The organism is Streptomyces gilvus (assembly GCF_022513565.1).
In the GTDB taxonomy this organism is placed as follows: domain Bacteria; phylum Actinomycetota; class Actinomycetes; order Streptomycetales; family Streptomycetaceae; genus Streptomyces; species Streptomyces gilvus.
The window spans coordinates 1-57,671 of sequence record NZ_JAKWBE010000003.1; the positions used below are offsets into that span (position 1 = coordinate 1).

Sequence of the window (57,671 nt, forward strand, 5' to 3'; positions counted from 1 at the left end):
TCGCCCAGCGGCAGCGGATGCAGGCGCTGCTCGGCACGGACGCTCCCTTCGCCGGGGCCGGTTCGGGCAACGCCTCCGGCACAGGCGGCCTGCTGCGCGAGCGCACCCCCGTCATCGTCCCCGTCGTCCTCGCGCCGCTCGAGGATCTGCGGGATCAGGCGCGGGGTTCGGTGCTGCTGGGACAGCTGGCCACGCTGGTGCACGAGATCGGACCGAGCGGCCGCTCGCTGACGCAGACCGGCCGCCTGCGCATCGCCGACGCACGCGAGCTGGCCCGGCGCCTGGACACCACGACCGCAGTGCCGGCCGAGGGCGCCCCCGCGCGGACCACGACCGCCGCCGTCCACCGCGCGCCCGGGCTCCCCCACCTTCGAGGTGACAACCCGGACGCGGCACGCACGGTGGACGACCTGCCCGGCCTGTCCCTGCTCGTCGCCTGGGCGACCACTGCACGGCTGATCCGCGTCCACAAGGGCCGGCTTGTGGCTGTGGCCAAGGCCCGAAAAGACGTGGACGATCCGGCGGCCCTCGCCGCACGCGCCGTACGCTCCCTGCCCGAGCTGCGCGAATGGCTGCTGCCCCACCCGTCCCGCCAGGACGGCCAGGGCCGCTTCGGCGAGTGGTCCGCGCTCTTCCCCCGCTTCGCCGAGCTCGTCGCGGACCTGCTCGCCGCCCTGTACGGAATGCCGATCGCCTCCCCCTGGCCGGTGCTGTGGGCGACCGTGCGCGCGGCGTACCTCGACGACCCCTTCTTCGGAGCCGACGACGACAACTCGGTGACAGCGGCGGAGGCACACCTGCGCGGCATCGTCGACATCCTTGAGAACCTGGGCGTGGTGACCGTGACCCACGGCCGTCCGGATCCGGACTTCTCGGCCCTCGTGCGTTCCGGAGCGCTCGTCCCGCCCGGCGAGCGGCAACGACAGCACGCCCTGCAACGGGCCCTGCTCGGCACCGACGTCGAACTACTCCAGCTCACCGCGCTCGGCACCCACGCGGTACGCGAACTCCTGCTCTCCCTCGGCCGCCAGGCCCCCGCCGTCGGCGCACTGCGCGACGAACCGGCACCCCTGCTCCTCAGCGTCCTGCTCGACGAGTACGACACGGAAAGCGCACGCGCCGAACTCGCCGCATGGAACGGAACGAGCGAGCAGCTACTGCACGCGGTACGGGCCATCCAGCTGCACAGCAGGCGCGCGCTCGCGCTCCGCCTGCTCCTTGACATCCTGCCGGACGGCCCTCGCTTCATGGCACAAGCACGCCAGGACCCGGTACTTGCGCCCGCCGCGCTGCTGGCGGCGACGGACACCGGGCTCCTCGACGTCGCCGACCTGGACGAACGGGAGGTCGCCTTGCTCGCCGCCGAAAGCCTGCTGACGGTAAGGGAGTTCGGCGGGGACGAGGGGCTGCTGCGCGAGGCGCGGCGGCCTGGCGACAACTCGGCCAAGAGGCGACAGCGTGGCGGCGTACCCCTCACGAAGATGATCGACCTGGCCCTGGCGTCCGGCCATCCCGACACCGCGGGACTGGACAGGCTCCGCCGCGTCGACCTGACCTCTATGTCACGCCGACCGGGCCAGCCCGGCCGTCTCCGCACCCAAGAGTCAGGCGAACAACGCCGCGGCAGGGGCGGCAAGGGGCACGGCAAACGCAAGCGGCGCAGGCGCTGAGCCCGGCCAAGCGGATCGCCACCGCCACACCCGGCCCCGCCCCGGCCCCGGCCCCGGCCCCGGCCCCGCCAAGCAGACCTTCGGCCGGGTACAACGCCAGGCGCACGGTTCAGGACGCGACGCCGAGACCGAAGTTCCGGTCACCAGGCGCACTCCAGCGCTCCACCACCGCCCAGGCGCCCGAATCTGCGAGGTCGGCTCGCGCGAGCGTCCAACTGCCGCGTTCGGCCGACCCGCGTCTTCGGCAGAAACCCCCCTCATGGTCACCACGAGCGAATCTCCGCAGGTCACAGCGGGTTTCGCACGACCAGCCCTTGATTGCGGCTCCTGTCGGGGCACCCACTGACCGCTGGTCAGGCCGGCGACGTTTTCGCAGGTCACACTGCGGAAGGGCTTTCCGTCAAACGCGCTGCGGACTTTCGCCGAGCTGATCACCGCGCGCCCACAGGGACATGCCCCGGGGAGACAGGAAGAAGCCCCCGGCCGGGACAGGAGGGTGTCCCGGCCGGGGGCGGCCTGGGGGCTCGCCTTCGGTGCTACGACATCAGCGCCACGGCCAGCTGGGCGTCGAGGGCCGACATGGTGTCGAGGGTGCCGTCGCCGATCGACACGTGCGGGGTGGTGTGGTTGTTCGTCGAGTTCCGGGCGGCATTGGACAGCCTCTGCCAGTTGTTCTCGAACTGCACGCCGGTGACGTCGATCATGCTGCCGCCCGAGTTCGAGCCGTTGCGGGAGACCGTCGAGGAAGCGCCCGCGTACCAGCTCGTGCCGCCCCGGATCGCCTGGCCGACGCGGTAGGAGATGAAGTCGAAGCGGGCCGCCTCAGCGAAGGCCTGGGTCAGGACCAGCAGCCCCTCCGCCCGGGTGCTGTTGGAGATGTCGTTCTGCCCTCCCAGGTTCCGGATGGCGGCCTGGATGGAGCTCATGGAGATGCCGATGCTGCCCCGGTCATGGCCCGCGGCCCGTTCCATGTCGGTGTAGTTGACCCACGGCAGGTTCCGCGTGTCGCTCACGGCGGGCAGGCGCGGCCCCTCGTTGAGCCGGTAGTAGACGTTCGTGGTGTCGTTGCGCCAGCCCGTGATGTACAGGTTCCTGGCGTTGATCACCAGGGTGACCTGGGCCCTGGTGAAGCCGAGGGTGACCGAGAAGTAGTCGTCGGTGTTCCGGGTCAGGATGATGTTGCCGTAGAGGCGGGTGCCGCGCAGCCGCCCGCGGATGTCGTTGATGATGGCGTCGTAGCGGTCGGCGAAGTCGCGGTGGACGCCGGTCGCCAGGCTGTAGCTCACGCCGTCGGTCGGCTGGGCCGCGCCGGCGAGTTGGATCTGACCGGTCGTCGAGGTGTGGTGCGCGGCGGGGAGACCGCTCGTGCCGACGGCGGTGACGGCGGCGGCTGCGAGCGCGGCCGCCAGCACGGTCTTGGTGCCGAGGCTGCGCAGGACGTGGGATCGGGGCATGGCGCTGTTCTCCAGAGGTTCGGTGAGCCGGACACGTGCGGCCTGTCCGACACCAACACTCGCCGCCGGACCATTGATTGGCAGTCCGGCCGCCCACGGAAATCAATTCCGCCCGCCCCCGAGTGACACGAGCCATGTCCCGCGCCCGTCACTCGGTGGCCATCTCCCCGTTCCCTGCCGCCGCTTAGGACCATCGCGCCCGATGTCGCTTTCGTCAGGTGCACGGAGGTACGAGCACATGGGGCGCCGCGAAAGACCACCGGACCCCGGGTCCGGTCCCGTCCAGCGGCTCGCGCACGAGATGCGGGAGCGGGCGCGGGGCGTAGGCCTGACACCGGCGCGGTGGCGGACGTACGTGCCGGACGCGCCGTAACCGACGCGTGTGCGACGCGTCCGTTACGCATCAGTGAACAACGGCATCCTCCCAGGTCAAGTAATTGATTGGCCCTGGAATCCGGTGTCCGATCAACTCCTGGACGGCGATGCTCCTGTCTGACGCCGGAACCCGACACCGGCGCACGACCAGGAGAACGTCCATGAAGCTGTTCACGCCGAACCTGCGCCGCACCGCCCTGCTGGCGCCCGCCCTCGCCCTGCTGACGATCCCGTTCTCGACGGGGACGGCCGGCGCGACCACCCCGGGCTGGGGCAGCGACAAGCCCGACGTGATCGGCGACTGCAACGCCGGCAAGCCCGACCTGTGCCAGTACCACGAGGTCAACTCCTGGACCGCGCCGGGCAACTGGCACGCCGCGAGCAACGTGTTCAACAACTGCCAGGGCACCGACAACGCCACGTACGCGCGTGCCGCCTCCTACGAGACCAACAGCTCCTACTCCTACGGCACGAAGCAGACCTTCGAGGTCAGTGCCGGCTTCTCCGACAAGATCGAGCTGGGCATGAAGGCCAGCACGGAGGTCAACCAGACCTGGACCGTGGGCGACAAGCGCACCATCACCGAGACGATCACCAACACCGTCCGTCCCGGCTACAAGGGCCAGTACTGGTTCCAGCCGCTCGTCCACCACTCGGAGGGCTGGCTGGAGGTCCACTACGGCAAGCGCGTGGACGGCCACTACTTCTGGTACTACCCGGGCAAGGACTCCACCGGCTTCCAGATCGCCACGCCGGTCGCCTGGGGCGACGGCACGCTGAAGGGCGAGATGAAGTGGACGACGTGGGCGTGCTGAACGGCTGTCGACCGACGCGCTGAGCCATGACCGGAGCGGGGGATCCGCGCGAGTCGCCCCTCGCTCCGGTCGGGCCGACGAGTTGCGCCTTCAGCAATGTCACGCGGCTTCAGCGATCCGGGCAGTACGGCCTATCGGGTGCCTGCGGAAAGTCGTCGCGTCCGGCGAGCCATCCGCTGAGGCGTTCGGCCGACGCGTCCACCAGCCGTGGCAGTACGAGCTCCCGGAAGCGGGTCAGCACCCCCCGTTCCAGCCAGCGGGAATCGCTCTCGCCGCGGGCCTGGAGCCCGGCCGCAACGGCCACCACGACCGCCGAGACCTCCTTGGACGCGGCCTCGGAGACCAGGGCCTCCTCGACCTCCGCGCGGGCCGGCGTGGCCTCGACCCAGCGCTGCCGGCGCCCGCTCGCCACGCCTACGGCGCCGAATCCTTCCGGCCGCTCGCTGCCGCGTACGCCTGGGTCGGGGTCATCGGTACGCCGTTGATCTCCACCGTCTTGTAGGGGCTGACCTTGGCGCAGCCCTTCGCGCCGTCGGCCGTCTGGGCGTGGGCGTCGGCGACGGCCGCGTGGGTGTCGGCGGGGGCCGCCGACGAACCGCCCGAACCGCCCGAGCCGGAGGAGCCGTACGTCGTGCCGCTCGGCCAGTCGCTGCCGATGACCAGGACGACCCCGCTCGTGCTGCCCTGGGTGAGGTGCGAGGCGGGCAGGCCGATCGCGGAGGCGACGGTCTGGGCCTCCGCCTTCTGCCCGGGGCCGTAGGTGATGGTCGTCTTCGCGGACTGCTGCGGCGCGTTGCCCGAGGTGGTACCCGAGCCGAAGCCCTTGGCGAGGAGGCCGTTGGCGACCACGGACGCGCGTCCGCCGGTCGTGGTGCCGTTCTCCACCTGCACCGCGACCTGGGAGGCGGGCACGGTGGCCGCGGCCGACGCGGACGGGGACGCGGAGGACTTCTTCTTGCCGCCGCCGGCGGAGGACAGCGACTGGTCGTTGGCGATGGTGGCGAACAGCTGCTTCGCCGCCGCGGCCGGCACCACACGGTTGGCGTTGGTCGGGTCGGCCGCGGTCTGCATCGTCGTGAACGTCATCCGCTTCGACGGCACCTTGTTGAGATCCGTCGCCAGATCGATCAGCTTGGTCACGCTGCCCAGGCCGTCGTCGACGGTCAGCGCCTTGGTCGCCGCGTCCGCCAGGGAGTACACCTTCGCCGGGTTCGCCAGCGTGCCCGCGCTCTTGAACTTGCGGATCATCGCGGACAGGAAGAGATGCTGGGAGACCGTACGCCCCAGGTCGCTGCCGTCGCCGAAGCCGTGCCGGGAGCGGACGAACTCCAGGGCCGCGTCGCCCTTGAGGGTGTGGGTGCCCTTGGCGAGCTTGAGGTGGGAGTAGGTGTCGTACACGTTGTCGCTGACGCACACCGAGACGCCGCCGACCGCGTCGGACATCTTCACCACGCCCGCGAAGTCGAGCATCACGAAGTGGTCGATGGTGATGCCGGTGAGCTGGTGGACGGTGGCGACCTGGCAGGCCGGGCCGTACTGCAGGGCGCTGTTGATCTGGCCGTAGTAGCCGGGCGTCGACTGGTTGCTGTCCGGGTCCTTGCAGGCGGGGACCTGGGTCATGGTGTCGCGCGGCACGCTCATCACGGTGGCGTTGGAGCGGTCGGCGGAGACATGCACGACCATCTCCACGTCCGCGTTGTGGCCGACGGTGGAGCTGGCCGAGCCGCAGCCGCCGCCGAGTTTGCAGTCGGCCGCGTTGTTCCGGCCGTCGGAGCCGATGACCAGGATGTTGATCGGGGTGCGGCCGAAGGCGTCCGCCTTCTCCGAGCCGCCCTTGCCGTCGAGGGCGACGCTGTTGATGTTGCCGTTGAGGTGCTCGTACAGCCAGGCGCCGGCGCCCGCGGTGACCAAAATCAACGCTGAGACCGTGAGCAGTGCTATGCGTACGAGGCGTTTGCGCCGGGCCACCGGCTTGGCGCGCCGCCCCGCTCCGCGCCCGCGGGACCGGGCCGCCTGGCGGGCGGCCGCCCGGCCGCCGTACGGCGCCGGAGGTGGTCCGCTGTCCGTCCCGCCCCGCCGCCCGGATGTCTCTCCACGTTGGCGGGGAACGCCGGCCGAGCGGTCACGGGTGGCCGATCGGCCGCGGGTTTCGCCCCAGGGGTCGCTCAACTCCCACTCCCTACGCTGCGGCGTACGTCAGGGCGGAGCCCTGGGCTCGGATGATTGCGCAATATAGCAACTGTTGCTGAGATGGCAGGTGGTCTACGCCACACCCGTTTCTTACCTGGTCGGCGGGGGACCCGCGCCGCCCGTGGGTCCCCCCACCGAATCCGCTACGACCCCCGCTCCCCCGTCAGACGTTGACGCCGAAGTCGGAGGCGATGCCGCGCAGTCCGGAGGCGTAGCCCTGTCCGACCGCGCGGAACTTCCACTCGCCGCCGTGCCGGTACAGCTCCCCGAAGAGCATCGCCGTCTCCGACGAGGCGTCCTCGGAGAGGTCGTAGCGCGCGATCTCCTGGCCGTTGGCCTGGTTGACCACCCGGATGAAGGCGTTGCGGACCTGGCCGAAGCTCTGGCCGCGCGCGTCCGCCTCGTGGATGGAGACCGGGAAGACGATCCGGTCGATCTCCGGGGGTACGGCGGCGAGGTTGACCTTGATGCTCTCGTCGTCGCCCTCGCCCTCACCGGTGAGGTTGTCTCCGGTGTGCTCGACCGAACCGTCCGGGCTGGTCAGGTTGTTGTAGAAGACGAAGTGCAGGTCCGAGGCGACCTTCCCGGAGGCGTTCAGCAGCAGCGCCGACGCGTCCAGGTCGTAGTCCGCGCCGGTCGTGGTGCGCACGTCCCACCCCAGACCGACCAGGACCGCGCTCAGCCCCGGCGCCTCCTTGCTCAGCGAGACGTTCCCGCCCTTGCCCAGGGAAACTCCCACGGCTCTTCCTCCCCGCTCCAGGCCTCAAGTCGTCACTGGTCACCAACGCCGGGACCGGGCACGGCGGTTCCCGACGTCACCACCGGCTCGGCGGCGGTCGGCACGGCGGAGGAGTAGGCGGCGGAGGCGGAGGTCGCCGTGACGGAGGCGGAGTCCTGCGGGGCGCTCTCCTCCTTCATCGCCTTGGCCTCGCTCTTGAGGATGCGCATCGACTTGCCCAGTCCGCGAGCGGCCTCGGGCAGCTTCTTCGACCCGAACAGCAGAATGATCGCGATCGCCACGAGCAGCAGGTGCCAGGGTTCGAGCCCGTTCCGGAGCATCCCACCCACCCCATTCTCTTCATTCTCATCGCCATGGTTGCTACGTTGCGCAACTGTACAACCAAGGCAGCTTTGTGACAGCCCCCAGCCCGGCGGTGTAGAGCGCGAGGACAGCGGCCAGGAGCAGGTAGTACAGGGGTGGCAACGGGGTCAGTCCGAGCAGCGAGCCGAGCGGGGTCACGGGCAGCAGCAGTCCTACGGCGGCCAGCGCGCCGGCCGCCCATCCGACCGGCCCCGGCAGCCGCCCCGCCGTGTCGCGCCCGGCGCGCAGCAGCACCATCACCAGGGCCTGGGTGATGAGGTTCTCGGTGAACCAGCCCGAGTGGAACACCGCCGAGTCGTCCAGGCCGCCCGGCCCGTGCAGGGTGAGCGTGAGCACGCCGAAGGTGGCGAGGTCGGCGACCGCGTTGAGCACGCCGAAGCCGGTGATGAACCGCAGCAGGTCGCGCGGGCGCAGCAGGATCGGGCGGCGCAGCACCGAGGGGTGCGGCCGGTCGTGCGCGAAGGCCAGCTGGGCCGCGTCGAAGAACAGGTTCTGCGCCAGCACCTGGGCCGGCAGCATCGGCAGGAAGGGCAGCAGCAGACCGGCCGCGAGCATGGCGATGACGTTGCCGAGGTTGGAGGAGAGCGTGATGCGCAGGTACGTGGCGATGTTGCCGCCCGAGTAGCGGCCGGCGGCGATGCTGTGCGCGATCGCGGTGAGGTCCTTCTCGGCGAGGACCACGTCCGCGCTCTCCCGGGCCACGGCCACCGCGTCGCGCGGGGCGATGCCGACGTCGGCGGCGCGCAGGGCGGGCAGGTCGTTGACGCCGTCGCCGAGGTAGCCGACGGTGTGTCCGCCCGCGCGCAGGGCGGTGGCGACACGGGCCTTGTGCTCGGGGGCGCAACGGGCGAAGACGACGGTGCGCTCGGCGGCCTCGGTGAGTTCGGGGTCGGTGAGGCGGTCGACCTGGTCGGCGGTGAGGACGGCGTCGGCCGGCACCCGGACACCGAGGTCGCGGCAGGCGCGTACGGCGGTGCCGGGGTGGTCGCCGGTGAGGATCCTGACGGTGACGCCCTGCTCGGCGAGGCCCCGCAGGGCAGCGGCCGCGGTGGGGGCGAGGGCGTCCTTGAGGGTGACGAAGCCGCGGAACTCCAGGCCGCGTTCGTCGGCGGGGGTGTACTCGCGGGCCCGGGAGGGGCGTTCGGCGGTGGCGACCGCGAGCACCCGCAGCCCGTCGTCCGCCTGCCGTGCGGCACGCGCGAGCAGCCGCGCCCGCTCCTCGTCCGCCAGCGCACAGCGCGCGAGGACGGTCTCGACGGCGCCCTTGACGACGAGGGTGTGCGTGCCGAGCCGCCCCGGTGTGCGCACGACGGCGGTCGCGAGGCGCCGTACCGGATCGAAGGGCAGGGCCGCCACCCCGTCGTACGCCATGATCTCGTCCTCGTCGGCGGTGTCCAGGACGGCGTCGTCGAGGGCGTCCGGGGCGGGCAGGTCGGCGAGTTGCAGGGTCCACCAGGCGTTCACGGCCGCCCAGCGCAGCACCTCGGGGTCGTCGTGGCCGTCCGGGCCGAGGGCGCCCTCCAGGACTGGGCGGTCCTGGGTGAGGGTGCCGGTCTTGTCGAGGCACAGGACGTCGACGGCGCCGAGGTCGTGCAGCGCGGGCAGCCGTTTGACGATCACCCCGTGGGCGCGGGCCAGCAGCGCGGCGCCGCGCGCCAGGCACATGGTGACGATGACCGGCAGCATCTCCGGTGTCAGCCCCACCGCCACGGCGACGGCGAAGGGCAGCGTCTCCAGGCCGCGGTCGCGCAGGGCCGCGTTGGCCATGAGGACCAGCGGCGGGGTCAGCAGCATGAACCGGATGAGGATCCAGGAGATGCCGTGCACCGACCGGTCGAAGGCGCTGGCCTCCCGGCCGTTTTCCGTACGGCTGTGGGCGGCGGCGAACCGGGTCCGCGCGCCGGTCGCCACGACCACCGCCGTGGCGCTGCCGCCGGCGACGCTGCTGCCCTGCAAGCAGAGCTCGGGCCGGTCGAAGGCGCCTCCCCCGCCCGCGCTCCCGTCACCGGCGTCCTTGGCGACGGGCGCCGACTCCCCGGTGAGCGCGGCCTGGTGGACGGTCAGCCCCTGCGCCCGCAGCAGCCGTACGTCGGCCGGTACGAGGTCGCCGGGGCCGAGCCGGATCACGTCCCCCGGCACGAGTTCCTCCACCGGGATCTCCCGGTCGTCCGGCGGCAGGTCCTCCTCGGCGCGGCGCAGGACGGTGGCGGTGCTGGCGACCAGGCCGCGCAGCCCGGCCATCGAGCGGTCGGCCCGGTGCTCCCCGGAGGCACGCAGCACACAGCTCACCGCGACCAGCAGCAGGATCACACAGGCGGTGCCCCAGGAGGCGACCACCGCGGACACCAGCCCGAGGCAGAGCAGGACGACGGTGAAGGGGTCCCGCGTGCTGCGCAGCACCGTCGCCGCCCAGGATGCCTCCCGGTACGCGGGCAAGGTGTTCGCCCCGAACCGCGCCTGCCGCTCCTCCGCCTGCGCCTCGGTCAGCCCGCGCGGGCCGCTCTCGAGACGCCGGAGGGTCTGCAGAACGGTGACGGCCCCGCCGCCGTCGGCCGGGGCACGCCGGTTTCCCGAGACGAGTGGCGGAGTTCCGGTGCCGTCGCCCTGGACGCCCTCCGCCCAGGACCCGACCTGTGCGCGCCCCGCGTCCGGTCCGGCCGGCATGCCCTCCGCACCCGGCCCGGCTCCGGGAGATCCCGCCCCCGGATCCGGTTCCGGGGCCGCCGTGCTGTCAGCCACCGGCCCCGCGCAGCCTGCGTACGGGGGCGAAGTCGCCCTCGGCACGCGCGGCCAGCTGACCCACCATCACCCGGACCACGGTCACCACGTCGGGATCGTCGACGAAGTAGATCTGCCGCCGCCCCTCCCGCCGGGAACGCACGAGCCCGGCGAGCTTCAGCTTGGCCAGGTGCTGGCTGACGGCGGGCAGCGCGCCGCCGACCCGGTCCGCGAGGTGGGTGACGTCGCTCTCGCCCTGCGCCAGCGCCCACACGATGTGCAGCCGGGCCGAGGACGCGAGCAGCCCGAAGGCGGCGGCCGCCTCCGCCAGTACCTCGGCGGACGGATCCTCGAAGCCACCGATGTCCGCTGCCACAGCCCTCTCCCGTCCCACCCAAGCCGACAAGCCGTCCCAGTCTAGGGCCGACGCGGTGCGGCTCCCCGAACACCGCCGCGCGTAAGACCGCCGCCCCGGACACCACCGCCCCGGGAAGCACGTCGCTCACCTCTACAGCCCGGTAGAAGTCACCGGTCCCGCGCCCCCTCCCCTCTATACGATGCGACCATGGCGAACCCGGAACGGCGCCGCCCGCGCCGGGCGCAGGGCGAGTTGGAGGCGCAGGTGCTCGCCGTGTTGCGGACGGCCGACGCCCCGGTGACCGCGGCCTGGGTGCGGGAGCGCCTGGGCGACGACCTCGCCTACACGACGGTGATGACCGTGCTGAGCCGGCTGCTGGGGAAGCAGGCCGTGCGCCGCCGCCGGGAAGGCCGTTCCTTCGTCTGGGAGGCGGCCGGGGACGAGGCAGGGCTCGCCGCGCTGAGGATGCGCAGGGTGCTGGACCGCGAGCGGGACCGCCGCGCGGTACTGGCCCGCTTCGTCACCGCGCTGCCCGCGGAGGACGAGCAGGTGCTGCGCGACCTGCTGGACCGGACGGCCGACGAAAGGACGAACTGATCTCCCGCATGAGCGTCCAGCACCCGCCCGTCGCCATGTCGCCATGTCCCCATGCCGCCCTGCCGTCAGCCGGAACCGCTTTCGACGGACTCCTCCTGCGGCCGGGACAGCTCCCGGTCCCCCACCAGCAGGCACCAGGCGACGTCGCCGACCGCCGCCCCGACCGCCGCGGCCCCGGCGATCAGCCCGGCCGTGATCAGTCCGCCGCCGACGTACGGACGTCCGTCGAAGCAGGACAGGACGACCCCGAGGGGCAGCGCTACGACCGCGAGGGCGGCCGGGACACCGGGCACGAGCAGCGCCCGTACGGACAGGAACCGACCCGCCATGTCTCTCCCCGGTTGGATGGTTCGATGGATGGGCTGTACGGGCTGGCGAGTGTAACGGTTCTCGGTTTGCGCAACCTTAAAACTGACCCGTACTCGACATTGTGCCCCGTATCCGGCATACCGACGAAAGGATTCCCCGTGCGCCTGCGCTGCGCCGTGCTCGACGACTTCCAGCAGGTGGCGACCGAGATCGCCGACTGGTCGTCCGTGGCCGATCAGGTGGAGACCGTCTCCTTCTCCGAGCACTTCGCCTCCGAGGACGAACTGGTGGCCGCGCTCGCCGAGTTCGACATCGTCGTCACCCTGCGCGAACGCGTTCCCTTCCCCGCCTCTCTGCTCACCCGCCTTCCGCGCCTGAAACTCCTCGTCGCCTCCGGCATGCGCAACAGCGTCATCGACTACGCCGCCGCCGAGGCGCGGGGGGTCACCGTGTGCGGTACGGCGAGCTCCTCGACCCCGCCCGTCGAGCTGACCTGGGCCCTGCTGCTGGGCCTGGCCCGCGGGATCGTCACGGAGAGCAACGCCCTGCGCTCCGGCGGCCCCTGGCAGCAGACGGTCGGCGCCGACCTGCACGGCCGCCGGCTCGGCCTGCTGGGCCTCGGGAAGATCGGCAGCCGGGTCGCGCGCGTGGGCCTCGCCTTCGGGATGCACGTCAGCGCCTGGAGCCAGAACCTCACCAAGGAGCACGCCGACGAGGTGGGCGTCGAACTCGCCCCGTCCAAGGAGGAGTTGCTCGCGAGCAGCGACTTCGTCTCCGTCCACCTGGCCCTGAGCGACCGCACCCGCGGACTGCTCGGCCCCGCCGAACTCGCCCTGCTCAAGCCCACCGCCTATCTGGTGAACACCTCCCGTGCCGCCATCGTCGACCAGGACGCCCTGCTGGCCGCCCTGCGCGAGGGCCGTATCGCCGGCGCGGGCGTGGACGTGTTCGACGTCGAGCCGCTGCCCGCCGACCACCCCCTGCGCACCGCGCCCCGGCTGCTGGCCACGCCCCACCTCGGCTATGTGTCGCGGGCGAACTACGAGACCTACTACGGGCAGGCGCTGGAGGACATTCGGGCGTTTCTGAAGGGGGCGCCGGTACGGCGACTCGGCTGAGGACGGACCGGGGTCAATCCGTCCGGATGTTCGACCGTGTCCGCGCTCCCGAACCGGGCTTCGGCGGGAGCCGGCCGAGCCGGAAGCAGCCACACACCGTCCGCCCACGGCGAGCCCGGCTGCGTTCACTGAGCGCGGGGACGAAGCAGCCACGGCAGAGCGAGGGAGAGCGTGGAGGCGGCGAGCAGGGCCGTCACGCAGGGCACCCAGTAGCCCGCCGAGACGCCTGCCGCGTCGACCACCCATCCCGACGTGGCGTAGCCCAGAGCCACCCCGACAGAGAGGCCCGAGACGATCCAGGTGATGCTCTCGGTGAGTTTGGCGGCCGGCGCCAGCTCCCCCACCAGGCCCATCATGGTGATCAGGGTCGGCGCGAGACCCATGCCCGCCAGGAAGAGCATCCCCGCCAGCACCGCGAGATTCGGCGCGAACAACAGCGGCACCGTCGTCACCGCCATCGCCCAGACGCTGACCAGCAGCCGCCGCGTGATCACCCCCCGCGGCGCGACCGCGCCGAAGACCGCGCCCACCATCCCCGAGCCCAGCGCGTACAGGCCCAGCAACAGGCCGGACAGCACCTTGTGATGGTGGTCGCCGGCGAATGCCACCGTGACGACCTCCACCGAACCGTAGGAAGCGCCCACCGACGTCACCGTCAGCACCAGCAGGCCGATTCCCGGGATGCGCAGCGCGCTGCCCCCGGCTCCTCGCGGGTCGGGGCGTACCGGCGGCTCCGTACGCCGCTGGGCGGCGAACAGCACGACGCCGACGGCGAGCAGGACCGCGGCCGCCAGCGGTCCGGCCCCGGCCCAGATCCTGGTGGACAGCGTGATCGCCAGGATCGGACCGACGACGTAGATCACCTCGTCGAGCACGGACTCCAGGGAGTAGGCGGTGTGCAGCAGTCGCGGTGACGTCCGGTGCACCTCGGCCCATCGGGACCTGACGAGCGCGCCCATGCTGGGCATGCAGCCCGCCACCGCGGCCGCGGCGTACAGCGTCCAGTCCGGGGCGCCGTACCGGGCGCACAGCAGCAGCACACAGACGGCGGCGACCGTCACGGCCGTCGCCGGAAGGATGACCCGGTGCTGGCCGTGACGGTCCACCAGCCGGGAGATCTGCGGCCCGATCGCCGCGGCCGCGAGCGCCTGCGTGGCGGAGACCGAGCCGGCCAGCCAGTACGCACCGCCGAACTGCGACAGCATGGTGACGATGCCGACGCCGGTCATCGACAGCGGAAGTCGCGCGATGAACCCCGCGGCGGAGAAGGACAGGGTGCCCGCGGGAGCGAAGATACGGCGGTAATCAGAGAGCATGACTCCACGCCCCGTCAGGAGCCGATGGTCGCGAGGCAGAACCGGTCCGTGTCCACGGCGCCTTCTCCAGGCTGTCTTATGGGGCGGCGTCCCGCGACCGGAGTAGGCATCTCTTCCTGCACATGCGGGAAATGACGAGCCGGGTAAACTGACCATAGGACGCGTCGAATATCTCGGCGAGAAGGAGCCGCATACCGCAGGCCGCATGTTCCAGCAAATCCGATTCGCAGGCGGCCAGGGCCGGGAGCCGGCCCCGGAGAATACTCCTTCACCAACCCGATCCCACAGGTTTCTCCCTTGTCCACTGGTGCCGTTCGCCCGACGAGTGGCCCTCGCAGGAGGTGAGTTGGGTTGATCGCCCGACTGCGAAGCCAGGCCGTCATGGCCGCCGTCAGCGTATGCGTCGTCGTACTGACTCTGTTCTATTATGAATTTCCGAAGCAGCGGCTGATATTCGTCGCCATTGGCGTGACCGGCGTCGTCGGCATTGTCCTCGGCGTCCTTATCAACCGTCCGGCGCATCGAGCCCCATGGCTGTTGCTGGCGGCGGGAAACCTGGCCTTCGCCGCCGGTGAGGCCGCGCAGATCATCCTCATCCAGTCTCTCGACCAGGTCCCGTTTCCGTCGGTCGCCGACGGTTTCTACCTCCTGGCCTATCCGCTCTACGCGGCCGGGCTGCTGGGATTCGTCCGCTGGCGCACCAGTTGGAACGACCGCGCGAGCCTCGTCGACGCGCTGACGCTGACCGTCGGCCTCGCCCTGCTGTCGTGGCTCTACCTCATCGAGCCGTACACCCACGTCGCGGGTCTCACCTGGGTGCAGAAGGCGTTCGCCATGGCCTACCCGCTCGGCGACATCCTCGTCCTGGCGATGCTGCTGCGCCTGCTCGCCGCCCGCGGCGGCAAGAGCCGCTCACTCATGCTGCTCACCGCGGGCACCGTCGGCCTGCTCACCGCCGATGTGCTGTACGGCCTGATCCAGCTGAACGGGACGTGGCGGACCGGTACGGCGGTCGAGTTGGGCTGGGTCGTGCTGTACGGCGCCTGGGCACTCGCCGCGCTCGATCCGTCCATGCGGACGGTGACCGACCCGGTGGCGTGGCGCGCGGAAACCGGTACGGGCCGGCTGAGCCTGCTCATCCTCGCGTCGCTGATCGCGCCGACCATCCTCCTGACGGAGGCGGTGCGGGGTGAGAGCTCCAACGTCGGCGTCATCGGGGTGTTCTCCGCGATTCTCTTCCTCCTCGTCCTCTACCGTCTGGCGGGCGTGGTGGCGACCCACCGTCAGGCGGTCGCCCGGGAGAAGGTGTTGCGCAACGCCGTGTCGTCGCTGGGCGGAGCGGGCGATCTGCGCGACGTGGCCAACGCCGTCCACTGCGCGGTGACCCAGCTGGTGCCGCACGGGTCGGCGTGTTCCGCGCTGCTCACCGTGCCCGACAACACGCTCTGGGTGGACGGCGCGGACGCCGGCGGCGGAGGGCTCGTCCCGGCGCAGGGGACGGCAGCGGTACGGGAACTGGCCGAGTCCGGCGCGAACCGCCTGGTGGCCCTCGATGACGTGGGGCCCGATCTCGCCGCCCTCCTCTCGGCCCCGGGCGCGGAGTCGAGGCGCTACGACCACGCGCTGGTCTGCCCTCTCACCGCGCAGGACCACCCCTCGGGCGATCCGCTGATCGGGGCACTGATCGTGGCCGGAGGCGAGCACGACCTGCTCGTGCTGCACGACGCGCTGGCGACTCTCGCCGCGCAGACGGCGCTTGCCGTGGCACGGGTCGCCCTCGCCGAGGAGGTCAACCAGCGCAACAGCGAGGCGTACTTCCGCACCCTCGTGCAGAACGCCTCGGACGTCATCCTGATCCTCGACGAGGACGACCGGGTCCGTTACGCGAGCCCCTCGGCCGACCAGGTGCTGGGCGTTCCGCGCCTGGAGGGCGCCCGGCTCATCGATCTGGTGCCGCCGCAGGACAGCCGCGCGGTGGTCGAGACGCTCGGCCGGATACGCAGCCGCGCGTACCAGACCCGCCGTGAGCACTGGCGCATGGTCCGCACCGACCGGGCGACGATCGAGGTCGAGGTGCGGTGGAGCGACCTGCGCGAGGAGGCGACCGTCGGCGGGGTGGTGCTCACCCTGCGGGACGTGACCGAACAGCGCAAGCTGGAACGCGAGCTCACCCACCAGGCGTTCCACGACTCCCTCACCGGCCTGGCCAACCGCGTGCTCTTCCAGGAGCGCATCAACCACGCCCTGTTGCAGGCCCAGCGTGACGGAACAGTGGTCGGCGTGCTCTTCCTCGACGTGGACGACTTCAAGGTCATCAACGACATCCACGGCCATGGCGTGGGCGACGAACTGCTGGTCGCGCTGTCCCTCCGGCTGCAGACCACCGTCCGTGTCTCCGACACCGCCGCACGCATCGGCGGCGACGAGTTCGCCCTCCTGGTGGAGGGCTCCACCGGGCCCGAGGGAGTGGAGCGGTTCACCGAACACGTGATGAGCGCGTTCGCCGAACCGTTCCGCCTCAGCGTGGGAACGGTGATGACGTACGCGAGCATCGGCGTCGCGACGACCGAGGACAGCGTCGACTCGGTCGAACTGCTGACCCACGCCGACCTCGCGCTGTACGCGGCGAAGACCGCGGGCAAGCGCCAGTGGCGCCGCTACCGCCCGGAGCTGCAGAGCGGCATGGCCGAGCGCGCCACCTTGCAGGAGGGCCTGGACAGTTCGCCCATCGAGACGTCGTTCCTGGTGCTCTATCAGCCCATCGTGGAGCTGACCACCGGTCGGATCAGGGGTTTCGAGGCGCTCGTTCGCTGGCCCCACTCGCCGCGCGGCATGGTGCTGCCGGAGCAGTTCATCACGCTGGCCGAGGAGAGCGGGCAGATCGTCCCGTTGGGCGCCTGGGTGCTCGACCAGGCCACGACGGAGGCCGTCCGGTGGCAGGAGTCCGTGCGACGGGACGGTTCGGCCGACCGCAAGGAGCCCTACATCAGCGTGAATGTGTCGCCGCGTCAGTTCCGTGACGAGGATTTCTCCAATGTGGTCATGCGGGCACTGGATCTCTCCGGCATCGAACCGTCGTCCCTCGTACTGGAACTGACGGAGAGTGTGCTGATGTACAACGACGAACGCGTTCTGGCCGAGATGAGTTCGCTCACCGACCTCGGTATCCGCTTCGCGATTGACGACTTCGGAACGGGATACTCGTCGCTGAGTTATCTGCGTGAGTTCCCCATCTCGATTCTCAAGATCGACAAGTCGTTCGTCGACGAACTCGGGCGTTCGCCCGAGCAGTACGCTCTGGTCGAGGGCATCACGCATCTGGCGGACACACTCGGTCTGACCGTGATCGCCGAAGGGGTGGAGAACGTGAGCCAGCAGGAGGCCCTCATCTCGATGGGCTGCCGGTTGGCACAGGGATACCTGTTCGCCGAGCCGGTCGGTGCCGAAGAAGCGGAACATCTGGTCCTCGCGCCGCCGCTCGGCCAGCTGGCCGGACTGCAGGCGGCGCCGGCAAAGGGGAAGCGGCGATGAGGGCATGCCCCACAGTGCTCGGCGCGAGGCAGGAGGCCCACAGTGGCGGAACGTGATCGAACTCCGACGCAACCCGCTGAGCTGTGCGTCGTACTGCGCAACGTCGAGGGGCAGTACGCGATCTGGCCCGCCGACTGCCGGATTCCGGCCGGGTGGGACGGGATCGGCGGGCCGGCGTCCGCCTCGCAGTGCGAGAGCCTGGTCGAGCGCCTGTGGACCGACATGCGGCCCGCGAGCGCCCGCGCCGGGGGGTGGACGCCGGGATCCGGATCCGGCACCGTACCCGAGCTGATCCGGGAGCGCGCGCGGCGTGAGCCGTCCGCTCTCGCGGTGCTCTCGGACGAGGGCAGGCTCAGCTACGCCGAGCTGACCGACCGTGCCGATCGTCTCGCCCGCGAGTTGCGCCGGTCGGGCGTGGAGGCGGAGTCCGTCGTCACGGTGTGTCTCGACCGCACCCCCGAGCTGGTCGTCGCCCTGCTGGCGGTGCTGGGTTCCGGTGGCGCGTTCCTGCCGCTCGACCCGGCGACTCCGCGGCAGCGGACGGCCGCACTGGTCGGGGAGACCGGTTCACGCCTCGTCGTCACCAGTCGCGAGCACGCGCCGATGTTCGCCGCGTGCGAGGCGCGGATCGTCGACGTGGAATCGGTCGCGACACAGGCGGCGCCGCAGGGCCCACGGCCGGCGCCCGGCCCCGGGCCGGACGACCTCGCCTACGTGATCTACACGTCCGGATCTACCGGGCCTCCCAAGGGCGTGATGATCAGTCACCGGTCGCTGGCCCACTCCCTCGTCGCCGTGGCCCGGGCCTACGGACTCACACCCGGCGACCGGGTGCTGCACGCCGCGGCACTCGGCTTCGACACCTCGCTGGAACAGATCTTCGCGCCGCTGATCAGCGGCGCGACGCTCATCCTGGCCGGAACCGGGACCTGGGCACCCACCGACATGCTGCGGCGCCTGCCGGAGTACGGGATCACGGTCGCCGACCTGACCCCGGCCTACTGGCAGCGGCTCGTCTCCGTCGCCGATCCCGGAGAGAGCCTCGCGTCGCTGAGACTGGCCATCGTCGGCGGCGAGATCGTCACCGCGAAGGACTGCCGCGCCGTGCTGCACCGGATCCCCGGTGCGCGGCTCGTCAACGCCTACGGGCTGACCGAGACCGCCATCACCTCCACACTGTGCGACCTGAACGAGGAGGTGCTCTCGGCGCCCGACACCGCCGTCGCCCCGGTCGGCAGGCCCCTGGAGGGTGTTCACGTCCAGTTGCTCGACTCCGAGATGAAACCGGTGCCGCCGGGCGGGCGCGGCGAGGTCTACATCAGCGGCCCGGGGCTGGCGCGCGGTGTCTGGCGGCAACCCGCCCTGACCGCACGGCAGTTCCTGCCCGACCCGCACGGCGCCGCGCCGGGGGACCGCATGTACCGCACCGGGGATCTGGGCCGGCTGCGCTCGGACGGCAACCTGGTGGTCCTGGGCCGGGTCGACGACCAGATGAAGATCCGCGGGTTCAGGGTCGACCCGGCCGAGATCGAGGCGGCACTCGTCTCGCGCCCGGAGGTCGGTCAGGCGATGGTGGTGGCCCGGGCGCGCGAGGGCGGCCACCGGGACCTCGTGGCGTACTACACGCCGGCCACACCGTCGGGCGGCGGCGAGGCGACGCTGTCGGCCCGGCTGCGCTCGGCACTCGCCGAGGTCCTGCCGGGGTACATGATCCCGGCGGCCTTCCACGCGATGGAGCGACTGCCCGTGACGGCCGGCGGGAAGCTCGACCGCAAGGCCGCGCCGCAACCGGCCGCCGCCGTACGGGCGGTCGAGGCCGACGACCGCCCGCTGCCGCTGGGAATGGCTCAGTTGTGGGGCCAGATCCTGGAGGTCGACCATGTCCGTCCGCACGACGACTTCTTCGAACTGGGCGGCAACTCTCTGCTGGCCATGGAGATGCTCGCCCACACCCGCGTCATGTTCGGCATCGGTGTTTCCCAGATCCGCGATCTGACCCGTTCGCTGCTGCAGTATCCGACGCTCGCCGCCTTCGCCGAGTCCGTGCGCCGGGCGCGTGCCGGCGCACTGGCCCAGCCGGGCGGCGCGAGCGTCGACTTCGTCGCCGAGACCGATCGGCGTCTTCCGGCGATGGGCCATGCCGCGCCGGCTCCGTCCCTGGAGAACCCCGGCGACGTCCTGCTCACCGGGGCCACGGGCTTCTGCGGCGCGCACATGATCGACGAGCTGCTGCGCAGGACCACGGGACGGGTTCTGTGCCTGGTCAGGGCCTCCGACGAAGAGCAGGGCATGGAGCGCATCCGGGCGAGCCACCGGCGGCACGTCCACAGCGATCTGTCCAGTGCGCGCGTCCAGCCGGTCGTCGGCGACCTGGGCAGGTCCCAACTCGGTCTGTCCACCGGCCGGTTCGAGGAACTGGCCGCGACCGTCGACGCCATCTACCACTTCGGCGGCCAGGTCAACTTCATCTACCCGTACCACGAGTTGCGCGCGGCCAACGTCGACGGCACGTACGAGATCATCCGCCTCGCCGCCGGCCGGGCCGTCCCCGTCCATTTCACGTCCAGCATGGCGGTGGTCGCCGGATTCGGGCCGTCCGGGGTCCACGAGGTGACGGAGGACACGCCACTGCGCTTTCCCGAGTATCTGTCGGTGGGATACGTGGAGACCAAGTGGGTGGCCGAAGCCCTGTTGAAGAAGGCGTCCGACGCGGGCCTGCCGGTCGCCGTCTACCGCCTGATGGACGTCACGGGCCTGACCGGAAGCGGCGCGATGAACACCGGCAGCGAGATGTGCGCCCTCATCGGCTTCATCGCCCGGACCGGGCTGTGCCCCGACGTACCGCTGCCCCTGGACTTCCTGCCGGCCGACTGTCTCACCCGCGCACTCGGACACATCTCCACCCGTCATCCCGCACGCGGAGAGGTCTACCACCTGACCAACCCCGGCCCGACCCTGCTGAGTTCGCTCGTGCAGCGTCTGCGCCTACGGGGTTACCCGGTCCGGGAGATCCCCTACGAAGAGTGGATCACCGAGCTGGTGACCTATGCGGCCGGGCACCCCACCGACCCGATGACCCCGTTCGTCCCGCTCTTCGTCGATCGGTGCACCGGTGCCGACATCACCGTGAGCGAGATGTACTTCCAGGGCGTCTTCCCGGAGTTCACCCGTGGCAACGCGGAACGGGCGCTGCTGGGCACCGGGATCGACATTCCGCCGGTGGACGCGGAGATGATGGACAGTCACCTCGACTTCCTGCAGAAGATCGGCTGGATCGGGCCGGCGCGGAGCGGAGGGCGGGAGACAGGGTGTTGAGCCGATGCCCCGGCTGGGAGGCGCTGAACATACTGGACGCTCCGCCCGACGGTCCGGTGGCCTTCTCCGGCGACCTCAGTCCTGGCTGCCTCCTGGCGGCGTACCGGGCCGGGGCCTACCCGTTCCCGGCGTACGACGAGTACACCCGCGCCCTCAACGAGGTGGTCTTCGCCGATCAGATCCAGGAGGGACGCATCCGGCTCCTGGGGGAATCGGCCGATCCCTATGCCGTCTCGTGGTGGTCGCCCGACCCCCGACCGGTCCTGCCCGTCTCGGCCGCGCATCTCGGCCGGAGCCTGGCCAGGCGGCTGCGCAACCGGCTGTCCTGGTCGACCAGCCTGGACCGGCGGTTCGAGCCGGTCGTCCGGGAATGCGGTGCGGGGCGCACTCCCCCGTGGCTCACCGAAGAGCTGATCGCAAGCCTGGTCCACCTCCACGACCTGGGTCACGCCCACAGCGTCGAGGTGTGGGAGGACGGCGAGCTGGTCGGCGGCGTCTTCGGCCTGCGGGTCGGACCGGTCTTCAGCATGGACTCGATGTTCTTCCACCGCCCGGGCGCCTCGAAGGTCGCGGTGAACGATCTCGCGGCGCGCTTCGCCGAGGCCGGCGGCCTGCTGCTCGACGCACAGCGGGACAGCCCGCACGTCCGGGACCTGGGCGCCGTTCTCGTACCACGAGAGCAGTACCTGCGACACCTGCGCGACACCGCGTACGAGAGCCTCCCGATGCCCACCGCCACCCTGCCGGCCGACCGCCTCGCCCGGCCGACGGGCTAGGGCCGGCGCTCGCTCCGTCCGGCGAAGCACCTCGCCTGCGTGGGTTCGGCTCGACCGCTGTCACACGGAATGCCGCGTGTCCGACGCGTCACCACCGGGTGTGCCGACCGTGCTGACCGCTCGCTCGCGCCGAGTGGGAACCGGTTTGGACGGTGCGGGCAGGCCTCCGATGGCCCCTGCTTGCCGGCGACCGAAGAACCGTCCCCAGCGCCGTGGAGCGCCGACCGGGCGGTACGAGTACGCGTAGTGACCGGTGTCCCCCTTGACCGGGGTCATGTTGAGGATTCCGCCGAGCGCGAGGGCACCGACCCTCTGGAGGGACTGGATCGCCTCGACGATCTGGGCGCGGTTGGTCTTCCCGTGGCGCACCACCAGCAGGTAGCCGTCCACCGCCGGAGCCATCGCGGGCGTGTCCGCCACCGGGAGCAACGGCGCGGTGTCGACGACCACATGGTCGAACTTGTCCGCCAGCGAACGCACCACCGCCCGGAACTGCTCCGAGCCGAGCATCTCCGCGGGGTTGGGAGGAAGGGCTCCACTGGCGAGCACCGAGAAGGAACCGCCCGACTGCATCACCTGCTCCGGTGTCGCCTTTCCGATCATCACCGTGGTGAGTCCGGCGTCCTGGACCAGGTGCAGCGTGCGCGCCACGTTGGGACGGCGCAGGTCGGCGTCGACCAGACACACGGAGGAGCCCGCCTCGGCGAGTGCGGCGGCCAGATTGACGGAAATGCTGGTCTTGCCCTCTCCGGGGAGCGCACTGGTCACCGCGATGATCTTGGGCGGGTTGTCGATGTCCACGAACTGCAGACCGGTGCGCACTCGGCGGAAGTCTTCCGCGCGCGGTCCGAACGGGTCATGGTTCGCGGCGATCGGGCACGCGGACGCGTCCGAGTCATAGGTGACGCATCCCAGCACCGACGGCCCCTCCGCCTGGACGAGACACTGCGCCAGATCGCCGCCGGAGCGCACGGAGGCGTCGAGCGACTCCCGTGCGAACGCCCAGCACCCTCCCAGCACCAGCCCACCCGCGAGTCCCAGCGCGACATCCATCGAGAAGTTGGGGGAGTAGGGACGGGAAGGCGTGGCGGCAGGCTGGGTGACGCTCAACCGCACAGGTGAGACGGGTGCCTTCACGGGCCGTTCGATACTGGCGATCACCTGGGCGAAACGGCCGGCGACGGCGTTGCTGATGCGAGCGGCACGGGCCGGCCCGGGGTCCGAGACGGTGATCTTGAGCAGGACGGTGTCGAGCGGAACCTCGGTGGAGATCTTCCCGGCGAGCTGGGCGGGCGTCATGCTCAGGTGCAGGCTCCGCACGACCGGCTCGGTCACCCTGGGGCTCACCACGACTTCCGCGTAGGAGCGGACTCGCGCCTGGGCGAAGCTGTTGCCCTGGTTGAGGGTGACCGAGTTGTCACCCCAGTCCTGAAGCGACACGAAGAGCGTCGAGGTAGCCCGGTACTGCGGAGTGGCGAGGAGTGCGGCGAGCACTCCGGTCGCTGTCCCCAGCAGCGCCAGCACCACCACGGCGCGCCAGCGGCGGGCAAGGATCCGAAGGTAGTCGGGCAGATCCAAGGTAGTCCGTCCCAGATGAGCAGTTGGCCAGTCGGTCAGAGTCGCAGAGCCGGTGCGAAGTCGGGCAAAGCGAGCGTATCGCCGCAAGTTCAATAAATTACGTAACCATGGCCTGCCATGCGATTCACCCCGCCGCCGGTCCGGTGAGTCCCGTGCGCCATATGGTGACTTCTCCTGTTTTGAGCTTTATGTAGCCCCGTTTATTGCTATGTATCCGCATACCGCACTGACGGGCCGCACCATGCCATCGGCCTGATCTCATATGAGGAGCGTGAAAAGCGATGACGGTGTCATCGAAGTGGCGAGCCGCCTTCGTGGCCACGGCAGCGTCTGCTGCCCTGGCCGCGTCGCCGCTCGTCGGGGCGCAGTCCGCCCAAGCCCAGCCCTATCCGCCGCCACCCCCGGGCGTCACACTCAGTGATTCCACCGTCGAGCCCGGGGACTCGATCACCTTCCAGGGAACCGGCTTCGTGGGCAGTCAACCGGTGGAGGTGGAAGCAGACCTCTTCAGCAGAAAGGTCGTGCTGGGACACTTCACCGCCGACCCGGACGGCACCGTGGAGGGGACAGTCACCATCCCGGAGCGCACGGAGCCGGGTGAGCACCTCTTCTCGCTGACGGCCGAGGAGGAGGACCTCACCGCCTGTACACACCTCTACGTCGAGGGCGCGGACCACACCCCTCCGCCCGGCGACCACGACCACGACAACGACCCGCCCAACGGAGGACACGAGCACGACCCGTCCAATGGAGGCCCCGGACGCCACCCGTCCAACGCGGGTTCCGGGCACGGCCCGTCCAGCGCGGGCTCCGGGCACGGCCCGTCCAACGCGAGCGCGGAACACGACCCGTCCGCCTCGGGTTCCGGGCAGGAGGAGTCGTACAACCACAAGCCGCATCTCGCCAACACCGGTGACGACTACTCGCCCTACCTGATGGGCGGCGCAGCCGCGCTGGTGCTGCTCGGCGGATGGGCGCTCATGGCTGCCCGGCGACTGAAGCGCCGCTGAGCGCCGTAGTCCATCGTGCACCTGCGAAACCTGCGTCGGCACCTGTGCCGGACGGCAGGCACTGGTCCCACCCGGCGCCGACTTTCACGGCGCCGGGTGGGACGCGTACTGTCGGCCGCCCTTGCGCTGGGGCTGGCAGGAGGTGGCTGGCTCCTCGTCAGCGGGCTCTTCGCCCGCAGCGAACTGCTCACCGCCCAGCGCCAGTTGACAGCGCTCCAGCAGTCCGTGACGCGCCCGTCGGCCGCTTCTCCGGGGATCTCGGCCGCCGCGCTGCGGTCAGCGGCCGCGCACGCCGCGCGGGCCCATCAGCTCACCACCGGCCCCGCCTGGTACCTGGCCGCTCAGGTGCCGTTCCTGGGCAGGCCGGTCAGCACGGTCCGCGGAGCGGCACAGGCAGCCGACCGGCTCACGCATGACGTGCTGCCGCCCGTGGTGCAGTTGGCGTCGCGGTCCGCCGGCGAAGCCCGCACGAGCGGTCTCGACGCCCTGCTCACCGGGCTCGGAGCCAGGGTGCCCGCTCTCGACCGGGCCGCCCGGACCGTCGCCGACACGCGCACCATGGTCACCGGACTGCCCGGTGTTCCCTGGCTGCCCAACGTGGAACGGGCGCGTACCCGGCTGGTCACCCAGCTCGACCGGATGACCCCCCTCGTGTCCGATGCCGCGATGGCGGCCCGGGTGGCCCCCTCCATGCTCGGAGCCCACGGTCCGCGGCGCTACATGCTCGTCATCCAGAACACCGCCGAGTCCCGGGGCACCGGAGGCCTGCCCGGGGCCTTCGCCGTGCTGAACCTGGATCAGGGAAAGGTCAGGTTCGAGGCCTTCGGCACCGACACGATGCTGGGCGAGACGCACCCCGCGATCGACCTGGGCGCCGAGTACCGGATGCGGTACGGCGCCATGGACCCCACCGGCACCTGGGCCAACTCCAACGTGAGCCCTCATTTCCCCTACGCGGCCCGTATCTGGGCGGCTGCCTGGCGCGAACACAGCGGGCAGCGGCTGGACGGTGCGATCGCCGTCGATCCCAACGCACTGGCCCGCTTTCTCCAGGCCACAGGACCGGCCCGGTTGCCCGACGGAACCTCGGTGACGGCAGCCAACGTCCTGGACCTCACCGAGCGCACCGCCTACGCCCGTTTCTCCGACAGCCGGGAGCGCAAGTCGTTCCTCGTCGATGTGGCCCGCGCCACCGCCACGCGGCTCGTCGGCACCCTGAACAGCTCTCGGCAGTTGCCCGCACTCCTCACAGCGGTCCACGACGTCGTGGCACAAGGGCGACTCCAGGTGTGGAGCGCCCACCCCGACGAACAAAGCGTCCTGGAGACCAGGCCCCTGGCCGGTGCCCTGCCGGTGAAACCGGGGCCCTTCGCGGGACTGGTGGTCAACAACGCGGCGGGCGGGAAGCTCGACTTCTACCTCGACCGTGAACTCCACTGGATTCCCAGCCGCTGCGCCGGTGACCGGCGATCGGTCACCGCACGGATCACCCTCACCAACCGGGCCCCCGCGTCCGGTCTGCCGCCCTATGTGACCCAGCGCGTCGACACACCGCCCTACCCCACCCGGCCGGGCGACAACCGGCTGATCGTGTCCTACTACGCCGGCACGGACGCACGGCTCACCAGCGCGACGCTGGACGGCCACCGCGCCATGGTGAACAGCGGCGTCGAACGCGGCCACCCCGTCTACACCGTGGACGTGGAGCTGCCGGCACAGCACAGCCGTACGCTGACGCTCGTCCTCGACGAACCCGCCGACGACCGGTCTCCCACGGTGTGGCGCCAGCCGCTGGTCACGCCGCTGCGCGCCCGTGTCGAGCCCGTCCCGGCCTGCGAGGGCTGACCGGGACGGGGCGCCCGCGGCGGCCGTACCGCGCCGACGCTCCAGGGCCATTCGGACCAGCGCTCGGCACGGTTGGACCTCGACCGTGCACCACTTGGGCATGATGGGGCGCACTGACGCATGAGTACCGCTATGGGCGGTTTCATTCCCCTGTCGGTGAGAACGGAGAAGGGCGCGATGGGCGATTCCAGGGGCAGCAGGTGGTGAGGCCGCGGGTCGCCGCCGTCACTGGTTGGGGTGGCCTTGTCCTGGCAGGAGTCGCAGGGGCGTGTCTCCTGGCGCGTGGCCCCGTACCCGCGTGGATGCCCTTCGCCGTGTGCTCCCTCGGCCTGGTGTGGCTTCGCCCTCAGCTCCCCCTCCTGTCATTGTTGTGCACCGTCCCGCTGGCCGCCGCAGCGGGTTTCGGCGGCACGGCCGCTCTGGCCCTGGTGACCGCTGTGCTGGCTCTCGTCGGGTTCCACGCCGTCCTCAAAGGCTTCCGGCCCGGGATCGACACGTGCTTCATCGCGCTTCTGGCCCTCGTGCTGACGTTGAGCTACGCACTGCCGCAGACGAGCTGGGAGCCGCCTGAGGCTGGCGACGAGCTGCTCTGCCTCCTCGCGGGGCTCGCCCTGCTGGCCGCCTGTCTGGTGGCCCGACCGGACGCTCGCCGCGTCGCGCAGCTCACCGCCGGCTGCGGAACGGGCGCCGCGGCGTACCTGCTCCTGCGCGGGGAGAACGCCGCGGGCCGCCTCATCGGTCTGGGGCTGAACCCGAACTACGCGGGCGTCCTTCTCGCCCTCGCGACGGTCGCGGCCGTGGGCATGGCCAAGACCGCCAGGAACCGGGCGTGGCTCCTGCCCGCCCTCGTCTGCGCCGCGGCCGTCTTCGAGACCCGCTCACGCGGCGCGTATCTGACGGTCTTCGCGGGGCTGACCAGTCTGCTTCTCGCCGGCCGGCCGCCACGTCAGAAGGTGCTCATCGCCCTCGTGGCCTTCCTCTCCGCCGTGATCCTCCCCGGCACGCTGAACTCGCAGACCGAGCTGACCGGTGACCGCAGCTCCGCCGAACTGGCCGCCAACAGCGGCGTCCGGACGCAGGCCGCGCTCCTTGCCGCACGTGTGGCGTGGGAGAACCCGCTCCGCGGGATCGGTTACGCGGCTTTCCCCCACATCGCCGAGTCCACCGCCGACTTCCACATCTACATGAACACCCACAACGACTACCTGCGGCTCGCCGCGGAAGCGGGTGCGCCGGCTCTCGTGCTCTTCGCGATCCTCCTCTGGCGTGGCCTGTACCGCCGCTGTTCGGGATACGACGCGGTGCTGCGGGCCGTCGTCGTGGCGAACGGCGTGGCGCTCCTGTTCGCCAACACGCTGTCGAACCTCGTGGTGACCGTTCCGTTCTGGATCTCGCTGGGGTGCCTGTTCACCCGCACCGCCGCCCGGGAAAGCCCGCCGCCCGCGCCCGATCGGCTCCGGTCCCGCCCGCTCACCGCCATCGGAAACCGCCCCCGCGGCGCGCCGTGCCGCACCGATCAACCCGCCCCCTGCCCCTCCTGAGGAGACAACAGTGCTGGATTGCCAGACCGAGATCAGCCAGGGCCGCCGCTTCGCGTTCGGCCTGAACTGGCAGCGGTTCGGACAGCTCATCGACGAGGAACGCATCCGCGGCGCCCAGACGTCCCTGGAGAGGGCGCTGGGAACCACGGACCTGACCGGGCGCACCTTTCTCGACATCGGCTGCGGCAGCGGCCTGTTCTCCCTCGCCGCCGTGCGTCTCGGGGCCCGCGTCCGCTCCTTCGACTACGACCCCGACTCGGTGCGGACCGCCAGGAAGGTGCGAGAGGACTTCGCCCCGGGCAGTGACTGGGACATCGAGTGCGCCTCCATCCTCGACACCGCCTTCGTGGAGAAGCTCGGGCAGTTCGACATCGTCTACTCGTGGGGGGTCCTGCACCACACGGGTGCCCTGTGGCAGGCCATGGAGGCGGCGTCCGGGCTGGTCGCCCCGAACGGCGTCCTGTACGTGTCGATCTACAACGACCAGGGCGCGGAAAGCCGCATGTGGACCTCGGTGAAACGGCGCTACAACGAGTCCGGGCCGGTCATGCGGCGTCTGCTCCTGGCCGGCAGCGTGCTGTACCTGGGCAGGAAGTATCCGTTGCGGGTGATGGCCGATCTGAGGCGAGGCGGAGCCGACTCCACGCCGCGGCGCGCGCCCCGTCCGCGAGGCATGTCCCGCAAGCACGATCTCGTCGACTGGGTCGGCGGCTACCCGTTCGAAGTGGCCTCGCCTGAGCAGGTGTTCGACTTCTGCCGGGACCGCGGGTTCCGCCTGCGCCACCTGAGGACCTGCAAAGGCGGCATCGGCTGCAACGAGTTCGTGTTCGACCGGAGCTGACCTCGGCAGCCGGCTGCCGAAGCAGCGCGATCAGTGCCGCGCCGGTCGAGGTCCACCCGTGGGGGCCTCGACCGGCGCGGCACTGGTTCGAGGTACTACTGCACGGCTCTCAGCCGTCCCCTGATCGCGGCGACGTCCGCCGTCCTGGGAAGCAGCAGTCGCCACGAGATTCCGGACACCCTGACGAAGAGGGCCACCTGGACAGCGGTGAGGCTCGCATAGGCGAGGGTGGAGGCGACCGCACAGCCCGCCGCTCCCCAGACCGGGATCAGCAGCAGGTTCAACACGACGTTCAGCACCAGTGCGAGCAGGGACGGAACGACGGTGAAGCGGGCGGGCCGGCAGCGCAGCAGGTAGGCGACGAGCGGCCGGCTCCCGGCGAGCACGACGACGCCCGGCGCGAGCAGGGCGATGATGCCGGCCACGTCCGCGTAGGCCGGTCCGTAGACGGGGGTCACCAGGACGGAGGTCACGACGACGATCGTCACCCCCGACGCGAGCACCAGCACGACCATGGCACGGGTGATGCGTGCCGTGACGGCCGCCGCGAGTTGGCTGGTGTCGGCGAACTGCCGGGCGAGGGTGGCCTGTGACAGCGTGTCGATGGCCAGGCGCCCCCACTCCGCCAGAGTGACCGCGAGAGAGTAGATACCGACCGCGTGCGCGCCGCTGAACGCGTTGAGAAGGAACAGGTCCGATCTCAGCAGCGCGTACGACGCAGCCGTGCCGGCATGCAGTTTCAGGCCCTTGGCGCACGTGAGCCGGGCGGTCCTGGGATCCGGCGGACGGAGCGTGAATCCGCCGGCGGTCACCAGGGTGAGCAGCGGCACCGCGAGAGAGAGCACCCAGACGACCACGACCAGGTAGACCGTCAGCCGGCCGGTGAGGCCGAGTGCGATGAGTGCGCCGCACTGGACGACCGCACCCCACAGCGTCGCGGCAGCGGACAGTCCCGCCCGGCCGGTGAGCAGCGCGATGTTGCTCCCGTAGAGCACTCCCACGCCCAAGGGGACACCCAGACACGCCGTGGTCAGCAGCCACAGGTCCGGGAGGTTGGCCGCGCCGCGCAGGAGACCGACCGCGACGACAGCCAGTGTCCCGGCTCCGGTACCGATGAGAAGGCCCAGCGGGAGGCTGTTGGCCTGCAGCGAAGCCCGCACCGGCAGGTCTGGCCACAGGGCCGTCTGCGCCTGCTCCACGGACAGGTGCCCGAGGGCCATGGCAGCGCTCGCCACCGTGACCGCCATGTAGTAGGTGCCGCGGGCGTCGGGGGCGAGCGACCGCGCGACGACGACACTGGCGAGAGCACCGAGTACGAGGGAGACGGCACGGGCTCCCAGCATTCCGACGAGCTGAGCCCCCCGGTCAGCCACGAGGATGGGCTCCGGTGACCGACGGGTGCGCAACGGCGACCGGCTCGTCGAGGAACCGGCGGTGCCACAGTTCGAACTGCATCAGTGCCCACAGGCGGCCGGCGTGGTTCTGTCCCTTCTCGTGCTCGGTCAGGAGGGTCCTGACGGCTTCGGGCCGGAACAGCCCCCGGGAACTCGCCGTCCGGTCGGTCAGGGTCTCCCAGGCCGGATCCCTGAGCTCACCGCGCAGCCAGTCTCCCATGGGCACGCCGAAGCCCTGTTTCGGCCGGTGCAGCAGGTCGTGGGGCAGCCAGTCCTCCAGTGCCCTCTTCAGGAGGTACTTCGTGGTACCGCGGTGGACCTTGAGATCGGCCGGCAGACCGGCCGCCCACTCCAGCAGACGGTGGTCGAGGAAGGGCGAGCGGGCCTCCAGCGAGTTGGCCATGGTGGTGATGTCGACCTTCGCCAACAAGTCGCCCGGCAGATAGGTGCTGACGTCGACGTCCATGAGCTGGTTCAGCCGGTCGTCGGTGCGCGACGCGCTGAACGCCTGGTCGAGCAGCTCGTAACTGTCGATTCCCGCCAGCTCCTCACGCACCCGGTCGGTGTAGAGGGCGCGCTTCTGGTCAGGGGTGAAGTACGACATCAGCCGGGCGTAACGGCGCTGCGGCGGCTCGCCCAGCAGTTGCAGCGCGTGCCCGGCGCGCCGTCGCCGGGAGCCGACGGGACCGCCTGCGACGAGCGAGGCTCCGAGGCGCCCGAGAACCGGCCGGGCGCCAGCGGGAACCGTGAGCCACCCGGCTCTGGCCATCAGGGCATAGCGCGCATAGCCGCCGAAGGCCTCGTCACCGCCGTCTCCGTTGAGTGCGACGGTCACATGGCGGCGGGTCAGTTGCGCCACGAGGAAGGAGGGGATGGCGGACGAGTCGGCGAACGGTTCGCCGAAGTGCCAGGCGAGGTCCGGCAGTGCCGTCAGGGTGGAGGCCCCCACGACGAGTTCGTGGTGGTCGGTGCCGTACCGCTTGGCCACGGCACTGGCGTACTCCCGTTCGTCGTACCTGGAGTCCTCGAAGCCCACGGAGAACGTCTTCACGGGTTCCGGGCTCAGCCGCGCCATCGCGGCGACGACGGCGGACGAGTCGATGCCGCCGGACAGGAAGGCGCCCAGCGGACGTTCGGAGACCATGCGTACCCGGGTGGCGTCGAGCAGCAGTTCACGGGCCCGCTCCGCCGCCTCCTCCTCGCGCACCTGGGGGCCGGGGGTGAAGTCCAGGGCCCAGTACCGCCGTACCGCGATCCGACCGCTCCGCCAGGTGAGCAGGTGGCCGGGCGGCAGCTTGCGCACACCCCGGAGAATCGACCACGGCGCGGGAACGTACTGGTACGTCAGGTAGTGGTGGAGGGCCACCAGATCGAGGTCGCGTCCGAGACCGGGGACAGCGGTCAGCGCCTTGAGTTCGGAGGCGAACGCCAGCGACCCTCCGGCGTGCCAGTAGTACAGAGGCTTCTTCCCCACGCGGTCGCGGGCGAGGAGCAACCGCTGCTCCCGCGCGTCCCACAGGGCGAAGGCGAACATGCCGCGCAGCCGTTGGACGAGGTCGTCGCCGTACTCCTCGTACAGGTGGACCAGGCACTCGCTGTCGCTGTTCGTGCGGAAGCGGTGTCCCAGGTTCCGCAGCTCCGTGCGGAGTTCGGCGAAGTTGTAGATCTCGCCGTTGAACACGGCCGCGACGCTTCGGTCCTCGTTGTAGACGGGCTGATCACCTCCGGCCACGTCGATGATGGCAAGCCGCCGCATGCCGAGCGCCGACTGACCGCCGATGTGGAGTCCCTCGCCGTCCGGGCCCCGATGGGCGATCAGATCGCACATCGCCCGGACCACCGCGGGATCCGGAGATACAGCCGACACCATTCCCGCTACGCCGCACATGGCCGCCCCAGAAGATCGCGGTACAGGGAGACGTAGCGGTCCGCCATCGCCTCCGCGCTGAAAGTGGCGCGGACCCACGCGCCCGCCTGCCGGCCGAACTCCTCGGCGAGCTCCCGGTCGTCGAGCAGACGCTGCAGACCGTCGGCGAGCGCGGCCGCATCCGCGGGAGGCACCAGCACGCCGTGCCCCAGCAGCAGTTCCGGAGTGCCGCCGACGGCGGTGGCGACCATCGGCCTGCCCGCCGCGAGCGCCTCCATGACGGCGTTGCTGCACCCCTCGTGGAGGGACGGCAGGACGACCGCGTCCGCCCGTGCCAGGAACCGCGCCACGTCGGTACGGGCGCCGAGGAACCGGACGTCGACGCCGAGGCGTTCGGCCTGGGCCGTCAGGGACGCGCGCTCGGAGCCGTCACCGATGAGCAGCAGAGTGATGGCACGTCCTCTCGAGCGAAGCACGGCGCACGCTTCGAGCAGGTACCGGTGCCCCTTGTGCGCGGTCAGGTTCGCCACGCAGACGACAACCGGCAGCGAGGTGTCGACGGTGGCGGCACGCACCGGCTCGAAGTCCCGACGGGGCATGCCGTTGGGAATCACGGTGATCTTGGCGGGGGGTACGCCCTCGTTCCGGCGCACGTCCTCGGCGACGGCCTGCGCGTTGGCGACCACGGAGTCCGTCCACCGTGTCGCCAGCCGTTCCGCGGCGAGCGCCAGGCGGCGGCCCCGCTTGTAGTCCCCGAGGCTTCGCCGTCCGGCGACGAGCACCGGCACTCCGGCCAGCCGGGCAGCCGGCGCGGCGATCACGTACGCATGGAACAGGAACGCCTGCAACACCTGAGGCCGCGTCCGCCTGAGGTGCAGGACCAGTCGGACGAAGGCCCGCACATTGCCCGTCAGAGACGTCAGCAGGGGCCTGCGGCGCCGGAATCCGAGGTCCACGATCCTGACACCGGTGCCGAGGAGTTCCTCTTCGCGTGGCCCTCTCCCGAACATGACCAGCAGGTCCGTGCCGATCCCACGCTCACTCAACTCCCGGGCCAACAGGGCGATCTGCTTCTCCGCTCCGCCGAGCCCGAGCTGACCGATCATCAGACACACCCGGTCGGGGCTCGGACTTCGACGGTCCGCGTCGGCGCCGGACTGTGGCGCCGACCCTTCCTTGAAGAACATATAGGGCACACCAGGCATTCAACGTTATTCCAACATGTCGTGGTTTAGTGTATTGCTCATGTCGATCAAAGGCGGTAATCCCGGGGCCGTCCGCCCCCCGCGCGTCAGGGTGATGCGAGTCATCGCCCGGATGAACGTCGGTGGCCCCGCCCTGCAGGTGTCCGCGCTGATGCGGGGACTCGACCCGGAACTCTTCGACCACCGCCTGTTCGCCGGATCGGTGGGACCGGACGAGGCGGACTACATCGAGCACTGCGCCTGCGACGTTCCGGTCACGCGCGTCCCGGCACTCGGCCGAGCGGTACGGCCCTGGGACGACCTGCGGGCGCTGGCCGAACTCACCGCCGCCATGCGCCGGTTCAGGCCCCACATCGTGCACACCCACACCGCCAAGGCCGGTGCGCTGGGACGGATCGCCGCCGCGGCGGCCCGGGTGCCGGCGCGGGTGCACACCTTCCACGGCCATCTGCTGCACGGGTACTTCTCCCCCGCCAGGACCCGTCTGGTGGTGGCGACCGAACGCCTGCTGGCACGCCGCTGCGACCGGCTGCTGTCCGTGGGAACACGCGTCCGCGACGACCTCCTGGCCGTCGGCATCGGCCGGTCCGGGCAGTACGTCGTGGTCCCGCCCGGAACCTCCCTGCCGTCACCGCCGGACCGCGCGGAGGCACGCAAGCGCCTGCAACTGCCCGAGCACCGCCCCGTTGTCGCCTACGTCGGACGAGTGACCCGCATCAAACGGCCCGACCGGTTCCTGGAGGTGGCCCGGGAGGTACGTCGTGCCGTACCGGACGCGGTCTTCCTGGTGTGCGGGGAGGGCGAGCAACTGCCCCATCTCGCCGAGGTGCGTGACCTCGATTCCTCACTGCGTCTGCTGGGCTGGCGGTCCGACGTGGAAACCGTGTACGCCGCGGCGGACGTGGTGCTCCTCACCTCGGACAACGAAGGGATGCCACTCAGCCTGATCGAAGCCGGCCTGGCGGGCGTACCCGTGGTCGCCACGAACGTCGGCAGCGTCGCCGAGGTGGTGCGGGACCGGGAAACCGGATTCCTGGCCTCCACCAGCTCCGCCGAACTCGCCCGGCACACCCTGCGGCTGCTGAGCGACGAGGAGCTGCGCTCGCGCATGGGAGACAGCGCGGCCGCATGGACGGCACAGCGGTTCGGGGCGCGGCGCCTCGTGACCGACATCCACGACGTCTACGCCTCCATCGCCATCGCCCATGGGTGGTGGCCGGCGTCCCTACGGAAAGGTGACCAGCGTTGAACATCGTCGTTACCGGAGGCGCCGGATTCATCGGAGCCAACCTGTGCCGGGAACTCGTCTCGCGACCGGACGTCGGCGACGTCGTCGCGCTCGACGACCTGAGCACCGGCTCGGCGGCCAATCTCGCCGACACCGGAGTGGAACTGATCGAGGGAAGCATTCTGGACCAGCGCCTTCTCGACCTGGTGGTCGGCCGTGCGGACGCCGTGGTCCACCTGGCCGCCCGCCCCTCCGTGCCGCGCTCGCTCAGTGATCCCGTCACCAGCCACGACGTCAACGCGACCGGGACCGTCCGGGTGCTGGAAGCGTGCCGGGCGCGCGGTGTCCATGTCGTCGCGGCCTCCTCGTCCTCCGTGTACGGAGCGGTCCCCGACCTGCCCAAGCACGAGGGCCTTCCGACCCGCCCGCTGAGTCCGTACGCGGCGAGCAAACTGGCGACCGAGGCATATGTGCTCGCCTACGGGGCCGCCTTCCGACTGCCGACGCTCGCGCTGCGCTTCTTCAACGTGTACGGCCCACTGCAGCCGGCCGGGCACGCCTACGCCGCGGTGATTCCGGCCTTCGTGGACGCCATGCTGCGCCGTGAGCCGCTGACGGTCTTCGGTGACGGCCGGCAGACCCGCGACTTCACCTACGTGGGAACGGTGGTCCGAGTCCTGGCCGACGCCGTTCAGCGCCGCGTCACCTCGAACAGTCCGGTGAACCTGGCGTTCGGCACGCGGGTCTCGCTCCTGGATCTCGCCCAGCGACTCGCCACCGTCCTGGAGGTACCCCTGCGGATCGTGCACGAGCCCGCACGGCGAGGCGACGTACGGGATTCGCAGGCGGCCGACCACCTGCTGCGCGAACTGTTCCCGGACGTCGCACCGGTGCCGCTCGCCGAGGGCCTGGCCGAGACGGTGCGCTGGTTCCAGGGCCTGCCGCAGTACGCGGCACCGACCGACCGGTTGCCGGCCCCCGCGACCCGGTCGTCCGCCCCCGTCGTCTGAGCGGGTACGGCGTCCGCCTGCCCCGTGCCTCCCCACAGTGGGGCGTCACCCGGTGTCGATCACCAGGTGACGCCCCACTGCGCGGCTCACGGGGCCGGACCGCCGAGGAGCGCGGTCCGTCGGGTCCCGGACCTCATGGCCGCCGGGTCGGGTGGGGCGGCACAGGGGTTGCGTGCGCGTCCCAGGGCGCCGGCTTCCCCGTCCCGCGACGCACGGGGCGGTCGCCTGAGCCGAGGTGGATGAATGTCTGTTCCCCGCCGTCTGCCGCCCTCCCCACCGGGAGGACGACGGGTGCGGCCGGGCCCAGCGTGGAGGGAACCCTCAGCAGCCACATCACCACGGCGGCGCCGACCGCGACGGCTGCCGGGAGGAGGATGCCCGGACGCAGGAAGCCCAACGTCATGAGCACCCTGGCAAGACCACCGAGTGCCGCGAACGCCACCAGCGCGGTGACGGCCTGCCTGACCGTCAGGCCCATCCTCCGCAGCCGGTGGGCCGCGTGGTCCAGTCCCCCCTGCAGCAGCGGCCGCGCCTCCCGGTAGCGGGACAGCATGACGAGCGCGGTGTCCACGGTTGCCACCAGGGTGGTGACCAGCAGCCCGGCGGGCCCGGAGAGACCGGTGGCGTCCTTGTGGAGCAGCACGGCCGCGGACGCCAGGGTGAAACCGAGGAAGAGGGACCCCGAGTCACCGAGAAAGATCCGCGCCGGATGCCAGTTGTGGACGAGGAAGCCCACACTGGCGCCGGTGAGCGCGGCCAGCACCACTCCCAGCTCGGCCCGCCCGCTCCACCACGCGCTCCAGCACAGGAACCCGCCGATGACGGCACACAGCGAGCAGACCGCTCCGTCCATGTTGTCCAGCAGGTTGAACGCGTTGGTGGTGAAGACGATCCACAGGACGGTGAGCACGGCGTCGACCGCGCCACCGACGAGCGTCGGATGCCCGCCCACCAGGACGACACCCGAAGCCGCCGCCGTCTCCACGCACAACCGCGACGCCGCACCCAGCGGGCGCAGGTCGTCGACGAGCCCCAGGACCGCCATGATCGCGGCACCCCCGAGCAGCACCGCGAGGCCGGCGTTTCCCGGACCGCCGGACGACACGCAGACGGCTCCCGCGGCGAGCGTGACGAGCGACACCGCGATCCCACCGAGGTACGGCGTGGGACGGGCGTGGCCCTTGTGACCGCCGGGCCGGTCGGTGATGTCGTGGCGCAGGGCGAAACGCCGCAGTGGTTCCGTCAGCAGCCCGCCGAGCAGCAGGGCCGCGCCGCCGACGGTCAGCGCGGTCGGCAGAGGACTCAGGGCCGACACGGGCCCGCCACGGCGTCGGGGACGGTGTGGGCAGGGGCCGTGGGAAGGGCCTCTTCCCGCGTGCCCGGCAGGGGCGCCGACTGCACGCGGCTCGTCTCGCCCCGGGCGTCCGCGACGGCGTCGGCGAGCACGTCGCTGAGCGCGAACCGCGGCTGCCACCCTGTCAGCGTGCGCAGCCTCGTGGTGTCGGGGACCCTGCGCTGCATGTCCTCGAAGCCCGTTCCGTATGCCTCGTCGTACGCCATGTGCTCCACCGAAGAGGCGCTTCCGGCCTGAGCGATGACGCGTTCGGCGAGTTCGAGAATGGTGATCTCCTCATCGGAACCGATGTTGAACGTCCCGCCTTCCGCGCCCGGATGATCCAGCAGGAGCAGCAGCGCCTCCACCGCGTCGGCGACATGGAGAAAGCAACGCCGTTGCCCGCCGGTCGCGTGAACGGTGACGGGCTCCCCGTGCACCGCCTGCCGGGCGAACCGGGGAATGACCATCCCGTATGCCGGGCTCTGGCGAGGGCCCACGGTGTTGAAGAACCGGACGATCGTCGACCTCAGGCCCCGCTCCTGGTGGTAGAGCCCCGTAAGGATCTCGTCGACCGCCTTGGCCGTGCTGTACGACCACCGGATCACCGACGGGCTGCCCAGGACGCGGTCGGAGGTTTCGGTGAGCGGTCCGGAGGAGTTCTTTCCGTAGATCTCCGAGGTGCTGGCCACCAGAACCCTGCGCGAATGGCGTTGGGCGGACTCGAGGACCGTCTCGGTGCCTTTGATGTTGGTAATGAACGACTTCAGTGGTTGCTCAACGATGAGTTTGACTCCGACGGCGGCGGCCAAATGGACCAATACGTCGCACTCGCGCGCCAACTCGTCGACCACAAATGCGTCCAGTACGGAACCGTGGACGAAACGGAACTGTGGATGCTCTTGCGCCCGGGCCAGGTTGGACATTCTCCCCGTGGCGAGGTTGTCGAGTACGACGACCTCCTTCCCTCCGGCCAACAGCGCATCCACGAGGTGTGAGCCGATGAAGCCGGCTCCACCGGTGACCAGATACCTCGAACAACGATCCATGCGGGTCACTCCGGTTCAGCGGGCGGATCTCGGACAACTCCCACAGGACTCCTTCTTCTTGCGAAGTCCACCATTCACGTATGGGAGAAATAGCGGAAATTGAAACATCGACACGGCCCCTGCGCCCCTTCGACATGCCCGCGATGGGCAATTGGAGTGACACCGGGAAGACACGGGGCACCGAAGGGAACACAACGCCTCGCATGTGCCTCAATTGGCCCATGCGAAGGCTACTGTCCGGAAGGGTTCGGTGATGATGAGGCACAACCAGAACGATCCGCACGAGCCAGAGAAACTGATTGTCGTCGGCCAGGGATACGTCGGGCTCCCCCTCGCCGTGCGAGCGGTGGAAGTCGGTTACGACGTGGTCGGCTTGGACACCGACGAACTTCGAGTGAAGCGCCTGGCCTCCGGGGACTCCTACATCGAAGGGGTCGACCACTCACGTCTGGCGGCCGCCCTGGACAGCGGCTCGTACGAGCCCACCACCGACTACGACCGCATCGCCGACTTCGACGTCTGCGTGATCACGGTGCCGACGCCGCTGCGCGACGGTGCGCCCGATCTGAGCTTCGTGGAAAGCGCGGCGCGCCGCATCGCTCCCCACATCACGCCCGGAGCCACCGTCGTCCTGGAGTCCACCACGTATCCGGGGACCACGGACTGCCTGCTGCGGCCGCTGCTGGAGGAGGGCAGCGCGCTGAAGGCCGGCGTCGACTTCCACCTCGGGTACAGTCCTGAGCGCATCGATCCCGGCAACCCCGAGTGGCACCTCGAGAACACCCCGAAGGTGACCTCCGGAATCGACGCCGCGTCACTACGCAGCGTCGAACGCTTCTATGCGCGCATCGTGGAACGCACGGTGCCGGTCACGTCCTGCCGCACCGCCGAGCTGACGAAGCTGCTGGAGAACACCTACCGCCACGTCAACATCGCCATGGTCAACGAGATGGCCACGATCTCCCGGGAGCTCGGGGCCGACATCTGGGAAGCCATCGAGGCCGCCGCCACCAAGCCTTTCGGCTTCATGCCCTTCACGCCCGGCCCCGGAGTGGGCGGACACTGTCTGCCCGTGGACCCCTCGTATCTGTCCTGGCAGGTCAAGCGGCTGCTGCGGCAGGACGTCCGGTTCATCTCACTGGCCAACGAGGTGAACGACCAGATGCCCGCCTACGTCACCCGCCGGATCACCCGAGGACTGAACGAGCGCGCCAAGTCCGTCAAGGGATCCCGGGTGCTGCAGCTCGGCCTGGCCTACAAGAAGAACACCGGGGACATCCGTGAGTCGCCGGCCATCATGCTCGCCCAGGCGTTGAGCAGGCTCGGCGCCCACGTCCTCACGGTGGAACCGCACACGGACGCCTATCTGCTGCCCCCGGACATCCTCCGGGTGGAGCTCACCGAAGCGGAGATCCGCGCGGCAGACGTGGTGGTCGTCGCCACCGACCATGACGCCTTCGACTACGCCCTGGTCGAAAGGGCGGCGTCCTACGTGCTCGACACCCGCAACCGCTGCCGGGGGCCGCAGGTCGAGATCCTGTAATGGCCGCGGTCGCGAACGGCGGCCGGCGAGCCCTCCTCCAGCTCAGGAGGCAGCGCACCGCGATGTCCATCGCGGTGCGCTGCCTCCTGAGCTGGAGGAGACCGGCATCCCCGTCAGAACGACGAGACCCTGAGGAGACGCTCCTTGACGGCGTCCCCGTCCTGCGAGGGCCAGATCCAGTCGAGGCTGCCCGCCGCCTGCAGAGCCGCCTTGACGGCCGCGGGCGAGGCGGTGGGGTGGGTGGCCCGGTACAGGGCCGCGCCACCCGCCACGTGCGGAGCGGCCATGGAGGTGCCGGACATGGTCGCGTAGCCGCCGCCGGGATAGGTCGAGCGGATGCAGACGCCCGGGGCGATCAGGTCCACGTCCGGGCCGTAGTTGGAGAAGTCGGCGAACGTGTCGTCCTGGTCGGCGCGGCACGTCGGCTGCCCCAGGCCACCGGACTTCCCGTCGAAGTCCGCCAGGGCACTGACGGTGATCACCTCGTCGTACGCGGCCGGCACGGTGTTCCGGGCGTCGGCGTGGGAGTTGCCCGCCGCCACGGTATAGGTGACGCCTCTGGCGACCGACGCGCAGATCGCCTGGTGCATGGCATCGCCGTTGGTCCTGCCGCAGTTGCCGTCGTCGGTGCCGGCACCGCCCAGGCTCATGTTGGCGACGTCGATCCGGTCGGCGTGCTGGGTGACGTAGTCGATGCCGCAGATGACGCTCGAGGAGGTTCCGGAGCCGGACGGGCTGAGCACCTGCACCGGCCACAGCCGTGCGCCCGGTGCCACCCCGACGACCCCGGTGCCGTTGTCCAGAGCGCCGATGGTGCCCGCCACATGGGTGCCGTGGCCGTTCTGGTCCTGGGGCGGCAGGCCGGGCATCCAGCAGTTCTTCGCCCCGGCCTGGTACACGTTGAGGTCCGGATGGGTCAGGTCGATGCCGGTGTCGAGGACAGCGACGTCCGCGTTGACCCGAGTGTCCACACCGTTGATGGCGGCGGTGGGGCTGCGGTCGGCGTCGACCCGGTCCACACCGGTCGGAACGGACTGGGCCGACGCGTGCACCCATTGGTCCTGCTGGACCGACCGCACGTCGGGGTCCTTGGCGACCTGGGCCGCGGTCTGCGGGCTCATCACCGCCGCGTAGCCCTGGAGGGCATAGCGATAGACCTGGTGAACGACGGCACCCATGGCGGAGGCACGCTCGACAGCCGCCTTGGTGTCCTCCCTCGCGCCGGCCTTGCTCTCCTTGAGGGTCACGATGTAGTGGCCGGGAATCCTGCCTGCCTCGGCGGGTGCCGCGGCCACGGACGGGGAGCCCGCCGTGGGCGACGAGGCGACGGCGTACGGCGCACCAGCCGCAAGCGTGAGCGTGAGGAGGGTCAGGCCAATGATTCTGGGCATCCCATACCTTTCTCTGAAGCATCGGAAGAGCGAAGAGGTTCATCCGCTTTACAGCAGATGTCCATTTCGCCGGCTCATCCGGAGCCAGCAGCTCCACGGCGTCCGCCGGCGTCCCGCATTCGGAGATGTGGATCACGGTTGGCCGACGGAATTCCTGGCGGACGAGTAGTCACGGTGCCGAGGTGTGCCCTTGCGCGGCGGTCGGGTCAGCGTGATCTGGCGTACCAGTTGGTGGAAACACGTCAGTGCCGCGATCGCCGGGAGTGCCGCCGTGGCAGCGTGCGGAAAGGTCTTCGGCGCGTCGACGACGCACAGCGCCACGGCCACGGCGGAGAAGAACGTCACGGCGCACCACGAGTGTGCGGCGCGTCGCCGATGGAGAGCGGCCCGCAGGATCGACAGGGACGCGACCATCCATGGCCCGTAGATCAGCAGCGGCCACCAGCTGTCCACACCGGAGCGGGCAGGGTCGCCGATCGCCACCTCGGACAGCGGGTGATACGCCACCATCCCGCCGAAGACACTGACCATGGCCACGATGACGCTTGCCACGGCGGCGACCAGGAAGCTGGTGGTCCGCGACCACGACAGGCCCCCCTGGCGTCCTTGGACCCGGCGGTGCCGTGAGGGGCGATGGGGCACGGTCGAAGCCACCGCGGCGGAGGCCGTCGCGGTCTCCGAGAGGAGGCGGCCGGCATCCAGATACGGTCCGGCCCACTCGCCCGTACCGCCCGAGCGCAACAGCTGAGCCAGTTCCTCGGCGGGGTCCCAGTGTTCCGGAACATGCAGGTCGCCCGGATTCACCGACGCCCACTCCGCCTCGGACCGGGGGACGTGCAAGCTCGAGTTCATCCACGCGTCGTACAGGTTCTCCCCGACGGGACCGTGGTGGGAGAACCCCGGTGTCAGGCCATCACGCACGGCTTCCCACCCACTGCTTCCGCGACTCGTGTGCGCCGCTGTCCGACCTGTGGATGAAATCACCCTGGATCCGGCTCAGCGCGAGAACGAGGTCTTCGAGCGGCACCGAGGTGTACCTCAGCTGCACTCGTTCACCGCCTCGCTGGAGAACGGCGAACTCGTCCGGGGCCGAGGACTCCGAGGCCGGTGTGAAAGTCCAATCCCCCAACTGCGACGTCAGGATCCTCACACCGTCTGAATAGCCTTCCGCAAGTGTTGTGCGGAGCTGCATGGTCGACATGCCCCCCCAACGAATGCGATTGCACGCCAGATGTGAGGCATCCGAGTGATGCATGGGCGTTCGAGGAATAAGCAGCGTACTGGTCCGATGAATTCTATTTCATCAGACATAGTTGATTTACGGCGTACTTATAACGTCCTTTCGGTATTTCGCGAGATACGCCGACGGAGTCGAAGCCGGCAGCGGATGCGCGGGCCCTACCCGCCCCGTACCGCCGCGGCGATACGTTCCACCGCGTCGTCGATCCGCGCCAGACACTCCCGCGCCTGTCGAGGAGGCAGGCCGAGAGGGTCTTCGACGTCGTCGGCCGTGTGCGCCCCCGCGGCGCCCCGGCGAGCGGCCGCACCCCGGACGAGTGCCGCGAACCGTGCGGCCGGGTCCACCACGCCCAGGGCATCCTCTGCCCGCATCAGCCGGACGAACTCACAGAGCGTGAAAGCCCGGGACAACGCCTCTACGGGCGAAAGCCGTACAGCGGCCTCACGATGCTCCGTCGCGGCCCCCAGCACCAGGTCGGAGCCCTCGACCAGGTTCTTGGTCAGCCGGTTGGAACCCGTCCTCGCGGGAGCCGCGCCACGGGTCAGAAGAAAGTGTTCGACTGCGGCCGCCATGGGCTCACCGGGGACTGCCCGGGTGCCGGCGCTGGAGAGCCGGATCGCGTGTCCCGGCTCACCTAGCCGGTGCCTGAGCAGGCACTCGGCGAGAGGGGAACGATAGAGATTCCCGGTGCACACGACGAGCACCCGGAATTCGGACACCGGAGCACCGGAGAGCAAGGGGCAGTCGGCCGCGAGGTTGTATGACACGGCGTCAGTATTCCCCTGAGCACCGCGCCGGTCGCGGTGATCCTGCCGACGTTGCGTCAGATCGCCGTTTCGAGTGAGGGGCAGCGCTGATCCGACAGAGGACTCGAACCGCGGCCACGCCACCGACGCGGTGCCGCTTCAGGCGTCAGCCGTGCAGGCCACGGGCCGCCAGGACGACGTGCGCCGCGGACTTCAGGGTCTCCTCGGCCCCCGCGAAAGCGGCGAACGCCTCCGGATCCACGGGCTTGCCCGGCTCCCCCTCGGGCCAAGGGCGCGTGGTGAACACGAGGTGGGCGTATCCGCGTTCCGCGACCGCCGCGAGCCACTCGGGCGGCGGCGAGCACTGGGCGGTCAGGTTCGGCATGCTGACGACGGCCTGACCGGCCTCGACGAGCAGTCTGATCGGCAGGCTCGGCCGGTCGGTGCTTGCCACCAGCTCGTCGCCGATGCGCAGCCCGCTGCCGAGCAAAAGCTGTTCGATGGCCGCCGACGAGGCATCCGGACCGCTGGGGCCGTCGCCCCGGGAATAGGCGAGCAGGTAAGGCGTGTCGCCGTCCGGAGTTTCACCGCTCCAGGGGATCACGCCGAGCGTGCCCAGGTCGGCGGAGCGGAAAGGCGTTTGACTTGAGGCTGAGGTCACCATCGAACCCTATCGACGCCGCGGAACGCCCCCGTCGCTTTCTCACCCGGGCAGCCGATGCGCCGTGGGTGTGTCCACCTGATCGAGGGACGACGCGGCGGATCGGCTTCGGCAGTCCCGGGTCACCGGCCACCGGCCACCGGCCCACACGAACCGGCCGCCCTCCCAGACGGGAGAGCGGCCGGTGAAGGGGACTGCGCGGAATCAGTCGTTGGCGCAGGTGTTGCCGAACGCCGGGTTCAGCAGGCCGATCACGTTGGCGGTGTTGCCACAGGCGTTGACCGGGACATGGACCGGAACCTGGACAACATTGCCCGACAGCACGCCAGGCGAATTGTTGGCAGCGCCGGAAGCGCCGCTGTCGGCGGCGGCGATACCGGCGGTGCCGGCTACGGCCGCAGCGGCGACAGAGGCCAGGGCGAGGCCCTTCGCGATACGCAACATGGAGAGGTGCTCCTTGAGATTGAGAACACCGGGCGGGATGCCCGATATTGAGTCAACGCGTGGCAATCGCGGGAGATGTGCCGCCGATGGGGTGATTCTCGTTCACCGGGAACCTCCTCGTGCGGGCACACGGCCCTGGACCGGCCGGCTACCGACGCCAGGTGGCGCGGCGCCGCCGGTACAGGATCATGCTTCCGCCGGCGATCAGCGCGGCACTGGCGGCCGAGGCTCCGACCAGGTTCTCGCTGCCGGTCTGGGCCAGGGTCTGCCCGCTCTCGGAGATCGCGGGCTCATCGACAGTGCCGTCCGGGGTGACCACGTGTGTGTCCGGCTGGGGCACGCGCCCCGAGGTACCGGTCGACGCAGACGTACTGGAAGATGACGTACTGGCAGATGACGAGGACGTCGCGGGGTGCTTGGGGCCCTGGTCCGTCCGCGACACCGACGACGCGTCGCCGCCGTCCACGGACGGGACCGGCGGGGTGACGTCGGGGGCACCGGCCTGGCTCGGGATGCTGCTCGTCGCGCTGGAGGCGGGACCCGCGTTGGCGCAGGAGTTGCCGTACGCGGGGTTGAGGGCGGCGACCGCGTTCACGGAGTCCCCGCACACGTTCACCGGAGCACTCACCGGCACCTGCACGTTGTTGCCCGACGCGACACCGGGCGAGTCGACGGCACCGGACTGTGCCGGAACACCACCCCCCGCGCTGGACCCCGAACCCGCGTTGGCGCAGGCGTTGCCGAACGCGGGGTTGAGGAGACCCACGACGTTCACGGAGTTCCCGCACACGTTCACCGGAGTACTCACGGGCACCTGCACGTTGTTGCCCGACAGGACGCCGGGCGAGCCACTGGCGGCTCCGTTCGCGTCGGAGTCGGCGAGGGCGGCACTGCAACACAGGGACAGGAGGCTCGTCGTGGCGGCGGCCACGACCGTTCCCCTGCTCAGGGTCTGTCGCACGTTCGTTGTCTTCCTGCTTCTGGGGAGGTGGGAAGCCGACCCTGGAAGCGAGCGCGCTGCCAAGGTCGGCTGTTGGCGCAGCCGGAACGTCAGCCGTTGACGCAGCTCGTGCCGTACGCAGGGTTGAGCAGGCCGATGACGCTGAGCGTGTTTCCGCACGCGTTGACGGGAATGTGCACGGGAACCTGGATCACGTTGCCCGAGAGGACGCCCGGTGAGTTCGTGGCGGAGCCGGTGGCGTCCGAGTCGGCGAAGGCCGGGGCGGCCATCCCCACGGCCATGATCGCGCCTGCGACGACAGCAGCGCTCTTCTTCATGAAGCTTCCCTTCTTTCTAGGTCATGTCCCTTTGTCGGCTCCCTTTGTCGGCGGACGCCGAGCGAGCACAGCATGGACAGCTCGCACCATGACCTACAGGCTGTAAACGAGGAATAGACGTCCGAAGCAACCACGGAACGCGATCCCGGCGGAAATTCACTCGAACGCCGTCGGTTCGCGGAGGAATGAACCGACAAGAAGCTCGGGCCGCCCGCGCGGGGAAGGGGCGGGGCGGCCCGAGCTACCTTGCACGGCACCGGATCCACCACCGACCAGGATTCTCTTGGCCCTGAGTCACCGGATGAATACTTGACGCCGTTTCCGCTGGTGGAAACCGGAACCGCGACGATTCGTTGCGATGCTTCACTCGATTGAGGTATTCGCGCGGGTGATTTTCCTGACGTGCTTTGACTTCAGCTGCTGAAAGCGCCGGGGTTTAGGTCATCGGAGTGAACGGGAGCAACCATCCGTGGTGGTGGCCGTTGACCAGGGAGCTCCGGTGGACGGAGTTTTCCAGAAAGGACCAGCAAGTGATCAAGAAGATGATGGCTGCCGCGGCAGTCGCTGCTTCCGTCGTCGGTGCCTCTGCTGCGGCTGCCCCGCAGGCACTGGCGATCAGCGACGACGGCGGCACGACGTCCACCAGTGGCACCGGTGCCGTCCAGCAGTTCGGCAACTCGTCCACGAGCGGCAACATGAGCCCGCAGATGGCTCTCGTCCAGGGTTCCCTCAACAAGCCCTGCGTCGGTCTGCCCGCCAAGGCGAACCTCGGCTCCCTCGTCGGCGTCGTGCCGGTCACCGTCCAGGACATCCCGGTCCTGTCGGCCCCGCAGAACCAGCAGTGCGTCGAGAACTCCACCCAGGTCAAGGGCGACGAGCCGCTCTCGCACATCCTGGACGACATCCCGGTCCTGAGCGCCAACGGCACGAACAACGGCTGAGCAATCGCTCCATCCGTCTCACGACTACGCTCTTCGAAAGGAACGCGCATGAAGAAGCTGTGGGCGACCGCGGCCATCGCCGTCTCCGTCGTCGGTGCCTCAGCCGCGGCTGCCCCGCAGGCACTGGCGACCACCGACGACGGCGGCACCGCCTCCTCCAGCGGCGACAACGCCGCGCAGTACTTCGGCAACTCCGCCACGTACGGTGACATGAGCCCTCAGATGGCTCTCGTCCAGGGTTCCCTCAACAAGCCCTGCGTCGGTCTGCCCGCCAAGGCGAACCTCGGCTCCCTCGTCGGCGTCGTACCGGTCACCGTCCAGGACATCCCGGTCCTGTCGGCCCCGCAGAACCAGCAGTGCGTCGAGAACTCCACCCAGGTCAAGGGCGACGAGCCGCTCTCGCACATCCTGGACGACATCCCGGTGCTGACCGCCAACGGCACGAACAACGGCTGAATCCCCGGCTCTACGGCGGCGGGTCACCGGCTCTTCCGGTGACCCGCCGTTTTGGTGTCACTTCCGGTAGAGCTCCTCGATACGCTCCGCATAAGCGGCCTTCACGGCGTGCCGCTTGACCTTCAGGGACGGGGTGAGCAGGCCGTTGTCCTCGGTGAACTCGCCCTCGACCAGCGTGAACGCGCGGATCGACTCGGCGCGCGAGACGGCCTCGTTGGCGTGGTCGACGGCCCGTTGGACGTCGGCGCGCATCCGGGGATCCCGTACCACCTCGGACATCGGGGTGTCGGCGGGCAGTCCGCGGACGGACAGCCAGTGGGCGACCGCCTCCGGTTCCAGGGTGATCAGTGCGGCTACGAAGGGACGGTTGTCGCCGACCACGACGCACTGGCCGATCGGCGGGCGGCTGCGCAGCCGGTCCTCCAGGACGGCCGGGGAGACGTTCTTGCCGCCGGAGGTGACGAGGATGTCCTTCTTGCGGCCGGTGATGGTGAGATAGCCGTCCTCGTCGAGCGCGCCGAGGTCGCCGGTGGCGAACCACTCGTCCCGGAGCACGGCGTCCGAGGCCGCCGGGTTGTTCCAGTAGGCGCCGAAGACGATGCCGCCCTTGATCAGGACCTCGCCGTCGTCGGCGATGCGCACCGCGGTGCCGGGGACGGGCTGGCCGACGGTGCCGGGGCGGGGCCCGAGCGGGGGCACGATGGTGGCGGCCGCGCTGGTCTCGGTCAGGCCGTAGCCCTCGTAGACGATGATCCCGGCGGCGTAGAAGAAGAGGTTGAGGTCGCGGTCGAGCGGGGAGCCGCCGCTGATGGCGTACCGCATGCGGCCGCCGAGTTCCTTGCGGACGCGGCGGTAGACGAGCAGGTCGTAGAGGGCCCAGGCGGCGTACAGGGCGGGGCCCGGGCCCTTGCCCCTCTCGAGGAACTTGTCGAGGTAGGCGGCTGCGAAGCGGACGCCGACGCGGTCGGCACGGTCGAAGGAGGCGCCCCGGCCGATCTTCTCGGCGGTGGCACGGCCGGTGTCGTGGATCTTCTCGAAGAGGTACGGCACTCCGACCAGGAAGGTGGGGCGGAACTCCTTGAGGGCGGGCCGGAGTTCGTCGGGCTTGATGCTCGGGCAGTGGCCGATCTCGATACGGGCCATCAGACAGGCTATCTGCAGGGTGCGGCCGAGGATGTGGGCGAGCGGGAGGAAGAGCAGGGTGGAGGCCGACTGGCGGGTGACCTCCTTGAAGACGGGGTGCAGCAGCTCGACCGTGTTGGCGGCCTCGGCGTGCAGGTTGGCGTGGGTGAGCACGCAGCCCTTGGGCCGGCCGGTGGTGCCGGAGGTGTAGCAGATCGTCGCGATCGTGTCGGGCGTCAGGGCGGTACGGCGCTTGGTGACCTCCTCGTCGGGGACGTCCCGGCCGAGTGCGGTGAGCTCGGTGAGCGCGTCCTCGTCCACCTCCCAGGTGCGGGGCGGGGTCTGGTGGCCGGCGGTTCCGGTCCGCACCGTGGCGGTGTTGTCGGCGGTCTCGGTGACGACGAAGCGGGCGCCGGAGTCGCGGACGATCCACTCGACCTGCTCGGCGGAGGAGGTGGCGTAGACCGGGACGGTCTGGCCGCCGGCCGCCCAGACGGCGAAGTCGAGGACCGTCCACTCGTAGCGGGTGCGGGACATCACCGCGACCCGGCCGCCCGGTTCGAGGCCGGCCGCGATCAACCCCTTGGCGGCGGCGGTGACTTCGCGGGCGAACGCGGCGGCGGTGACCGGCTGCCAGCCCGTGTGCAGCCTGCGGCGCAGGACCACCGCGTCCGGGGCCTCGGCCGCGTTGGTGTAGGGCAGGTCTGCGGTGCTGCCGGTGGTGGGTGCCTTCGCCATCGGGGCGGTGCGGGCCTCGCGCACCGTGCCGGAGGCGTCCCTGACTACCTCGACCCTGGTACGCGCGGCCAGGTCACCGCGCTGTTTCGCCCGCTTCAGATCCTTGCGTACGCCCATGGCGGCTCCCGGTCGGCTCGGACTGGGAGCACAACTTACTCGTAAGTAAGGAAGAGTCAATGGGGCCGGGGATCACTTCATGCTGCTCGCCTCGTCGATCGCCTCCGCCAGCTGGTCGACGTCCTGGTCCTCGGTCTTCTTCGCCAACGCGTGGGCGCGCTCGCCGAGTTCGCCGAGACCGGGGTTGCCGGGGAGGGAGCCGGTGTCGTCGGGCTCCGAGGAGCGGCTGCGCAGGATGTCGGCGAAGTAGCCGGCGACCGCGGTGACCTGGAAGCGGCTGGGGGCGCTCCACACGTCCTCGTGCAGGGCGTCGGTCTCCAGCTGGCCGGACTCCTCGTGCGGGGCGCGGGACTTCGGGTCGAGCCAGCGGACGCTCGCGGTGGCGAGATGGCCGTCGGCGCCGGGCTTGGTGCGCACGGCGTACAGGGCGGTGACGGTGTGGCCGGGGCCGACCTCGCCGCCGTCGACGTTGTCGTCGCGGAAGTCCTCGTCGGCGACCTCGCGGTCCTCATAGCCGACGAGGTGGAACTCGGCGACGGTCTCCGGGTCGAAGGCGACCTGGGCCTTGGCGTCCCGGGCGGTGAGCTCGATGTTCTGCGGGAGCTGGTCGACGAAGACCTTGCGGGCGTCGTCGTCGCCGGAGACGTAGGCGGTGTGGCCGTCGCCCTTGTCGGCGAGGCGTTCCATCAGGGCGTCGCCGTAGTCGCTGCCGACGCCGACCCCGAAGAGGGTGATGCCGTGGTCGCGGCGTTCGCGGGAGACGCGTTCGAGGATGGAGTCGGCGTGCGTGTCGCCGGTGTTGGCGAGGCCGTCGGAGATCAGCACGACCCGGTTGGTGGCGCCCTCGCGCAGGCCGTCGGTGGCGGTGGCGTAGCCCTTCTCGACGCCCGCGCCGAGGTTGGTGGAGTCCTCGGTCTCGAGGTCGTCGACGGCGTCGTGGACCCGGCCGCGGTGGCCGCCGAGGCGGGTCATCGGCAGGACGGTCCGCGCCTCGTCGCTGAAGGTGACCAGGGCGACCGAGTCGTCGTCGCCGAGCTGGTCGGTCATCGTGTCGAGGGACTTCTTCGCGAGGTCGAGGCGGCCGGGCTCGGCCATGGAGCCCGAGACGTCGACGACGAAGGTGAGCGCGGCGGGCGGGCGTTCGCCGGAGTCGGCGGCGCGGGTGGCGAGGCCGACCCGGACCAGTGACCAGCCGGCCTTGTCGGTGCGGGCTCCGTCGACGGTGACCGAGAAGCCGTCGCCGTCGGGACGGTCGTAGTCCTGGCGGAAGCTGTTGACGAACTCCTCGGGGCGCACCTGCGAGGGGTCGGGCAGCCGGCCGTCGGCGAGGACCCGGCGGGCGTAGCCGTAGGAGGCGGTGTCGACGTCGAGGGCGAAGGTGGAGAGGTGGTCGGCGGACGGGCTGTCGTCCGGGCTCTCGGCGCGCTGCTCCCCGGCCGCCGCCGAGCCGGCCGGGGCCGGGAGGCCGCCGGTGCGGTTCGAGCGGTCCGCCGAACTGCTGCTGTCCTGGCCCGCGCCGCACGCCGTGAGCAGCAGGCCGCCCGTCGCCGCGAGGGCGAGCAGGGCGACGCGCAGCCGTCGGGTACGACGGTGTGCCGTGCCGGGCCCTGGTGTTGGGTACCGCTGCTCCATCGTCCGTGCCCCCTCTGCCGATTGACCGGTGGTTCGAAAACGGCCGTGTTGGCGTCGCCGTCTGTGACTGTGACGGCGGAGGGGGTCGGAACGTGCGTGACGAACCGTTGCGGATGGATCTCGAAGCGGCCACGATCATGGCCCGCCGAGACCGGTGGGTGACCCTCCGTTGACCTAGGAGACCACGTCCTTGCGGGCGAAACCGCGGAAGGCCAGGGCGAACAGGACGAGCGCGTACGTTATGGAAATCGCCGTGCCCTGGATCATGCCGGACCACTCCGGGTGCGGCTGGACGGCGTCCGCCCAGGCGAACTGCCAGTGCGCGGGCAGGAACTCCCGCCAGTGGCCGAGGGCCGTGACGGCGTCCAGGACGTTGCCGACGATGGTCAGGCCGACCGCGCCGCCGACCGCGCCGAGCGGCGCGTCGGTCCTGGTGGACAGCCAGAACGCCAGCCCCGCGGTGACCAGTTGGGACACGAAGATGTACGCCACCACCACCAGCAGGCGCTGCGTGGCCGTGCCGGTGTCCAGCGCGCCGCCGGTGGGTATCTGCAGCGGGCCCCAGCCGTAGGCGGCCGTGCCGACGGCCAGGGCGACCACCGGCAGCAGGATCATCGCGGCGAGGCTGAGGCCGAGTCCGACGACGAGCTTGGACCACAACAGGCGGGCACGCGGCACGGGCGCGGCCAGCAGATAGCGCAGGGAGGACCAGCCGGCCTCCGAGGCGACCGTGTCCCCGCAGAACAGGGCGACCGGGATGACCAGCAGGAAGCCGGCCGACACGAACAGGTTGACGGCGGCGAAGTTGGCGCCGGACGCCGTCGCCGTGTCCATCAGCGTCACCTGGCCGTTGTCCCGGCTCGGGCTGCCGATCGCGAAGGCGATCACCAGCACGAACGGCAGCGCGGCGAGGATCGCGCCCACGACGAGCGTGCGGCGGCGCTTCAACTGCCGTACCAGTTCTACCCGCAGGGGCAGGGTGCGGCCCGCCCGGTAACCGGAGGCGGTCTCGGTGCGCTCGACGAGCGTGCTCATGCGGAACCTCCGATCAGGGTGAGGAAGGCGTCCTCCAGGCGGCGGTGCGGGCCCACCGACTGGACGGGCACTTCGAGCCGTACGAGTTCCACGACCAGGCGCTGCGCGCTGCCGTCGGGGTCGAGCCGGACCAGGAGGCCGCCGTCGGCGGGCACCGCGGAGGCGACGCCGGGCAGGGTGGCGACCTTCTCGACGACCGGCTCCTCCACGGGCGCGGCGGTGCCGACGAGCAGGGTGTCGCCCGAGCCGACGATCTCCCCGACCGGGCCCGCCTGGACGAGCCGGCCGCGGTCCATGACGACCAGGTGCGTGCAGGACTGCTCGACCTCCGCGAGGAGGTGGCTGGAGACGATGACCGTACGGCCGGCGGCGGCGTAGCGGATCATCACCTCGCGCATCTCGCGGATCTGCGGCGGGTCCAGGCCGTTGGTCGGTTCGTCGAGGATGAGCAGGTCCGGCAGGCCCAGCATGGCCTGGGCGATGGCCAGGCGCTGGCGCATGCCCTGGGAGTAGGTGCGCACGGCCCGGGCGAGCGCGTCGCCGAGCCCGGCGATCTCCAGCGCCTCCTCCAGATGGGCGTCCTCGGGCGGGCGGCCCGTGGCCTGCCAGTACAGCTCCAGGTTCTCCCGGCCGGACAGGTGCGGCAGGAAGCCCGCGCCCTCCACGAAGGCGCCGACCCGGGAGAGGACCGGGGCGCCGGGGCGGATGGCGTGGCCGAAGACGCGGATCTCGCCGGCGTCCGGCTTGATCAGGCCCATCAGCATGCGCAGGGTGGTCGTCTTGCCCGCGCCGTTCGGTCCCAACAGGCCGAGGACCTGGCCCTTCTCGACGCGGAAGGTCACCTCCCGCACCGCGTACCGGTCGGCGGAGCGGGCGTACCGCTTGCTGAGGCCGGTGATCTGCAGCGGGATGTCGGCGAGCTCGGGGTCGGGCGGCGGTGCCGCGGTCGTGCGGCGGCGGCTCGTCAGGAGCAGGGCCAGGGCGATGACGGCGCCGGCCAGCGGCAGCCACCACACCCAGGACGGCAGCGGGGCGGCGGCGGTCGTCACCCCGGGGGCCGTCGGCACGGTCAGGTCGCCCTTCAGCGAGACGGTGTACGTCGCCGGGGCGGTCGGGGAGGCGTAGCCGAGGTCGGTGGAGGCGAGGACCAGGCGGAGCCGGTGGCCCTGGTCGACCTCGTGGTCGATGGCCGGGAGGGTGATCGTGACGTCCTTGCCGGCCTTGGCGCCCTCGACGCGGACCGGCGTCACCAGCTGCGAGGGCAGCACGGGGGTGCCGCCGCCGGGCCCGACGTCGTAGACCTTCGCGAAGAGCACGGCGTCGTCGCTCGTCGACTTCACGTGCACGGTGACGGTCGGCGATCCGGTGATGCGCAGGCCGGTCCTGAGCGGCGCCGACTCGAACCGGGCGTACTGGCCGGGGAAGTCCAGCGAGACGCCGACGCCGAGCGAGGACAGCTGGGCGAGGCCGCCCGCGCCGCCGAGACCGGGCAGGGCCGAGACCCCGGGCGGGGTGGCGCCGGGCGGGTTGTCGAAGCGCTGCTGGCTGCCGCGCAGGGCGACCGTGCGCCGCCCGCTCTCCAGACCCGGGTAGGTGGTGTCGGTGGCGCCGCGCAACCGGGCCGCGCCGGTGGTGGAGTCGACGCCTCCGGTGCGGGTGACGCGGAAGGCCGGGCCGGTGTCGGTGGCCTTGTCGTCCTTGAGGTACCGGTCGAACCAGGCACGCACGCGTGACTGCGTCCGGCCGGTCTCCATGTCGCCGCCGTCGTGCCCGCCGGCGATCCAGTCGACGTCCACCGGGGCGCCGTTGGCGCGGATCGCCTTCGCGGCGGCGTCCGCCTGGCCGAGCGGGAAGAGGGAGTCGGTCTGGCCCTGCATCAGCAGGGTGGGCACCTTGACGCGGCTGCCGACGGCGGAGGGGGAACGGGCCTGGAGCAGCTCACGGGCCTGGGCGTCGGGCCTGCCCGACTCGGCGACCCGCTCGTACATCCGGCACAGCTGCGGTTCGAACTTCTCGCAGCCGCCGCCGGAGTTGACGAAGATGCCGGCCCACAGCTTCTTGAAGACGCCGTTCGGGAACAGGGCGTCCGCGAGGTTCCAGTAGGTGATCGCCGGGGCGATGGCGTCCACGCGCCGGTCGTAACCGGCGGCGAGCAGGGAGATCGCGCCGCCGTACGAGGCGCCGGCGACGCCCACGCGCGGGTCGCCGGGCTTGTCGAGCTGGACCTGGGGCTGCTTGGCCAGCCAGTCGATGAGCCTGGAGACGTCCGCGACCTCGCCCTTGGGGTCGTTGAGGCCGATTCTGCCCGTGGACCTGCCGAAGCCCCGGGCCGACCAGGTCAGTACCGCGTAGCCGTCTCTGGCGAGGTCCTCCGCCTGCTGCCGCACGTCCTGCTTGCTGCCGCCGAAGCCGTGGGCCAGCAGCACGGCGGGCCTGCGGCCGGCGGGGCCGGACGTGAAGTACGAGGTGTCGATGCGGACACCGTCGATGGCCATGATGCGGTCGGTCTCGTGCACCGGGGGCTTGCTGTCCGAGGCGACGGCCGTCCATGTTCCCGCGCCCGCGAGTACGACGACGGCGGCCCCGGCGGCCAGCAGCCGTCGGGGCCCCCGCAGCAGCCCTCGCGGGTGGGGCAGTCGAAGATCCATGCGTCAACGGTACGGGGTGTCGCTGACAGTGGGGGCAGACCCTGGGGGGAGCTGTGGATGACGACGTACCGCAGTTGGTGTACGGCTGCGAGCTCGGTGGGTATCCGTGATCTGCCGGGTGCGGGTGCGTGGGGTTGATCGCGCGCACGCGGCGGTAGCCGCATATCGATACAGCCCCGCGCCCCTGGGCGCCCCTGCGGGGCGATCAGGCTTGCTGGTCCTCCGGGAGTGACACCAGCCACCTCGTGGCCTTGCGGGGGCGGAGGTACAGGGCCCAGTACAGGGTTGCGGCCGCTGTGATGCCGCCCGTCCAGAGGAGGTAGGTCGTTTCCTGCTGGGTGAGGATGTAGGCGAGGACCGCGATGAGGAGGACCGGCATCGCGGGCCACAGGGGCATGCGCCAGGCCGGGGTGTGCTTGTGGGCGCCGCGGCGGGAGAGGAGCGCGGCGACCGCGACCAGGAGGTACATGCCGGTCACCGAGACGCCCGTGACGCCGTACAGGGTGTCCAGGTTGACGAAGCAGAGCAGCGCGCCGGGGACGCCGACGGCGAGCGTGGCGACCCAGGGGGAGCCGAAGCGGCCGAGCTTGGCGAAGACGTCGTTGACCGGCTGGGGCCAGGCCTTGTCGCGGGCCGAGGCGAACAGGACGCGGGAGTTCTGGATGACCATGACGATGCCCGCGTTGATGATCGCGAGGGCCACGCAGAGGCTGACGAAGGTGCCGACCGCGGAGTTGGACCAGGCGGTGACCATGGAGCTGATGTCGCCGCCGGTCAGCTCGGAGATGTCGGAGGCGCCCAGGGTGATCGCCACCACCGGGACCAGGATGATCACCGTCGAGATGGCGAGGGTGGCCAGGACGGTGCGGGCGACGTTGCGGCGCGGGTGCTCCAGTTCCTCGGAGAGGTAGACGGCCGTCGAGAAGCCCTGGGTGACGAAGAGGGCGATCGCCAGTCCCGACACCACCAGCATGGCGGTCACCGTGTCCGTGTGGCCGTGCGCGCCCGTCACCTGCATCGAGGTGAGGCTGCCGAGGCCGCGGTGGCTGTGGGTGAAGCCCAGCAGCGCGACGACGCCGGCCGCGATGACCTCCAGGACCAGGAAGATGCCGGTGATCCAGGCGTTGGCGCGCAGGTCGAGCAGGCCCGCGAGGGTGGCCAGGAGCATCACGCCGGCGCCGGTCATGGCGGGGTCGAGGTGGACGACCGGGGCGAGGTAGTCGGCCGTGCCCATCGCGATCACCGGCGGCACGATCATGACGACCAGCAGCGAGAGGACGAAGACCAGCCAGCCCGCGAGCCGGCCCGCCAGCGTCGAGACCATGGCGTACTCGCCGCCCGCGCTGGGGATGAGGGTGCCCAGCTCGGAGTAGCAGAACGCCACGGCGATACAGAGGAGGGAGCCGATGGCGATCGTCAGGGCGGTGGCGGTGCCGAGCGAGCCGAACATGTCCGGGACGACCACGAACAGCGTGGAGGCCGGGGTGACGCAGGAGAGGGTCAGGAGGGTTCCGCCGACGACCCCGATGGAGCGCTTGAGCGCCCTGGGGCCGGTGTCCGTCGCCTCGGGGACGGCGGTGTCGACAGGGCGGAGCGTGTCGGTCATACGGCGGATTCCGATCGACTCGTGCGGATGCCTCCGGCGGCTGCGGTGATGCTGCATGGAACCCCGACGAAAACCGAGGCGTCAATAGGCGTTTACCTACGGAATCCGTAGATCGAGAGTCTTGTGACGCGCGTATACAGCACTTCATGCCGCTGGTTGCTCCGTGTTGGGGCATACGGGAACCGCAGGGCCGCGGCGAAAAAAGTGGGCCCGGGAGCAGTAGGTCTGCTCCCGGGCCGGGGTGCCGGACGGTGTCGTCAGTGGTTGCGCGGGAAGCCCAGGTCCACGCCCGCGGGGGCGTCGGCCGGGTCGGGCCAGCGGGTGGTGACGACCTTGCCGCGGGTGTAGAAGTGCGTGCCGTCGTTGCCGTAGATGTGGTGGTCGCCGAAGAGGGAGTCCTTCCAGCCGCCGAAGCTGTGGTAGCCGACGGGGACCGGGATCGGGACGTTCACGCCGACCATGCCGGCCTCGATCTCCAGCTGGAAGCGGCGGGCGGCGCCGCCGTCCCGGGTGAAGATCGCGGTGCCGTTGCCGAACGGGGAGGCGTTGATGAGGGCCACGCCGTCCTCGTAGGTGTCCACGCGCAGCACGGTCAGGACGGGGCCGAAGATCTCGTCCTGGTAGGCCTTGGCGGTGGTCGGCACCTTGTCGAGCAGGGAGATGCCGATCCAGTGGCCGTCCTCGAAGCCCTCCACGGTGTGGCCGGTGCCGTCGAGGACGACCTCGCAGCCCTCGGCGGCGGCGCCGGAGACGTAGGAGGCCACCTTGTCGCGGTGGACGGCGGTGATCAGCGGGCCCATCTCGGAGGTGGGGTCGTTGCCGGGGCCGATCTTGATCTTCTCGGCCCGCTCGCGGATCTTCTCCACCAGTTCGTCGCCGATCGCGCCGACCGCGACGACCGCGGAGATGGCCATACAGCGCTCGCCCGCCGAGCCGTAGGCGGCGGAGACGGCCGCGTCGGCCGCCGCGTCCAGGTCGGCGTCCGGGAGGACCAGCATGTGGTTCTTGGCGCCGCCCAGGGCCTGCACGCGCTTGCCGTTGGCGGAGGCGGTGGTGTGGATGTAGCGGGCGATCGGGGTCGAGCCGACGAAGGAGACGGCCTTGACGTCCGGGTGCTCCAGGAGCCGGTCCACGGCCACCTTGTCGCCGTGGACGACGTTGAAGACACCGTCGGGCAGGCCGGCCTCGGCCAGCAGCTCGGCGATCTTGATCGAGGCCGAGGGGTCCTTCTCGGACGGCTTGAGCACGAAGGTGTTGCCGCACGCGATGGCGATCGGGAACATCCACATCGGGACCATCGCCGGGAAGTTGAACGGCGTGATGCCCGCGACCACGCCGAGCGGCTGGCGGATCGAGGCCACGTCGACCCGGGTGGCGACCTGCGTCGACAGCTCGCCCTTGAGTTGCACGCTGATGCCGCAGGCCAGGTCGACGATCTCCAGACCGCGGGCGACCTCGCCGAGCGCGTCGGAGTGGACCTTGCCGTGCTCGGCGGTGATCAGCTCGGCGATGGCGTCCCGGTTGGCGTCCAGCAGCGCACGGAACTTGAACAGGATCTCCGTACGCCTGGCCAGCGAGGACTGGCCCCAGGTGGCGTAGGCGTCCTTGGCGGCCGCGACCGCCGCGTCGACCTCCTCGACGGAGGCGAAGGCGACCTTCGTGGTGACCGCGCCGGTGGCCGGGTCGGTGACCGGCCCGTGGTTTCCCGACGCACCTTCGACGGTCTTGCCGCCGATCCAGTGGTTGACGATCTTCGTCATGCCCGGTTTCTCCTTCACAGATGGCGGCGTCGGGTGGAGACGTGCCGTTCGTAGAGCTCTCGTGCCTTGACCGCCGACGGCCTGGTCGCGGTCTCGGCCACAGGTACATCCCACCAGGCCTGCGCGGGAGGCGCCCCCGACACTGTGTCTGCCGTTTCGGTCTCGACGTAGACACATGTGGGCGTGTCGGCGGCGCGGGCCTCGGCGAGCGCCTCGCGCAGGTCCGAGACCGTCTTCGCGCGCAGGACGCGCATGCCCAGGCTGGCGGCGTTGGCGGCCAGGTCCACGGGCAGCGGCGCCCCCGTGTACGTGCCGTCGTCGGACGGGAAGCGGTAGGCGGTGCCGAACCGCTCGCCGCCGACCGACTCGGACAGGCCGCCGATCGAGGCGTACCCGTGGTTCTGGATCAGCAGGACCTTGATCGCGACGCCCTCCTGAACGGCGGTCACGATCTCCGTCGGCATCATCAGATAGGTGCCGTCGCCGACCAGGGCCCACACGGGCCGGTCGGGGGCGGCCAGCTTCACGCCGATGGCGGCCGGGATCTCGTAGCCCATGCAGGAGTAGCCGTACTCCAGGTGGTACTGGTCCCGCGAGCGCGCCCGCCACAGCTTGTGCAGGTCGCCGGGGAGGGAGCCGGCCGCGTTGACGAGGATGTCGCTCTCGTCGACGATCGCGTCGAGCGCGCCCAGCACCTGCGGCTGCGTCGGCCGTACGTCCGGCTCGTCGGCCTCGAAGCAGGCGTCGACGCGCTGCTCCCAGCGCTCC

Annotated in this window: 45 protein-coding genes (1 of these 45 running past the window's edge); 16 read left to right on the plus strand and 29 right to left on the minus strand. The window is 70.6% G+C overall.

All coding sequences use genetic code 11. The annotated features are described in order from the left end of the window. Nucleotides 1–1,670: hypothetical protein (locus MKW14_RS06525; protein ID WP_240859682.1), on the plus strand; the 1,670-nt coding region annotated here is incomplete at its 5' end. Nucleotides 1,671–2,206: 536 nt separating this feature from the next. On the opposite strand, the gene MKW14_RS06530 is transcribed toward MKW14_RS06525, so the two are convergent. Beyond that, nucleotides 2,207–3,124: a ribosome-inactivating family protein gene (locus MKW14_RS06530; protein WP_240859685.1), complete on the minus strand. Its 918-nt coding sequence runs from the start codon at nt 3,122–3,124 to the stop codon at nt 2,207–2,209. 536 nt (nt 3,125–3,660) lie between these two features. Here MKW14_RS06530 and MKW14_RS06535 point away from each other — a divergent pair. Further along, on the plus strand, nt 3,661–4,314 hold the full coding sequence (locus tag MKW14_RS06535) for a hypothetical protein (protein ID WP_240859686.1): 654 nt from the start codon (nt 3,661–3,663) through the stop codon (nt 4,312–4,314). A 109-nt stretch (nt 4,315–4,423) separates the two neighbouring features. Here MKW14_RS06535 and MKW14_RS06540 read toward each other — a convergent pair whose 3' ends face one another. From MKW14_RS06540 to MKW14_RS06565, 6 genes are all read right to left on the minus strand, one after another. Further along, complete coding sequence (locus MKW14_RS06540; RefSeq protein WP_240859688.1) at nt 4,424–4,726, minus strand: hypothetical protein; 303 nt, start codon at nt 4,724–4,726, stop codon at nt 4,424–4,426. 2 nt (nt 4,727–4,728) lie between these two features. Beyond that, nucleotides 4,729–6,483, minus strand: a complete 1,755-nt coding sequence (locus MKW14_RS06545; protein WP_374116543.1) for an LCP family protein — start codon at nt 6,481–6,483, stop codon at nt 4,729–4,731. Nucleotides 6,484–6,667: 184 nt separating this feature from the next. Continuing rightward, nucleotides 6,668–7,243 carry a TerD family protein gene (locus tag MKW14_RS06550; protein ID WP_240859691.1) on the minus strand — a complete coding sequence of 192 codons (576 nt, stop codon included), beginning with the start codon at nt 7,241–7,243 and terminating at the stop codon, nt 6,668–6,670. Nucleotides 7,244–7,275: 32 nt separating this feature from the next. After that, a complete protein-coding gene (gene tatA, locus MKW14_RS06555; protein ID WP_240859694.1) occupies nt 7,276–7,563 on the minus strand; it encodes a Sec-independent protein translocase subunit TatA in 288 nt (95 codons plus the stop codon). A gap of 40 nt (nt 7,564–7,603) precedes the next feature. Next, nucleotides 7,604–10,270, minus strand: coding sequence for a magnesium-translocating P-type ATPase (gene mgtA / locus MKW14_RS06560; protein ID WP_240859696.1), 2,667 nt, complete (start codon nt 10,268–10,270; stop codon nt 7,604–7,606). A 67-nt stretch (nt 10,271–10,337) separates the two neighbouring features. Further along, nucleotides 10,338–10,700, minus strand: a complete 363-nt coding sequence (locus MKW14_RS06565) for an ArsR/SmtB family transcription factor (RefSeq protein ID WP_240859698.1) — start codon at nt 10,698–10,700, stop codon at nt 10,338–10,340. A 189-nt stretch (nt 10,701–10,889) separates the two neighbouring features. On the opposite strand from MKW14_RS06565, the gene MKW14_RS06570 reads away from it, so the two are divergent. Then, complete coding sequence (locus MKW14_RS06570) at nt 10,890–11,279, plus strand: BlaI/MecI/CopY family transcriptional regulator (protein ID WP_240859700.1); 390 nt, start codon at nt 10,890–10,892, stop codon at nt 11,277–11,279. Nucleotides 11,280–11,344: 65 nt separating this feature from the next. Here the strand turns inward: MKW14_RS06570 and MKW14_RS06575 are convergent, their stop codons facing one another. Beyond that, nucleotides 11,345–11,608, minus strand: coding sequence for a hypothetical protein (locus tag MKW14_RS06575; protein WP_240859702.1), 264 nt, complete (start codon nt 11,606–11,608; stop codon nt 11,345–11,347). 138 nt (nt 11,609–11,746) lie between these two features. Between MKW14_RS06575 and MKW14_RS06580 the strand changes: the two genes are divergently transcribed. Next, on the plus strand, nt 11,747–12,706 hold the full coding sequence (locus MKW14_RS06580) for a D-2-hydroxyacid dehydrogenase family protein (protein WP_240859704.1): 960 nt from the start codon (nt 11,747–11,749) through the stop codon (nt 12,704–12,706). Nucleotides 12,707–12,831: 125 nt separating this feature from the next. On the opposite strand, the gene MKW14_RS06585 is transcribed toward MKW14_RS06580, so the two are convergent. Next, the gene (locus MKW14_RS06585) at nt 12,832–14,022 is read right to left on the minus strand and encodes an MFS transporter (RefSeq protein ID WP_240859706.1); all 1,191 of its coding nucleotides are present in this window, start codon (nt 14,020–14,022) and stop codon (nt 12,832–12,834) included. A 381-nt stretch (nt 14,023–14,403) separates the two neighbouring features. On the opposite strand from MKW14_RS06585, the gene MKW14_RS06590 reads away from it, so the two are divergent. Genes MKW14_RS06590 through MKW14_RS06600 form a run of 3 tightly spaced genes read left to right on the plus strand, consistent with a single transcriptional unit; the run spans nt 14,404 to nt 21,644 of the window. Further along, nucleotides 14,404–17,553, plus strand: coding sequence for a putative bifunctional diguanylate cyclase/phosphodiesterase (locus MKW14_RS06590; RefSeq protein ID WP_240859707.1), 3,150 nt, complete (start codon nt 14,404–14,406; stop codon nt 17,551–17,553). 42 nt (nt 17,554–17,595) lie between these two features. Further along, on the plus strand, nt 17,596–20,868 hold the full coding sequence (locus MKW14_RS06595) for an amino acid adenylation domain-containing protein (RefSeq protein ID WP_240859708.1): 3,273 nt from the start codon (nt 17,596–17,598) through the stop codon (nt 20,866–20,868). Further along, a complete protein-coding gene (locus MKW14_RS06600; protein WP_240859711.1) occupies nt 20,862–21,644 on the plus strand; it encodes a leucyl/phenylalanyl-tRNA--protein transferase in 783 nt (260 codons plus the stop codon). Before MKW14_RS06595 ends, MKW14_RS06600 begins: the two co-directional genes overlap by 7 nt. A gap of 60 nt (nt 21,645–21,704) precedes the next feature. Here MKW14_RS06600 and MKW14_RS06605 read toward each other — a convergent pair whose 3' ends face one another. Continuing rightward, nucleotides 21,705–23,222, minus strand: coding sequence for a tyrosine-protein kinase domain-containing protein (locus MKW14_RS06605; RefSeq protein ID WP_240859713.1), 1,518 nt, complete (start codon nt 23,220–23,222; stop codon nt 21,705–21,707). A gap of 281 nt (nt 23,223–23,503) precedes the next feature. Here MKW14_RS06605 and MKW14_RS06610 point away from each other — a divergent pair, with 281 nt between their 5' ends. From MKW14_RS06610 to MKW14_RS06625, 4 genes are all read left to right on the plus strand, one after another. Next, a complete protein-coding gene (locus tag MKW14_RS06610) occupies nt 23,504–24,232 on the plus strand; it encodes a hypothetical protein (RefSeq protein ID WP_240859714.1) in 729 nt (242 codons plus the stop codon). A 96-nt stretch (nt 24,233–24,328) separates the two neighbouring features. Continuing rightward, entirely contained in the window at nt 24,329–26,077 is a 1,749-nt protein-coding gene (locus MKW14_RS06615) for a DUF4012 domain-containing protein (protein ID WP_240859716.1), read from the plus strand. 368 nt (nt 26,078–26,445) lie between these two features. Further along, complete coding sequence (locus tag MKW14_RS06620) at nt 26,446–27,618, plus strand: O-antigen ligase family protein (RefSeq protein WP_240859718.1); 1,173 nt, start codon at nt 26,446–26,448, stop codon at nt 27,616–27,618. Between the two features lie 10 nt (nt 27,619–27,628). Beyond that, nucleotides 27,629–28,459, plus strand: a complete 831-nt coding sequence (locus MKW14_RS06625) for a class I SAM-dependent methyltransferase (RefSeq protein WP_240859719.1) — start codon at nt 27,629–27,631, stop codon at nt 28,457–28,459. A gap of 95 nt (nt 28,460–28,554) precedes the next feature. On the opposite strand, the gene MKW14_RS06630 is transcribed toward MKW14_RS06625, so the two are convergent. Genes MKW14_RS06630 through MKW14_RS06640 form a run of 3 tightly spaced genes read right to left on the minus strand, consistent with a single transcriptional unit; the run spans nt 28,555 to nt 32,826 of the window. Further along, nucleotides 28,555–29,802, minus strand: coding sequence for a lipopolysaccharide biosynthesis protein (locus MKW14_RS06630; protein ID WP_240859721.1), 1,248 nt, complete (start codon nt 29,800–29,802; stop codon nt 28,555–28,557). Between the two features lie 22 nt (nt 29,803–29,824). Next, nucleotides 29,825–31,681 (minus strand): asparagine synthase (glutamine-hydrolyzing), encoded by a 1,857-nt coding sequence (gene asnB / locus MKW14_RS06635; RefSeq protein ID WP_240859723.1) that lies wholly within the window; start codon nt 31,679–31,681, stop codon nt 29,825–29,827. Nucleotides 31,682–31,728: 47 nt separating this feature from the next. After that, nucleotides 31,729–32,826, minus strand: a complete 1,098-nt coding sequence (locus tag MKW14_RS06640; RefSeq protein WP_240859724.1) for a glycosyltransferase — start codon at nt 32,824–32,826, stop codon at nt 31,729–31,731. A 193-nt stretch (nt 32,827–33,019) separates the two neighbouring features. On the opposite strand from MKW14_RS06640, the gene MKW14_RS06645 reads away from it, so the two are divergent. Both MKW14_RS06645 and MKW14_RS06650 read left to right on the plus strand, forming a co-directional pair. Then, entirely contained in the window at nt 33,020–34,174 is a 1,155-nt protein-coding gene (locus MKW14_RS06645; protein ID WP_240859725.1) for a glycosyltransferase, read from the plus strand. Beyond that, nucleotides 34,171–35,163: an NAD-dependent epimerase/dehydratase family protein gene (locus MKW14_RS06650; RefSeq protein ID WP_240859731.1), complete on the plus strand. Its 993-nt coding sequence runs from the start codon at nt 34,171–34,173 to the stop codon at nt 35,161–35,163. Before MKW14_RS06645 ends, MKW14_RS06650 begins: the two co-directional genes overlap by 4 nt. 133 nt (nt 35,164–35,296) lie before the next feature. Here MKW14_RS06650 and MKW14_RS06655 read toward each other — a convergent pair whose 3' ends face one another. Further along, nucleotides 35,297–36,478: an MraY family glycosyltransferase gene (locus tag MKW14_RS06655; RefSeq protein WP_240859733.1), complete on the minus strand. Its 1,182-nt coding sequence runs from the start codon at nt 36,476–36,478 to the stop codon at nt 35,297–35,299. Further along, on the minus strand, nt 36,466–37,545 hold the full coding sequence (locus MKW14_RS06660) for an NAD-dependent epimerase/dehydratase family protein (RefSeq protein ID WP_240860428.1): 1,080 nt from the start codon (nt 37,543–37,545) through the stop codon (nt 36,466–36,468). Before MKW14_RS06660 ends, MKW14_RS06655 begins: the two co-directional genes overlap by 13 nt. A 253-nt stretch (nt 37,546–37,798) precedes the next feature. Between MKW14_RS06660 and MKW14_RS06665 the strand changes: the two genes are divergently transcribed. After that, a complete protein-coding gene (locus MKW14_RS06665; RefSeq protein ID WP_240859738.1) occupies nt 37,799–39,088 on the plus strand; it encodes a nucleotide sugar dehydrogenase in 1,290 nt (429 codons plus the stop codon). 113 nt (nt 39,089–39,201) lie between these two features. Here the strand turns inward: MKW14_RS06665 and MKW14_RS06670 are convergent, their stop codons facing one another. The 7 genes from MKW14_RS06670 to MKW14_RS06700 form a co-directional block, all read right to left on the minus strand. Continuing rightward, on the minus strand, nt 39,202–40,479 hold the full coding sequence (locus MKW14_RS06670) for a S8 family serine peptidase (RefSeq protein WP_240859739.1): 1,278 nt from the start codon (nt 40,477–40,479) through the stop codon (nt 39,202–39,204). 132 nt (nt 40,480–40,611) lie between these two features. Continuing rightward, on the minus strand, nt 40,612–41,331 hold the full coding sequence (locus tag MKW14_RS06675) for a DUF2637 domain-containing protein (protein WP_240859740.1): 720 nt from the start codon (nt 41,329–41,331) through the stop codon (nt 40,612–40,614). Between the two features lie 546 nt (nt 41,332–41,877). Further along, on the minus strand, nt 41,878–42,609 hold the full coding sequence (locus MKW14_RS06680) for an arsenate reductase/protein-tyrosine-phosphatase family protein (protein ID WP_308314585.1): 732 nt from the start codon (nt 42,607–42,609) through the stop codon (nt 41,878–41,880). A 22-nt stretch (nt 42,610–42,631) separates the two neighbouring features. Beyond that, a complete protein-coding gene (locus MKW14_RS06685) occupies nt 42,632–43,126 on the minus strand; it encodes a DUF5949 family protein (protein ID WP_240860439.1) in 495 nt (164 codons plus the stop codon). Between the two features lie 204 nt (nt 43,127–43,330). Beyond that, complete coding sequence (locus MKW14_RS06690) at nt 43,331–43,570, minus strand: chaplin (RefSeq protein WP_240859743.1); 240 nt, start codon at nt 43,568–43,570, stop codon at nt 43,331–43,333. 148 nt (nt 43,571–43,718) lie between these two features. Then, the gene (locus MKW14_RS06695) at nt 43,719–44,531 is read right to left on the minus strand and encodes a chaplin (RefSeq protein WP_240859745.1); all 813 of its coding nucleotides are present in this window, start codon (nt 44,529–44,531) and stop codon (nt 43,719–43,721) included. 89 nt (nt 44,532–44,620) lie between these two features. Then, complete coding sequence (locus tag MKW14_RS06700) at nt 44,621–44,848, minus strand: chaplin (RefSeq protein ID WP_240859747.1); 228 nt, start codon at nt 44,846–44,848, stop codon at nt 44,621–44,623. A gap of 530 nt (nt 44,849–45,378) precedes the next feature. Here MKW14_RS06700 and MKW14_RS06705 point away from each other — a divergent pair. Both MKW14_RS06705 and MKW14_RS06710 read left to right on the plus strand, forming a co-directional pair. After that, the gene (locus tag MKW14_RS06705; protein WP_240859748.1) at nt 45,379–45,789 is read left to right on the plus strand and encodes a rodlin; all 411 of its coding nucleotides are present in this window, start codon (nt 45,379–45,381) and stop codon (nt 45,787–45,789) included. Between the two features lie 48 nt (nt 45,790–45,837). Next, nucleotides 45,838–46,245 (plus strand): rodlin, encoded by a 408-nt coding sequence (locus tag MKW14_RS06710; RefSeq protein WP_240859750.1) that lies wholly within the window; start codon nt 45,838–45,840, stop codon nt 46,243–46,245. A gap of 57 nt (nt 46,246–46,302) precedes the next feature. Here MKW14_RS06710 and MKW14_RS06715 read toward each other — a convergent pair whose 3' ends face one another. The 7 genes from MKW14_RS06715 to iolD all read right to left on the minus strand — a co-directional run. After that, nucleotides 46,303–48,222, minus strand: coding sequence for an AMP-dependent synthetase/ligase (locus MKW14_RS06715; protein ID WP_240859752.1), 1,920 nt, complete (start codon nt 48,220–48,222; stop codon nt 46,303–46,305). 72 nt (nt 48,223–48,294) lie between these two features. Beyond that, nucleotides 48,295–49,854, minus strand: coding sequence for a vWA domain-containing protein (locus MKW14_RS06720; RefSeq protein WP_240859753.1), 1,560 nt, complete (start codon nt 49,852–49,854; stop codon nt 48,295–48,297). A gap of 174 nt (nt 49,855–50,028) precedes the next feature. Continuing rightward, the gene (locus tag MKW14_RS06725; protein ID WP_240859754.1) at nt 50,029–50,889 is read right to left on the minus strand and encodes an ABC transporter permease; all 861 of its coding nucleotides are present in this window, start codon (nt 50,887–50,889) and stop codon (nt 50,029–50,031) included. After that, nucleotides 50,886–53,537, minus strand: a complete 2,652-nt coding sequence (locus MKW14_RS06730; RefSeq protein ID WP_240859755.1) for an alpha/beta fold hydrolase — start codon at nt 53,535–53,537, stop codon at nt 50,886–50,888. Before MKW14_RS06730 ends, MKW14_RS06725 begins: the two co-directional genes overlap by 4 nt. Nucleotides 53,538–53,742: 205 nt before the next feature. Further along, entirely contained in the window at nt 53,743–55,143 is a 1,401-nt protein-coding gene (locus tag MKW14_RS06735) for an APC family permease (RefSeq protein WP_240859756.1), read from the minus strand. 257 nt (nt 55,144–55,400) lie between these two features. Beyond that, nucleotides 55,401–56,903 (minus strand): CoA-acylating methylmalonate-semialdehyde dehydrogenase, encoded by a 1,503-nt coding sequence (mmsA, locus tag MKW14_RS06740; protein WP_240859762.1) that lies wholly within the window; start codon nt 56,901–56,903, stop codon nt 55,401–55,403. A 14-nt stretch (nt 56,904–56,917) separates the two neighbouring features. After that, nucleotides 56,918–57,671 carry the final stretch of a 3D-(3,5/4)-trihydroxycyclohexane-1,2-dione acylhydrolase (decyclizing) gene (iolD, locus tag MKW14_RS06745; RefSeq protein WP_240859764.1) on the minus strand. 1,124 nt of this gene lie beyond the right edge of the window, so 754 of the gene's 1,878 nt are visible here — the last part of the coding sequence; its start codon lies beyond the right edge, outside the window; it ends in the stop codon at nt 56,918–56,920.

Excerpts from the sequence above, each read along its gene's own strand:
- MKW14_RS06670 (WP_240859739.1), bottom strand. The coding sequence starts at position 40,479 with ATGCCCAGAATCATTGGCCTGACCCTCCTCACGCTCACGCTTGCGGCT.
- MKW14_RS06725 (WP_240859754.1), bottom strand. The coding sequence starts at position 50,889 with ATGAGCACGCTCGTCGAGCGCACCGAGACCGCCTCCGGTTACCGGGCG.
- MKW14_RS06640 (WP_240859724.1), bottom strand. The coding sequence starts at position 32,826 with ATGATCGGTCAGCTCGGGCTCGGCGGAGCGGAGAAGCAGATCGCCCTG.
- MKW14_RS06715 (WP_240859752.1), bottom strand. The coding sequence starts at position 48,222 with ATGGGCGTACGCAAGGATCTGAAGCGGGCGAAACAGCGCGGTGACCTG.
- MKW14_RS06730 (WP_240859755.1), bottom strand. The coding sequence starts at position 53,537 with ATGGATCTTCGACTGCCCCACCCGCGAGGGCTGCTGCGGGGGCCCCGA.
- MKW14_RS06590 (WP_240859707.1), top strand. The coding sequence starts at position 14,404 with ATGGCCGCCGTCAGCGTATGCGTCGTCGTACTGACTCTGTTCTATTAT.
- asnB (WP_240859723.1), bottom strand. The coding sequence starts at position 31,681 with ATGTGCGATCTGATCGCCCATCGGGGCCCGGACGGCGAGGGACTCCAC.
- MKW14_RS06530 (WP_240859685.1), bottom strand. The coding sequence starts at position 3,124 with ATGCCCCGATCCCACGTCCTGCGCAGCCTCGGCACCAAGACCGTGCTG.
- MKW14_RS06585 (WP_240859706.1), bottom strand. The coding sequence starts at position 14,022 with ATGCTCTCTGATTACCGCCGTATCTTCGCTCCCGCGGGCACCCTGTCC.
- mgtA (WP_240859696.1), bottom strand. The coding sequence starts at position 10,270 with ATGCCGGCCGGACCGGACGCGGGGCGCGCACAGGTCGGGTCCTGGGCG.
- mmsA (WP_240859762.1), bottom strand. The coding sequence starts at position 56,903 with ATGACGAAGATCGTCAACCACTGGATCGGCGGCAAGACCGTCGAAGGT.
- tatA (WP_240859694.1), bottom strand. The coding sequence starts at position 7,563 with ATGCTCCGGAACGGGCTCGAACCCTGGCACCTGCTGCTCGTGGCGATC.
- MKW14_RS06645 (WP_240859725.1), top strand. The coding sequence starts at position 33,020 with ATGCGAGTCATCGCCCGGATGAACGTCGGTGGCCCCGCCCTGCAGGTG.
- MKW14_RS06630 (WP_240859721.1), bottom strand. The coding sequence starts at position 29,802 with ATGCTGGGAGCCCGTGCCGTCTCCCTCGTACTCGGTGCTCTCGCCAGT.
- MKW14_RS06610 (WP_240859714.1), top strand. The coding sequence starts at position 23,504 with ATGACGGTGTCATCGAAGTGGCGAGCCGCCTTCGTGGCCACGGCAGCG.
- MKW14_RS06700 (WP_240859747.1), bottom strand. The coding sequence starts at position 44,848 with ATGAAGAAGAGCGCTGCTGTCGTCGCAGGCGCGATCATGGCCGTGGGG.
- MKW14_RS06665 (WP_240859738.1), top strand. The coding sequence starts at position 37,799 with ATGATGAGGCACAACCAGAACGATCCGCACGAGCCAGAGAAACTGATT.
- MKW14_RS06690 (WP_240859743.1), bottom strand. The coding sequence starts at position 43,570 with ATGTTGCGTATCGCGAAGGGCCTCGCCCTGGCCTCTGTCGCCGCTGCG.
- MKW14_RS06570 (WP_240859700.1), top strand. The coding sequence starts at position 10,890 with ATGGCGAACCCGGAACGGCGCCGCCCGCGCCGGGCGCAGGGCGAGTTG.
- MKW14_RS06660 (WP_240860428.1), bottom strand. The coding sequence starts at position 37,545 with ATGGATCGTTGTTCGAGGTATCTGGTCACCGGTGGAGCCGGCTTCATC.
- MKW14_RS06675 (WP_240859740.1), bottom strand. The coding sequence starts at position 41,331 with ATGAACTCGAGCTTGCACGTCCCCCGGTCCGAGGCGGAGTGGGCGTCG.
- MKW14_RS06575 (WP_240859702.1), bottom strand. The coding sequence starts at position 11,608 with ATGGCGGGTCGGTTCCTGTCCGTACGGGCGCTGCTCGTGCCCGGTGTC.
- MKW14_RS06710 (WP_240859750.1), top strand. The coding sequence starts at position 45,838 with ATGAAGAAGCTGTGGGCGACCGCGGCCATCGCCGTCTCCGTCGTCGGT.
- MKW14_RS06720 (WP_240859753.1), bottom strand. The coding sequence starts at position 49,854 with ATGGAGCAGCGGTACCCAACACCAGGGCCCGGCACGGCACACCGTCGT.
- MKW14_RS06735 (WP_240859756.1), bottom strand. The coding sequence starts at position 55,143 with ATGACCGACACGCTCCGCCCTGTCGACACCGCCGTCCCCGAGGCGACG.
- MKW14_RS06535 (WP_240859686.1), top strand. The coding sequence starts at position 3,661 with ATGAAGCTGTTCACGCCGAACCTGCGCCGCACCGCCCTGCTGGCGCCC.